The organism is Enterobacter cloacae complex sp. P18RS (genome assembly GCF_014982105.1).
In the GTDB taxonomy this organism is placed as follows: domain Bacteria; phylum Pseudomonadota; class Gammaproteobacteria; order Enterobacterales; family Enterobacteriaceae; genus Enterobacter; species Enterobacter hormaechei_C.
Window position 1 is genome coordinate 1 of the sequence record NZ_JADCKV010000026.1, and the last position, 57,671, is coordinate 57,671.

49 protein-coding genes and 1 pseudogene are annotated in these 57,671 nt (G+C 56.9%); 26 read left to right on the plus strand and 24 right to left on the minus strand.

Annotated features, from left to right (window positions below):
* Positions 1-44: 44 nt before the first annotated feature.
* Both purN and purM read right to left on the minus strand, forming a co-directional pair.
* Entirely contained in the window at positions 45-686 is a 642-nt protein-coding gene (gene purN, locus INF61_RS19030; protein WP_193548002.1) for a phosphoribosylglycinamide formyltransferase, read from the minus strand.
* Positions 683-1,720: a phosphoribosylformylglycinamidine cyclo-ligase gene (purM, locus tag INF61_RS19035; protein ID WP_017383509.1), complete on the minus strand. Its 1,038-nt coding sequence runs from the start codon at positions 1,718-1,720 to the stop codon at positions 683-685. Before purM ends, purN begins: the two co-directional genes overlap by 4 nt.
* Positions 1,721-1,986: 266 nt before the next feature.
* Between purM and INF61_RS19040 the strand changes: the two genes are divergently transcribed.
* The 4 genes from INF61_RS19040 to INF61_RS19055 all read left to right on the plus strand — a co-directional run bounded on the left by INF61_RS19040 (position 1,987) and on the right by INF61_RS19055 (position 6,440).
* Entirely contained in the window at positions 1,987-3,417 is a 1,431-nt protein-coding gene (locus tag INF61_RS19040) for a 6-phospho-beta-glucosidase (protein ID WP_023295128.1), read from the plus strand.
* A 226-nt stretch (positions 3,418-3,643) separates the two neighbouring features.
* Complete coding sequence (upp, locus tag INF61_RS19045; RefSeq protein ID WP_003860560.1) at positions 3,644-4,270, plus strand: uracil phosphoribosyltransferase; 627 nt, start codon at positions 3,644-3,646, stop codon at positions 4,268-4,270.
* Between the two features lie 82 nt (positions 4,271-4,352).
* Positions 4,353-5,642, plus strand: coding sequence for a uracil permease (gene uraA, locus INF61_RS19050; protein ID WP_003860558.1), 1,290 nt, complete (start codon positions 4,353-4,355; stop codon positions 5,640-5,642).
* Between the two features lie 96 nt (positions 5,643-5,738).
* The gene (locus tag INF61_RS19055) at positions 5,739-6,440 is read left to right on the plus strand and encodes a DnaA inactivator Hda (protein WP_211482948.1); all 702 of its coding nucleotides are present in this window, start codon (positions 5,739-5,741) and stop codon (positions 6,438-6,440) included.
* Positions 6,441-6,526: 86 nt separating this feature from the next.
* Here INF61_RS19055 and INF61_RS19060 read toward each other — a convergent pair whose 3' ends face one another.
* From INF61_RS19060 to celB, 3 genes are read right to left on the minus strand one after another with little or no spacing between them, the layout of a single operon-like run.
* Positions 6,527-7,945 (minus strand): leucyl aminopeptidase family protein, encoded by a 1,419-nt coding sequence (locus INF61_RS19060; RefSeq protein WP_193548035.1) that lies wholly within the window; start codon positions 7,943-7,945, stop codon positions 6,527-6,529.
* Positions 7,945-8,901 (minus strand): N(4)-(beta-N-acetylglucosaminyl)-L-asparaginase, encoded by a 957-nt coding sequence (locus tag INF61_RS19065; RefSeq protein ID WP_017383506.1) that lies wholly within the window; start codon positions 8,899-8,901, stop codon positions 7,945-7,947. The genes INF61_RS19060 and INF61_RS19065 overlap by 1 nt, the downstream gene beginning before the upstream one ends.
* A 3-nt stretch (positions 8,902-8,904) precedes the next feature.
* Entirely contained in the window at positions 8,905-10,224 is a 1,320-nt protein-coding gene (celB, locus tag INF61_RS19070) for a PTS cellobiose transporter subunit IIC (RefSeq protein WP_015572194.1), read from the minus strand.
* A gap of 147 nt (positions 10,225-10,371) precedes the next feature.
* On the opposite strand from celB, the gene INF61_RS19075 reads away from it, so the two are divergent.
* On the plus strand, positions 10,372-11,196 hold the full coding sequence (locus tag INF61_RS19075) for a helix-turn-helix transcriptional regulator (protein ID WP_193548003.1): 825 nt from the start codon (positions 10,372-10,374) through the stop codon (positions 11,194-11,196).
* Here the strand turns inward: INF61_RS19075 and arsC are convergent.
* Both arsC and bepA read right to left on the minus strand, forming a co-directional pair.
* Positions 11,193-11,549, minus strand: a complete 357-nt coding sequence (arsC, locus tag INF61_RS19080) for an arsenate reductase (glutaredoxin) (RefSeq protein ID WP_017383503.1) — start codon at positions 11,547-11,549, stop codon at positions 11,193-11,195. The genes INF61_RS19075 and arsC overlap by 4 nt on opposite strands.
* A gap of 13 nt (positions 11,550-11,562) precedes the next feature.
* The gene (bepA, locus tag INF61_RS19085) at positions 11,563-13,026 is read right to left on the minus strand and encodes a beta-barrel assembly-enhancing protease (RefSeq protein ID WP_193548004.1); all 1,464 of its coding nucleotides are present in this window, start codon (positions 13,024-13,026) and stop codon (positions 11,563-11,565) included.
* Positions 13,027-13,246: 220 nt separating this feature from the next.
* Between bepA and INF61_RS19090 the strand changes: the two genes are divergently transcribed.
* Positions 13,247-14,311: an AI-2E family transporter gene (locus INF61_RS19090; protein ID WP_003860546.1), complete on the plus strand. Its 1,065-nt coding sequence runs from the start codon at positions 13,247-13,249 to the stop codon at positions 14,309-14,311.
* Positions 14,312-14,450: 139 nt separating this feature from the next.
* Here the strand turns inward: INF61_RS19090 and bcp are convergent, their stop codons facing one another.
* On the minus strand, positions 14,451-14,921 hold the full coding sequence (gene bcp / locus INF61_RS19095) for a thioredoxin-dependent thiol peroxidase (protein ID WP_015572198.1): 471 nt from the start codon (positions 14,919-14,921) through the stop codon (positions 14,451-14,453).
* A complete protein-coding gene (locus INF61_RS19100) occupies positions 14,921-15,490 on the minus strand; it encodes a glycine cleavage system transcriptional repressor (protein WP_193548005.1) in 570 nt (189 codons plus the stop codon). The genes bcp and INF61_RS19100 overlap by 1 nt, the downstream gene beginning before the upstream one ends.
* 145 nt (positions 15,491-15,635) lie before the next feature.
* On the opposite strand from INF61_RS19100, the gene dapA reads away from it, so the two are divergent.
* The 6 genes from dapA to ypfH all read left to right on the plus strand — a co-directional run bounded on the left by dapA (position 15,636) and on the right by ypfH (position 22,093).
* On the plus strand, positions 15,636-16,514 hold the full coding sequence (gene dapA / locus INF61_RS19105; RefSeq protein ID WP_003860542.1) for a 4-hydroxy-tetrahydrodipicolinate synthase: 879 nt from the start codon (positions 15,636-15,638) through the stop codon (positions 16,512-16,514).
* Positions 16,515-16,530: 16 nt separating this feature from the next.
* On the plus strand, positions 16,531-17,565 hold the full coding sequence (bamC, locus tag INF61_RS19110) for an outer membrane protein assembly factor BamC (RefSeq protein WP_017383500.1): 1,035 nt from the start codon (positions 16,531-16,533) through the stop codon (positions 17,563-17,565).
* Positions 17,566-17,674: 109 nt separating this feature from the next.
* Positions 17,675-18,388, plus strand: a complete 714-nt coding sequence (gene purC / locus INF61_RS19115) for a phosphoribosylaminoimidazolesuccinocarboxamide synthase (protein ID WP_001171626.1) — start codon at positions 17,675-17,677, stop codon at positions 18,386-18,388.
* A gap of 120 nt (positions 18,389-18,508) precedes the next feature.
* Positions 18,509-19,378, plus strand: coding sequence for a neutral zinc metallopeptidase (locus INF61_RS19120; protein WP_001303362.1), 870 nt, complete (start codon positions 18,509-18,511; stop codon positions 19,376-19,378).
* Positions 19,378-21,324 (plus strand): tRNA(Met) cytidine acetyltransferase TmcA, encoded by a 1,947-nt coding sequence (locus INF61_RS19125; protein ID WP_160176818.1) that lies wholly within the window; start codon positions 19,378-19,380, stop codon positions 21,322-21,324. The genes INF61_RS19120 and INF61_RS19125 overlap by 1 nt, the downstream gene beginning before the upstream one ends.
* A 73-nt stretch (positions 21,325-21,397) precedes the next feature.
* Complete coding sequence (gene ypfH, locus INF61_RS19130; RefSeq protein WP_023295120.1) at positions 21,398-22,093, plus strand: esterase; 696 nt, start codon at positions 21,398-21,400, stop codon at positions 22,091-22,093.
* A 39-nt stretch (positions 22,094-22,132) separates the two neighbouring features.
* Here the strand turns inward: ypfH and INF61_RS19135 are convergent, their stop codons facing one another.
* The 3 genes from INF61_RS19135 to INF61_RS19145 are packed head-to-tail and all read right to left on the minus strand — an operon-like array spanning position 22,133 to position 23,842.
* Positions 22,133-22,330 carry a YpfN family protein gene (locus INF61_RS19135; protein WP_193548006.1) on the minus strand — a complete coding sequence of 66 codons (198 nt, stop codon included), beginning with the start codon at positions 22,328-22,330 and terminating at the stop codon, positions 22,133-22,135.
* Positions 22,331-22,354: 24 nt separating this feature from the next.
* Entirely contained in the window at positions 22,355-23,482 is a 1,128-nt protein-coding gene (gene dapE / locus INF61_RS19140; protein WP_017383496.1) for a succinyl-diaminopimelate desuccinylase, read from the minus strand.
* A gap of 3 nt (positions 23,483-23,485) precedes the next feature.
* Positions 23,486-23,842 carry an ArsC family reductase gene (locus INF61_RS19145; protein ID WP_015572203.1) on the minus strand — a complete coding sequence of 119 codons (357 nt, stop codon included), beginning with the start codon at positions 23,840-23,842 and terminating at the stop codon, positions 23,486-23,488.
* A 387-nt stretch (positions 23,843-24,229) separates the two neighbouring features.
* On the opposite strand from INF61_RS19145, the gene ypfM reads away from it, so the two are divergent.
* Positions 24,230-24,289 (plus strand): protein YpfM, encoded by a 60-nt coding sequence (ypfM, locus tag INF61_RS19150; RefSeq protein ID WP_015572204.1) that lies wholly within the window; start codon positions 24,230-24,232, stop codon positions 24,287-24,289.
* Between the two features lie 109 nt (positions 24,290-24,398).
* Here the strand turns inward: ypfM and acrD are convergent, their stop codons facing one another.
* Both acrD and narQ read right to left on the minus strand, forming a co-directional pair.
* Positions 24,399-27,512 (minus strand): multidrug efflux RND transporter permease AcrD, encoded by a 3,114-nt coding sequence (gene acrD / locus INF61_RS19155; protein ID WP_017383494.1) that lies wholly within the window; start codon positions 27,510-27,512, stop codon positions 24,399-24,401.
* A 141-nt stretch (positions 27,513-27,653) separates the two neighbouring features.
* Positions 27,654-29,348, minus strand: coding sequence for a nitrate/nitrite two-component system sensor histidine kinase NarQ (gene narQ, locus INF61_RS19160; RefSeq protein WP_045347582.1), 1,695 nt, complete (start codon positions 29,346-29,348; stop codon positions 27,654-27,656).
* Between the two features lie 152 nt (positions 29,349-29,500).
* Here narQ and aegA point away from each other — a divergent pair, with 152 nt between their 5' ends.
* The 3 genes and pseudogenes from aegA to INF61_RS19175 all read left to right on the plus strand — a co-directional run bounded on the left by aegA (position 29,501) and on the right by INF61_RS19175 (position 33,287).
* Positions 29,501-31,477, plus strand: coding sequence for a formate-dependent uric acid utilization protein AegA (gene aegA / locus INF61_RS19165; protein ID WP_193548007.1), 1,977 nt, complete (start codon positions 29,501-29,503; stop codon positions 31,475-31,477).
* 67 nt (positions 31,478-31,544) lie between these two features.
* Positions 31,545-32,138, plus strand: a complete 594-nt coding sequence (nudK, locus tag INF61_RS19170) for a GDP-mannose pyrophosphatase NudK (RefSeq protein WP_017692952.1) — start codon at positions 31,545-31,547, stop codon at positions 32,136-32,138.
* A gap of 106 nt (positions 32,139-32,244) precedes the next feature.
* Positions 32,245-33,287, plus strand: a pseudogene (locus INF61_RS19175) (DUF1176 domain-containing protein).
* Between the two features lie 89 nt (positions 33,288-33,376).
* On the opposite strand, the gene ygjK reads toward INF61_RS19175, so the two are convergent.
* The 6 genes from ygjK to ebgR all read right to left on the minus strand — a co-directional run bounded on the left by ygjK (position 33,377) and on the right by ebgR (position 42,990).
* Positions 33,377-35,728 (minus strand): alpha-glucosidase, encoded by a 2,352-nt coding sequence (gene ygjK / locus INF61_RS19180; protein WP_017692954.1) that lies wholly within the window; start codon positions 35,726-35,728, stop codon positions 33,377-33,379.
* Positions 35,729-35,743: 15 nt separating this feature from the next.
* Positions 35,744-36,802: a protein YgjJ gene (gene ygjJ / locus INF61_RS19185; RefSeq protein ID WP_017692955.1), complete on the minus strand. Its 1,059-nt coding sequence runs from the start codon at positions 36,800-36,802 to the stop codon at positions 35,744-35,746.
* A gap of 38 nt (positions 36,803-36,840) precedes the next feature.
* On the minus strand, positions 36,841-38,277 hold the full coding sequence (locus INF61_RS19190) for an amino acid permease (protein ID WP_015572212.1): 1,437 nt from the start codon (positions 38,275-38,277) through the stop codon (positions 36,841-36,843).
* Positions 38,278-38,330: 53 nt separating this feature from the next.
* Entirely contained in the window at positions 38,331-38,780 is a 450-nt protein-coding gene (locus INF61_RS19195; protein ID WP_193548008.1) for a beta-galactosidase subunit beta, read from the minus strand.
* The gene (gene ebgA / locus INF61_RS19200; RefSeq protein ID WP_023304183.1) at positions 38,777-41,860 is read right to left on the minus strand and encodes a beta-galactosidase subunit alpha; all 3,084 of its coding nucleotides are present in this window, start codon (positions 41,858-41,860) and stop codon (positions 38,777-38,779) included. Before ebgA ends, INF61_RS19195 begins: the two co-directional genes overlap by 4 nt.
* A gap of 146 nt (positions 41,861-42,006) precedes the next feature.
* Positions 42,007-42,990 carry a transcriptional regulator EbgR gene (gene ebgR / locus INF61_RS19205; RefSeq protein ID WP_015572215.1) on the minus strand — a complete coding sequence of 328 codons (984 nt, stop codon included), beginning with the start codon at positions 42,988-42,990 and terminating at the stop codon, positions 42,007-42,009.
* A gap of 138 nt (positions 42,991-43,128) precedes the next feature.
* On the opposite strand from ebgR, the gene INF61_RS19210 reads away from it, so the two are divergent.
* On the plus strand, positions 43,129-43,461 hold the full coding sequence (locus tag INF61_RS19210) for a tRNA-binding protein (protein ID WP_017383485.1): 333 nt from the start codon (positions 43,129-43,131) through the stop codon (positions 43,459-43,461).
* Between the two features lie 87 nt (positions 43,462-43,548).
* Here the strand turns inward: INF61_RS19210 and tkt are convergent, their stop codons facing one another.
* Positions 43,549-45,537 carry a transketolase gene (tkt, locus tag INF61_RS19215; RefSeq protein WP_023295116.1) on the minus strand — a complete coding sequence of 663 codons (1,989 nt, stop codon included), beginning with the start codon at positions 45,535-45,537 and terminating at the stop codon, positions 43,549-43,551.
* A 19-nt stretch (positions 45,538-45,556) separates the two neighbouring features.
* A complete protein-coding gene (gene tal / locus INF61_RS19220; protein ID WP_015572217.1) occupies positions 45,557-46,507 on the minus strand; it encodes a transaldolase in 951 nt (316 codons plus the stop codon).
* 286 nt (positions 46,508-46,793) lie between these two features.
* On the opposite strand from tal, the gene maeB reads away from it, so the two are divergent.
* Positions 46,794-49,073 carry an NADP-dependent oxaloacetate-decarboxylating malate dehydrogenase gene (maeB, locus tag INF61_RS19225; RefSeq protein WP_023295115.1) on the plus strand — a complete coding sequence of 760 codons (2,280 nt, stop codon included), beginning with the start codon at positions 46,794-46,796 and terminating at the stop codon, positions 49,071-49,073.
* Between the two features lie 53 nt (positions 49,074-49,126).
* Here maeB and hemF read toward each other — a convergent pair whose 3' ends face one another.
* Positions 49,127-50,026 (minus strand): oxygen-dependent coproporphyrinogen oxidase, encoded by a 900-nt coding sequence (gene hemF / locus INF61_RS19230; protein ID WP_048973695.1) that lies wholly within the window; start codon positions 50,024-50,026, stop codon positions 49,127-49,129.
* The gene (gene amiA / locus INF61_RS19235; protein WP_045328430.1) at positions 50,026-50,901 is read right to left on the minus strand and encodes an N-acetylmuramoyl-L-alanine amidase AmiA; all 876 of its coding nucleotides are present in this window, start codon (positions 50,899-50,901) and stop codon (positions 50,026-50,028) included. The genes hemF and amiA overlap by 1 nt, the downstream gene beginning before the upstream one ends.
* Positions 50,902-51,113: 212 nt before the next feature.
* Between amiA and INF61_RS19240 the strand changes: the two genes are divergently transcribed.
* The 8 genes from INF61_RS19240 (at position 51,114) to cysA (ending at position 57,588) form a co-directional block, all read left to right on the plus strand.
* Positions 51,114-51,539, plus strand: coding sequence for a GNAT family acetyltransferase (locus INF61_RS19240; RefSeq protein WP_003861292.1), 426 nt, complete (start codon positions 51,114-51,116; stop codon positions 51,537-51,539).
* Positions 51,526-51,975 (plus strand): DUF2919 domain-containing protein, encoded by a 450-nt coding sequence (locus INF61_RS19245; protein WP_003861294.1) that lies wholly within the window; start codon positions 51,526-51,528, stop codon positions 51,973-51,975. Before INF61_RS19240 ends, INF61_RS19245 begins: the two co-directional genes overlap by 14 nt.
* 63 nt (positions 51,976-52,038) lie before the next feature.
* Complete coding sequence (locus INF61_RS19250; protein ID WP_015572220.1) at positions 52,039-52,614, plus strand: RpoE-regulated lipoprotein; 576 nt, start codon at positions 52,039-52,041, stop codon at positions 52,612-52,614.
* A 92-nt stretch (positions 52,615-52,706) separates the two neighbouring features.
* On the plus strand, positions 52,707-53,606 hold the full coding sequence (locus INF61_RS19255; RefSeq protein WP_193548009.1) for a Dyp-type peroxidase: 900 nt from the start codon (positions 52,707-52,709) through the stop codon (positions 53,604-53,606).
* Positions 53,607-53,782: 176 nt separating this feature from the next.
* Positions 53,783-54,796, plus strand: coding sequence for a sulfate ABC transporter substrate-binding protein (locus INF61_RS19260; RefSeq protein WP_032649009.1), 1,014 nt, complete (start codon positions 53,783-53,785; stop codon positions 54,794-54,796).
* Positions 54,796-55,629, plus strand: a complete 834-nt coding sequence (gene cysT / locus INF61_RS19265; RefSeq protein WP_017383478.1) for a sulfate/thiosulfate ABC transporter permease CysT — start codon at positions 54,796-54,798, stop codon at positions 55,627-55,629. The genes INF61_RS19260 and cysT overlap by 1 nt, the downstream gene beginning before the upstream one ends.
* Complete coding sequence (gene cysW, locus INF61_RS19270) at positions 55,629-56,504, plus strand: sulfate/thiosulfate ABC transporter permease CysW (protein WP_003861305.1); 876 nt, start codon at positions 55,629-55,631, stop codon at positions 56,502-56,504. Before cysT ends, cysW begins: the two co-directional genes overlap by 1 nt.
* Positions 56,494-57,588 carry a sulfate/thiosulfate ABC transporter ATP-binding protein CysA gene (gene cysA / locus INF61_RS19275; RefSeq protein ID WP_017383477.1) on the plus strand — a complete coding sequence of 365 codons (1,095 nt, stop codon included), beginning with the start codon at positions 56,494-56,496 and terminating at the stop codon, positions 57,586-57,588. The genes cysW and cysA overlap by 11 nt, the downstream gene beginning before the upstream one ends.
* The last annotated feature ends 83 nt before the right edge of the window (positions 57,589-57,671 follow it).

Sequence of the window (57,671 nt, forward strand, 5' to 3'; positions counted from 1 at the left end):
CGTAGGCCCGTGCAAGCGAAGCGCCGCCGGGCAATTCAAACAGACTACTCTTCAGCCGCATAACCCTGCGGGGGCAACTTCACGCCGTCCAGCCAGGCTGCGCCGTTGCGCATCTCCAGACGTCCATCGACAAACCAGCTTACCACCAGCGGATAAATGGCGTGTTCCTGCGTCTGCACACGTTCGGTCACGTCGTCTTCGTTGTCGCCGTCAAAGACCGGTACTTTTGCCTGCAAAATGACCGGACCGCCGTCCAGCTCGTCGGTGACGAAATGCACGGAGGTACCATGCTCCTCATCGCCGTTCTCCAGCACCTGACGATGGGTGTGCAGACCGGGGTATTTTGGCAGTAGTGAAGGGTGGATATTGAGCAGTCGTCCGGCGTAGTGTGCAACAAAAGCCGGGCTCAGGATGCGCATGTAGCCTGCCAGCACCACCACGTCAGGCGCGTAGGCGTCAATCTCCTGCACCAGCTCACGGTCAAAGGCTTCACGCCCGGCGAACTGGCTGGCTTCCAGCGCGTGCGCAGGAATGTTCGCTTCCCGCGCGCGCTCAAGGCCGAATGCATCGGCCTTGTTGCTGAATACTGCCCGAATGGTGCCATTGATTTTCTTCTGTTTGCAGGCGTCTATGATTGCCTGCAAATTGCTTCCGTTGCCGGAAATGAGCACCACGATGTTTCTCATTCAATGACCACACGCTGTTCGGAATCGGAAGCTTTAATCGTACCGATTTTCCACGCGTTTTCACCTTTTTCTGTCAGCAGTTTAACCGCTTTATCCGCTTCGCTGGCGGGCAGGGCGATAACCATGCCCACGCCGCAGTTAAAGGTGCGGTACATTTCGTGAGAGCTCACGTTGCCTGCGGTTTGCAGCCAGTTGAAGACGGACGGCCACTGCCATGAGGATGCGTCGATCACCGCCTGGGTATTGTCCGGCAGCACGCGCGGAATGTTTTCCCAGAAGCCGCCGCCGGTGAGGTGAGCGATGGCGTGCACGTCAACGTTCTCAATCAGCTCCAGCACGTTTTTCACGTAGATGCGGGTCGGGGCCAGCAGGTGATCGGCCAGCGGTTTGCCGTCCAGCTCGGTGGTCAGCGGGTCGCAACCGCTCACTTCGAGGATTTTACGCACCAGAGAGTAGCCGTTGGAGTGCGGACCGCTGGAGGCCAGCGCAACCAGCACATCGCCGTCAGCCACTTTGCTGCCGTCGATAATTTCTGATTTTTCTACCACGCCGACGCAGAAGCCTGCGACGTCATAATCTTCACCGTGATACATGCCAGGCATTTCCGCGGTTTCACCGCCGACCAGCGCACAGCCGGATTGCAGGCAGCCTTCGGCGATACCGTTAATGACGCTGGCTGCGGTATCTACGTCCAGCTTGCCGGTCGCGTAGTAATCGAGGAAAAACAGCGGCTCGGCGCCCTGTACCACCAGGTCGTTGACGCACATCGCCACCAGATCGATACCAATCGTATCGTGACGCTTAAGATCCATCGCCAGGCGCAGTTTTGTACCGACACCATCCGTACCCGAGACCAGCACAGGTTCACGATATTTTTGCGGCAGCGCGCACAGTGCGCCGAATCCACCCAGGCCACCCATCACTTCCGGGCGGCGGGTTTTTTTCACCACACCTTTGATTCGGTCAACCAGCGCATTACCTGCGTCAATATCAACACCGGCATCTTTGTAGCTGAGAGAAGTTTTGTTGGTCACGGCTTAAATCCCCACGCGATTGCATAGCTAGTAAGAAAAATCGGCGCAATTCTAACAGTCCAGGCAAACGTTTGCGAGCCTATTCTCGGCGCGGGGATCTTTTTTTCTGTGCGGGCTGTCCAGGGCAACAAACTTGACTCTGTTCACGAAAATGAAACCGGTTTCGGCGATCTGCTTGCAACGGCTATCCCCTTTGCACATCATCAAACTGAAACCGGTTTCTGTAACTGTTTTTGCAGAAAATAACGCAGAATGAGGGATAGCGAATGTCAGGATTTAAAGCAGGTTTTCTGTGGGGTGGGGCCGTTGCGGCGCACCAGCTTGAAGGCGGCTGGAAAGAGGGCGGCAAGGGCGTGAGCGTTGCCGATGTCATGACGGCAGGCGCCCACGGGGTACCGCGTGAAATCACCAACGGCGTGCTGGAGGGGAAAAATTACCCAAACCACGAAGCCATCGACTTCTATCACCGCTATAAAGAAGACATCAAACTCTTTGCCGAGATGGGGTTCAAATGCTTCCGCACCTCCATCGCCTGGACGCGTATCTTCCCGAAAGGCGACGAGCTGGAGCCGAACGAAGCGGGACTCAAATTCTATGACGATCTTTTTGACGAGTGCCTGAAGCACGGCATCGAGCCGGTGATCACGCTTTCCCACTTCGAGATGCCTTTCCACCTGGTGACGGAATACGGCGGCTGGCGCAACCGTAAGCTGATCGACTTCTTTGTTCGCTTCGCGAAGGTCGTTTTTGAGCGCTACCAGCATAAAGTGAAGTACTGGATGACCTTTAACGAGATCAACAACCAGGCCAACTTCCACGAAGACTTTGCGCCGTTTACCAACTCCGGGCTGAAATATGCGCCGGGAGAAGATCGCGAGCCGGTGATGTTCCAGGCGGCGCACTATGAGCTGGTGGCCAGTGCCCTGGCGGTGAAGGCGGGGCGCGAGATCAACCCGTCGCTGCAAATCGGCTGCATGATTGCCATGTGCCCCATCTATCCGCTGACCTGTGCCCCGGACGATATGATGATGGCGATGAACGCCATGCATCGTCGCTACTGGTTCACCGACGTTCACGTGCGCGGCAAGTATCCGCAGCATCTGCTCAACTACTTTGAACGTCGCGGCTTCGCGCTGGATATCACCGAAGAAGATAAAGTGGCGCTGACGCAGGGCTGCGTGGATTACATCGGGTTCAGCTACTACATGTCTTTCGCCACCAAAGCGACGGCGGACAACCCGCAGCTGGACTACGACGAGAGCAAGAGCCTGGTCTCTAACCCGTACGTGCAGAAATCGGACTGGGGCTGGCAGATTGACCCGGTGGGGCTTCGCTACTCCCTCAACTGGTTCTGGGATCACTACCAGCTGCCGCTGTTTATCGTTGAGAACGGCTTTGGCGCGATCGACGTGCAGGAGAGCGACGGCACGGTGAACGACCAGTACCGCATCGACTACCTTTCCGCACACATCCGCGAGATGAAAAAAGCGGTGGTGGAAGACGGCGTGGATCTGATGGGCTATACCCCGTGGGGCTGTATCGACCTGGTCTCGGCCGGCACCGGCGAGATGAAAAAACGCTACGGCTTTATCTTTGTCGATAAAGATAACGAAGGTAACGGCACGCTGAACCGCAGCAAGAAGAAATCGTTCGACTGGTATAAGCAGGTGATTGCCAGCAACGGAGAGCAGCTATAATTGCCCGGTGGCGCTGCGCTTACCGGGCCTACGGGATGTGTAGGCCGGGTAAGCGTTAGCGCCACCCGGCAGAATCCCGCACCCAAGCCGGAGCTTCGCCTCCGGTTTTTTTGTCTCTAAATCACTTTGATTGATATACGTCAAGCAAGATGGGTATGGCGCAATCCGAAAAAAGCGGTATAATCCCGCGATTTTTTTGCGGATGCCGCCTCAGAGGAGAAAGAGAATGAAGATTGTGGAAGTGAAACACCCACTCGTTAAACACAAGTTGGGCCTGATGCGTGAGCATGACATCAGCACGAAGCGTTTTCGCGAACTGGCTTCTGAAGTGGGTAGCCTGCTGACCTACGAAGCGACCTCTGATCTGGAAACGGAAAAAGTGACCATCGAAGGCTGGAACGGTCCGGTACAGGTTGAGCAGATCAAAGGTAAAAAAATTACCGTGGTGCCAATCCTGCGTGCGGGTCTGGGCATGATGGAAGGCGTACTGGAGCACGTCCCAAGCGCGCGTATCAGCGTGGTGGGTATCTACCGTAACGAAGAGACGCTTGAGCCGGTCCCGTACTTCCAGAAGCTGGTCTCTAACATCGACGAGCGTATGGCGCTGGTGGTTGACCCGATGCTGGCGACCGGCGGTTCGATGATCGCCACCATCGACCTGCTGAAAAAAGCGGGATGCAGCAGCATCAAAGTGCTGGTGCTGGTTGCGGCGCCGGAAGGTATCGCGGCGCTGGAAAAAGCGCACCCGGACGTTGAACTCTATACCGCGTCTGTCGACCAGGGACTGAACGAGCACGGGTACATCATCCCGGGGCTCGGCGATGCCGGCGATAAGATTTTTGGTACTAAATAATCGAATAACGATAAAGAAGCCGACTTTGATAGTCGGCTTTTTTTTGAATAAAAACCAACAATGACACTCAGAGGAAAACATTATGACGCGCCGTGCTATCGGGGTGAGTGAAAGACCGCCGCTTTTACAGACAATCCCGCTTAGTTTGCAGCACCTGTTCGCCATGTTTGGCGCAACCGTGCTGGTGCCAATCCTGTTTCACATTAACCCGGCTACCGTGCTGCTGTTTAACGGCATCGGTACGCTACTTTACCTCTTCATCTGTAAAGGCAAAATCCCGGCCTATCTCGGGTCGAGCTTCGCGTTTATCTCCCCGGTTCTGCTGTTGCTGCCGCTGGGTTATGAGGTCGCGCTGGGCGGCTTTATCATGTGCGGCGTGCTGTTCTGCCTGGTCTCCTTCATCGTGAAGAAAGCCGGTACCGGCTGGCTGGACGTGATGTTCCCGCCTGCGGCAATGGGGGCCATCGTTGCCGTCATCGGCCTGGAGCTGGCGGGCGTGGCGGCGAACATGGCCGGGCTGCTGCCTGCGGACGGTCAGTCACCGGATTCCAAAACCATCATTATTTCGCTGGTGACGCTGGGCGTGACGGTTTTCGGTTCCGTCCTCTTCCGCGGCTTTATGGCGATTATCCCGATCCTGATCGGCGTGCTGGCGGGTTACGCGCTCTCCTTCGTGATGGGCGTTGTGGATACCACCCCGATTGCCGAGGCGCACTGGTTCGCGCTGCCAACCTTCTACACCCCGCGCTTTGAATGGTTCGCCATTTTCACTATTCTGCCTGCCGCGCTGGTGGTGATTGCTGAGCACGTCGGCCACCTGGTGGTGACGGCGAACATCGTGAAGCGCGACCTGATCCGCGACCCGGGCCTGCATCGCTCCATGTTTGCCAACGGTTTCTCCACCATCATCTCTGGTTTCTTCGGCTCCACGCCAAACACGACTTACGGTGAGAATATCGGCGTAATGGCGATCACCCGCGTCTACAGCACCTGGGTTATCGGCGGCGCGGCGATCATCGCCATTCTGCTCTCCTGCGTTGGCAAACTGGCGGCGGCGATCCAGATTATCCCGGTTCCGGTGATGGGCGGCGTTTCCCTGCTGCTGTACGGGGTGATCGGTGCCTCCGGTATTCGCGTGCTGATTGAATCCAAAGTGGATTACAGCAAGGCGCAGAACCTGATCCTCACTTCCGTTATCCTGATTATCGGCGTGAGCGGCGCGAAGGTGCACATCGGCGCGGCAGAGCTGAAGGGGATGGCGCTGGCGACCATCGTCGGCGTCGGCCTGAGCCTGATTTTCAAGCTGATCTCGGTGATCCGCCCGGAAGAGGTAGTGCTGGACGCGGACGACAGCGAAAAAGCGCCACATTGATCGTCATGCCGGGCGAAGGATCGCCCGGTTCTCTCCTTGCAGGTTCCGTGTTAAACTCCATTCCGATTTTATGTAAGATCTCTGGTTGAGGTATTTCTGAACGGACCGGCACAGCTCTCTCTGCCACTTTATCTCCCTGACGACGAAACTTTCGCGAGTTTCTGGCCGGGTGATAACCCCTCTTTACTGGCTGCACTGCAAAACGTGCTGCGCCAGGAACACAGCGGATACATCTATATCTGGTCACGCGAAGGCGCGGGACGCAGCCACCTGCTGCATGCCGCCTGTGCGGAGCTTTCGGCGCGCGGTGACGCGGTAGGCTATGTGCCGCTGGATAAACGCACCTGGTTTGTGCCTGAAGTGCTGGAGGGCATGGAACATCTCTCCCTGGTCTGCATCGATAATATCGAATGCGTGGCGGGGGACGAACCGTGGGAAATGGCGATCTTTAACCTCTACAACCGCATTCTGGAGTCGGGCAAAACCCGGCTGCTGATCACTGGCGATCGTCCGCCGCGTCAGCTCAATCTGGGGCTGCCGGATCTGGCGTCTCGTCTGGACTGGGGGCAAATCTACAAGTTGCAACCGCTGTCGGATGAAGACAAACTCCAGGCGCTTCAGCTGCGCGCCAGACTGCGCGGATTTGAACTGCCGGAAGACGTAGGGCGCTTCCTGCTCAAGCGTCTGGATCGGGAGATGCGTACGCTCTTTGATACGCTCGATCAGCTCGATCGCGCCTCCATCACCGCCCAGCGCAAGCTGACCATTCCGTTTGTGAAAGATATTCTTAAGCTTTGAGTTTTTTGCCCGGTGGCGCTGCGCTTACCGGGCCTACGAAAACCCGTCATACCTTGTAGGCCGGGTAAGGCGCAGCCGCCACCCGGCTAAAGATCCCCCAACAAGTGCTCCACCAGCAGCGGAATCGGTCTTCCCGATGCCACGCTTCTGCCGTTCTCACGCCACAGCGCCGTCCCGCTGATATCCAGATGCGCCCACGGAATGGTCGGCGGGCAGAAGTGATGCAGCAGCCACGCCGCCGAGGCGCTGATCGCCGCATTGTTGGTCGGCGTGTTGCACAGATCGGCAATGGCGCTGTCGGTCTGCTTTCTCAGCCGCGCATCCAGCGGCAGGGACCACACCTCGTCGCCGCTTCGTTTGCCCGCGAGCGTCAGTGCCTGACGCAACGGCTCATCCTGGGTCATCAGCCCGCTCAGCTCATACCCCAGCGCTTTCACCACCGCTCCGGTTAAGGTCGCCATATCAATGATATAGTGAGCCTGCGGATGGCGCTGACTCGCCCAGGCGATAGCGTCTGCCAGCACCAGCCGGCCTTCGGCATCGGTATTGTTGATTTCAACGGTGGTGCCGTTGCAGGCCATCGCCACCGTGCCGGGCTGCATGGCGTCGGGGCCGATGGCGTTTTCCGCCAGCGCCAGCACGCCCATGATGCGCACGGGTAATTTCAGCTCCGCAACGGTCAGCATCAGCCCGAGCACGTTAGCCGCGCCGCACATGTCATATTTCATGGTGTACATGCCCGCGCCTTCCTTCAGCCACAGGCCGCCGGTGTCAAAGGTAATGCCTTTTCCCACGTAGCAGCGCACCGGGCCATCAGACACGCCGTTATAGTGAATAGCCAGCAGGCGCGGTGGGCAGGTCGCCCCTTTGCCGACGGCGTGCAGCAACCCAAGCCCTTGCTCAACGATTTGCGTTTCATCCAGTACGTCACACCGCAGGGCAGGGCTGGCGGCACACAGTTTTTGCGCCTCATCCACCACAAACTGCGGCGTGCAGCGGTCGGACGGCATATCCGCCAGACGTCGCACCGCAACCATGCCGAGCGCAATGGCCTGCTGCTGGCGGAAGGTCGTCTCCAGCTTCGCCTGCTGTTCCGGCAGGCAGAGGGCAGTGATGCAGGTAAGACGCAGCGCTACGTCCGTCTTCTTCAGCTTCAGGTCACTGAGCCTGTGCGCCTGATTAAAGAGAAAACGCAGTACCTGCGCCAGCACCACATCGTCAATATCCGTCACGTCCAGCACGAGTTCGGCGCTGGCGGGGGCGGCAAGCAGCGGTCGCAGGGCGGTGAGCAACCCTTCGGTCAGGGCGTCATGCCAGAGCGCATCCGGAAACAGGGTGATGCGGGCAAACGGCGCGCAGCCAAAGCGCGCGTCCGCGACGGTGCTCTGCTGGCGCATTTCAGCGATAAGAGCGCTATCCGGTAACAGGGAACTGTCAGCGCGCGCAATCAAATGGCTTTGCGGCTTCGCGTCTGAAAGCGCGTTGATAAACTGGTATGTGATCATCATGACTCCTCAATCGGTGCGCGGATCCGCGCGGCATAGGCCTGCATCCACTCCTCATCTACCGCGTGATAGTGCGTTTTCTCCCGCAGGCGTTCAGTACGGAAAACGGTGAGGGGCTGGCGAGCCGTCGCCACCACAAACGAGAAGGTTTTGATGTTGGTCGCGGCGCCAAATTCTCCTTTGCTGTTCATGCACACCACGGAGAGATCGCCCGCGCGGCCAAAGCGCGACATCAGCTTGTCTTCCAGTTCGAACACCACCGAATCCGCCGCCTGCTGCGGCGTCATCCCTTGCGCCATCCGGCGAACGATTTCGTAGCTGGTACAGCCCTTCATCAGATCTTCACCGACGCCCGTGGCGGTGGCCGCGCCGGTTTCGCTGTCGCAGTAAAAGCCGGAGCCGATGATGGGTGAGTCACCGAGGCGACCGCGTTTTTTCATAAACAGGCCGCTGGTGGAAGTGGCGACGCTCATCGATCCCTGTTTATCGAGGCCGATGATACCGACGGTGTCATGTCCGTCGTAGGGGCTTAACCCCTTATCCAGCGTTTCGCGGCAGCGCTTACGGTAGTGTTGCATGGCGCGATCCGTGAGCATGGTTTTGTCGGCAAAGCCCTGGCTCAGCGCCCATTCGCGCGCGCCCTGGCCGACCAGCAGGCTGTTATAGCGCTGGCGGCTGAGCGCGTGCGCCACGCGTACCGGGTTGGCGATATCCACCAGATTGCCCACGGCGCCGAACGCCAGCGTGTCGCCGTCCATATAGGCCGCGTCCAGCTCTACCTCGCCGTTCTCGGTCGGCAGCCCGCCGTAGCCGACGGATTTATAAAACGGAAAGTCCTCGACGGCGGCGACGGCATCCACCACCGCCGGAGCGACAGGTTTGCCCGCAGCCAGCGCAGACGCAGATTCCGTGACGCCTTCAAGCGCCATTCGCCAGGTTGCGATAATTCCCCACATGCTTTACTCCTGTTTTGCAAGGGTGGTGTCGGTTTGCGTAGCGGTAGTCAGCTCCGCGGCGCGGTACTGTTTATCCACGATACGCATGAAAGGCAGGTACAGCATGGCGCCAATCAGCAGGTTGATCAGCTGCATCACGCTGCCGCTCAGGTGCCCGGTGACGATAAAGCCGCTGATAACCGGCGGCAGCGTCCAGGGGATAAACACCCCGGTGGTGACGGCGACCGCACCAATTTTCATCGCCGCATACTGCACGGTGACCAGCACCAGCGGCACCAGATTGAACGGGATGAGCATGATCGGGTTCATGATCACCGGCAGGCCAAAGAGAATCGGTTCGTTGATGTTAAACACCGACGCGCCCGCACCGAGGCGTGCTACTTCGCGCATGTTTTTGCTGCGGGCGAAAATCAGCATCGCAATCACCAGCGACAGCGTGGCACCCGCGCCGCCCATCCAGATCATGTCAAAAAACTGTTCGGTGATGATGTGCGGCGGCGTCGTTCCCGCCTGGATCGCGGCGATGTTGTCGGTCTGGTTCTCCATCCACAGCGGGCGAATAATCCCGTTGATCATCGAACCGGAGTTAATGCCCACTGACCACAGAATGGTGATGCTGAATACGGTCATCAGCGCCCCGAAATAAGAGGTGCCGTAGTGGCGTACCGGGGTGGCAACCACTTCATAAATAAACTGGTGGATGGTGTGGTAGTGGGTGTTTTCAAAGATGATGCGGATAAGCAGCACCAGAATCATCACCAGCAGGGCCGGGATCAGGGCCGCGAATGACTCCTGCACCGCCGGAGGCACGCCGTCCGGCATTTTGATGACCAGCTTTTTGCGCTTCAGCCAGCAGAACAGTTCCGTCCACAGCAGGGAACCGATCATCGCCACGAACAGCCCTTTGCTGCCAATCCACTCCACCGGCATCACGGTAATGCCGCCGTTTTCCGCCACTTTGATAAAGGGCGTCAGGATCAGAAACGCGACCAGCGCCAGGATGCCGCAGGAGATGCGGTCCTCTCCATAATGCTCAGCCAGGCGGTAGGCCACCAGGAAGCTGATAAACAGCGACATGGTTGAGAACACCGCGTTAAACGGGATCTCTATAATTGCACTCCAGCTCTCACCAAAGGCCTGAGACATAAACTGCTGATAGGCCTGATTCGGGAAGGAGGAGATCACCAGCAGAATAGAGCCGACGATGATAAACGGCATGAATGACACGTAGGCGCCGCGAATGGCCCCAAGATGACGCTGCTGGGCCGTTTTCGCCGCCAGCGGCATCAGTTTTGCTTCAAGAAATCCCAGAACATTGTTCATTGTGAACTCCGTACAAGATTGAGAGGTGTTGTTTATGTTATGTCTGTGGATTATCAGTGAAGCGCGGCGAGCGAAAGGTGAAATCGGTCACAAAGCATTCGCTGCTCTGATATAAATCTCATAAGATTAGTTCCGGAGAGAGACGCGATGGAAATCAAACTGCATGCCAACGCCACCACCACACCGCGTATCCGTCGTTATCTTCAGCAGTCAGATAAAAGCGACAGGGAACTTGCCGTTGAGCTGGGGATCTCGGTCACCACCGTCAGGCGCTGGCGCAACCGCGACCAGGTTTCGGATAACCACACAACGCCAAAAGTGATACACAAAGCGCTGAGACATGAGCAGGCGGCACTGATAAATGCCCTGCGGGATATCACCGGGGCACCGCTGGATGAACTGCTGCTGCTGGTGAATGACGGACTCGGGATCGCCGTTTCCCGCGCGACCCTGAACCGCTACCTCAAACCAGCTTCGGTAAAACAAAAGGGGGCGTCGTTGCAGGGCAAAAAGGCGCTGAAGGCCGGTATCATGCCGCAGAAGCTGTTTCTGCATCATCAGCCGCTGTCGCTGCATATGGACGACGGTGGCGAGCAACACCTGCTCTGGGCGCGTGAACCCGTCAGCGGCTGGTGTTACGCCCGGCTTTATGCTGGCGTATCGCCGCAGTTGCTGACCCGCTGGACGAACGAGGTGCTGGCTGCCTGTCCGGCTGATATTCAATCTGTTGAGACTTTTGGGCTGGAAGTGAACTTGCCAGAGCATAACGTCACCGTAAAAGTGCATTCACAGTATTATCTCGCCCTTCAGGTCACCGTGCCGTTACGCGAAATCATTCCGCGGGTGAACAGTGAACCGATGGGAGAGCTGTTGATCCAACTGTGTGAGTTTTACAACCGGGGAAAAGCGCAGAAAAAGCTGGGAGAGCGTACGCCGCAGGCGTTTCTGGAAGCGCTGCGGCGTAACGATTAGACGATCTCGAGCACGTCTTCCGGCGGACGGCCGATACGCGCCTTGCCATTTGCCACCACAATCGGGCGCTCAATCAGCTTTGGATTGTCGACCATCGCCTGAATCAGCCGATCTTCAGTGAGACTGGTATCGTTCAGATTGAGCGACTTATACAGATCTTCTTTCTGACGCATCAGGTCGCGTGCGCTGCCCATGTTCAGCATCTTCAGCAGCTGGCGGATAGTCTGCGCGTCCGGCGGCGTCTCCAGGTACAGCACCACTTCCGGTTCGATGCCGTTAGACTTCAGCAGGCTGAGGGTGTCTCGGCTCTTGGAGCAGCGAGGGTTATGGTAAATTTTTACCGCGTCTGTCATGACTTCTCCTTTATTACATCTTCTCGTACGGCTTAAAGCGTTGTTGCAGGCCGCGCAGCTGGTCGATTCGCGCATCGTAGCGGGCCTGTTGCAGGCTGCCAAGCTTCACCTGCGAGCTGGCGCTGCTCAGCAGGGAAATGGCCTGATCGAGACGACCCGCCAGCGCCAGACCTTCCGCACGCGCGGCCAGCTCCTGATCGCGGTTACCCAGTTGCCCCTGGGCCTGGGCGAGCAGCTCCCAGCCGTTCTGGTCATCTTTATTGCTAAAGGTGTAGCGGTTCAGAATGGTCACCGCCTCGCCGGGCTGGCCGCCCTGTAGGTAGGCGTTCGCCAGGTTAAGCTGCAATACTGGATTATTACGAAGATCTTTCGCCCCTTTCAGGCGATTAATCGCATCGGTCGCTTTTTTCTGCCCCAGATCGATATCGGTGGCGAGGTCGAGATACCACGGATTGTCAGGCGCCGCCGCCAGCAGCGGCTGTAGCGCTTTTCGCGCTTCATCGTATTTGCTGGCCTCCATCGCCTGGAGCGCCTGACCATACTGCGCCGCGTTTTTCTCGCGCACGTTGCCTTTCGCCAGCGCGTCCAGCAGATCGCTGGTGAGCTGATTACGTCCGGAGTTGTACATGCCAAGCGTTCTCACTTTGGCCATGTAGAAATCCTGCGAAGACTGCACCACGACCGGACGCATCTGGTTGGCTCGGTTACGCGCATCCGAGAGGCGGCTTTCCGGCAGCGGGTGGGTCAACAGAATTTCAGGCGGGCGCGACGAGTAGCGTGCCTGGTCGAGCAGCTTTTCCAGGAAGCTCGGCATGGCCTGCGGGTCAAAGCCGGAACGCTGTAAAACCTGAATGCCGATGCGGTCTGCTTCCTGCTCGTTCTGCTGGGTAAAGCTGATCATCCCCTGACGCGTCCCCGCCAGCGTCCCGGTAAGCGCCGCCATCCCGGCCTGCGGGCTGGCCATCGCCAGCAGAATAGAGCCCAGCGCGCCCACCCAGGTTAGCGGGGCGTTACGCTTCTGATCTTCCATCGCACGCGCCAGATGGCGCTGGGTGACGTGCGAAATTTCGTGCGCCATGACGGACGCCAGCTGGCTTTCGTTATCGGAATAACGGAACAACGCCGAATGCAGTACCACGTTCCCGCCAAAGAAGGCGAAGGCGTTGATTTCGTCGTTATTGATTAAATAGAAGTGGAAGGGCGTTTTTACCGAGTCGGCGTGCGCCACCAGACGCATCCCCAGGCCGTTAATGTATTGCACCAGCAAAGGGTCGTTAATCAGCGGAGCACTGCCGCGCAACTGGCGTACGTAATAATCACCCATCTGCATCTCCTGCCCGATGGAGAGCGTGCTTCCTGCCGTGGTGCCCATGTCCGGCAATGAATCGGACGAGTCAGCGAAAGCGGGCAACACCTGACCCACCGTCACGGCGGCAATCAGTGCCGCAACCAGTGTTTTTCTCAACTGCCTGAACATAACCACTGTCCTGTATGTTGGATGTGCTAATTTGACCGATGAACCCGCATAACGTTCATCTCCGCTGCTCTGCGAGTGTAGCCGTGTTAAGAGATGAAGAAAATCCCATTCATCAGGGTTTTGCGAAACCTGACAGTGAAACAAAAAGGAAAGTCTTTTTTGTGACAGTTAGATACAATTCACCGTCTCACTCCCGCCATTCGATTCAGGGAAGGGTTGTATGCTCGAAATGTTAATGCAGTGGTATCGGCGTCGGTTTAGCGACCCGGAAGCCATTGCTTTGCTGGTCATTCTGGTTGCCGGATTCGGTATCCTGTTCTTCTTTAGTGGCCTGCTGGCGCCGCTACTGGTGGCGATTGTGCTGGCGTATCTGCTGGAGTGGCCCACCGCGCGTCTGGAACATATCGGCTGTTCCCGCCGCTGGGCGACCAGCATTGTTCTGGTGCTGTTTGTCGGCATTCTGCTGCTGATGTCCTTCGTGGTGATGCCCATCGCCTGGCAACAGGGGATCTACCTGATCCGCGATATGCCCGGCATGCTGAATAAACTGTCTGATTTTGCCGCCACGCTGCCGCGCCGCTATCCTGCGCTGATGGACGCCGGGATCATCGATGCGATGGCCGAAAACATGCGCGCCCGCATCATGACCATGGGTGACTCGGTGGTGAAATACTCTCTGGCCTCGCTGGTAGGCCTGCTGACGCTGGCGGTTTACCTTGTTCTCGTGCCGCTAATGGTATTCTTCCTGGTCAAAGATAAAGAGCAGATGCTGAACGCGGTACGCCGCGTGCTGCCGCGCAATCGCGGTCTCGCCGGTCAGGTCTGGCAGGAGATGAACCAGCAGATCACCAACTACATTCGCGGCAAAGTGCTGGAGATGATTGTGGTGGGCGTGGCGACCTGGATTGGCTTCGTGATCTTCGGACTGAACTACTCGCTGCTGCTGGCGGTGCTGGTCGGATTCTCGGTTCTGATCCCGTATATCGGCGCGTTTGTGGTGACCATTCCGGTAGTCGGTGTGGCGCTGTTCCAGTTTGGTCTGGGTACGGAGTTCTGGAGCTGTTTCGCTGTATACCTGATTATTCAGGGACTGGACGGGAACCTGCTGGTACCGGTGCTGTTCTCAGAAGCAGTTAACCTGCATCCGCTGGTGATTATCCTGTCAGTGGTGATTTTCGGCGGGCTGTGGGGATTCTGGGGGGTATTCTTCGCCATTCCGCTGGCGACGCTGATTAAAGCCGTGGTCCACGCGTGGCCGGATGTGCCAGCGGTGGAAGAGAAGTAGATTTAGTGCGGGCTGATGCCCTCACCCCAACCCTCTCCCGCGGGGAGAGGGGGCAAACACTAAAAACGGTAGCGCATGCTACCGTTTTGCATTTACCTTGTAGGCCGGGTAAGCGCAGCGCCACCCGGCACTAAAATGATCACGCGTTCTCTTTCAGCCACTTCAACACCACGTCGTGGTGGTTGCTGGTTTTGAAATCATCAAACACGTGCTCAACTTTACCGTCAGCGTCAATCAGGAAACTGATGCGGTGAATACCGTCGTACGTTTTGCCCATAAAGGACTTCTCACCCCAGACGCCAAACTGCTCGCAAACCTGGTGGTCTTCATCGGAAAGTAGCGTGAAGTTCAGCAGCTCTTTTTCCGCAAAGCGTGACAGCTTCTCTGGCTTATCGGTGCTGATGCCCAGCACTTCCACACCGACCTTTTTCAACTCATCCATGTTGTCGCGTAGACCGCAGGCCTGTACGGTACAGCCCGGGGTCATGGCTTTCGGGTAGAAATAGACCAGAACACGCTGTCCCTGGAAGTCGGTCAAATTTACTTGCTCGCCGTCTTGATCCGGTAAGCTAAATTTCGGTGCGATATCACCGGCTTTCAGTGGGTTCATTACTCAACTCCATCCTGTTCGTGCTGCGAATAATCGACGACGCTTATACTGCCTTGCGCGTGTAATTCTGTACAGAGGGCTTTGAACGCTTGCTCGATATTTGACGCATCCTGCGAGGCAGGGCTGTGTGCGGTAATTTGAATAAACAGCGTCGGGATTGCGTTTTCATCGCCCGGCTGCGTGCGGGAAACCAGTTCGGCAATGTTCATCTGATGGCTGTCAAACAGCGCCGTAAAACGTTCAATCAGATGAGGTGAATCAGGCACTTCAACCTGTACCCAGACCGTGGCAGGCAGAGCCGGACTCGGGCGCGCGGTGGTGCGCTTCATCACAATCAGTAAATCCAGCTCTGCGCCTTTCAGCGGCAAGGTAGATTCGATGAGGGTAATGGCATTCCATGTTCCGGAAAGCAGCATGATGAACGTGAACTCTTCGCCAAGCATAGCCAGCCGGCTATCTTCGATGTTGCAGCCGCAGCTGCTCACGTGGCGAGTGATGGTATTCACGATACCCGGCCTGTCAGCACCCAGCGCAGTGATAACCAGGTAATGTTGTGATGAGGTTGTCAAACCTGTTCTTCCTTTGCGTGGTTAAGTCTTCCTAAGGAAAGCATAAAAAAAACATGCATACAACCGCCTGAGAGCCTCAGGTCGCTTGCTTTTATTACAGTTCCAAACGTAACATTGAGGCTCTTGTTCGCACAGAGGATGGCTCATGTTCACGGGAAGTATTGTCGCGCTTGTTACACCGATGGATGAAAAAGGTAATGTCTGCCGGTCAAGCATGAAGAAGCTCATTGATTACCATGTCGCCAATGGAACCTCGGCGATCGTTTCGGTAGGGACTACCGGTGAATCCGCTACGCTGAGCCACGAAGAGCACGGCGACGTTGTGATGCTGACCCTGGAACTGGCGGACGGGCGTATTCCGGTCATCGCGGGGACGGGCGCAAACGCAACGGCAGAAGCGATTAGCCTGACTCAGCGTTTTAACGACAGCGGCATTGTCGGCTGCCTGACGGTGACCCCTTATTACAACCGTCCTACTCAGGAAGGTTTGTTCCAGCATTTCAAAGCCATCGCTGAACATACTGACTTGCCACAAATTCTGTATAATGTGCCGTCCCGTACCGGTTGCGATATGCTGCCGGAAACCGTTGGCCGTCTCTCGAAAGTAAAAAATATTATCGGGATTAAAGAGGCGACAGGGAACTTAAGCCGCGTTCATCAGATCAAAGAGCTGGTTTCAGACGACTTTATCCTGTTGAGCGGTGATGATGCGACCGCGCTGGACTTTATGCAGCTCGGTGGTAATGGCGTGATTTCCGTTACGGCGAACGTGGCGGCGCGTGATATGGCTGACATGTGCAAACTGGCCGCAGCCGGTCACTTTGATGAAGCTCGCGTGATTAATCAGCGTCTGATGCCGTTGCACAATAAATTATTTGTCGAACCCAATCCGATCCCAGTGAAATGGGCATGTAAGGAGTTGGGGCTTGTAGCAACCGACACGCTGCGTCTGCCAATGACACCGATTACCGACCACGGTCGTGAAATTGTCGCTGGCGCGCTGAAGCATGCCGGTTTGCTGTAAAGTTTAGGGAGATTTGATGGCTTATTCAGTACAGAAGTCGCGCTTGGCGAAGGTTGCGGGTGTTTCGCTTGTTATGCTCCTCGCTGCCTGTAGTTCAGACTCGCGCTACAAGCGCCAGGTGAGCGGTGATGAATCCTATCTGGATGCGCCGCCGCTTGCTGAACTTCACGCGCCTGCCGGCATGATCCTGCCGATCCAGAACGGTGATTATAATATTCCGGTTACCAACGGCAGTGGCCTGGTGGGTAAAGCGCTTGATATTCGTCCGCCGGCTCAGCCTCTGGCGCTGGTGAGTGGCGCGCGCACGCAGTTTACCGGTGATACGGCCTCTCTGCTGGTGGAAAGCGCACGCGGTGCCACGCTGTGGCCGCAGGTTGTGAGCGTTATTCAGTCGAAAAACTATACGATTGATAAACGCGACGACGCCAGCCAGACCTTAACCACCGACTGGATTGAGTGGAACCGTCTCGATGAAGACCAGCAGTATCGTGGTCGTTATCAAGTCTCCGTTAAGCCGCAGGGTTATCAGCAGGCGGTTACCGTTAAGCTGTTGAATCTTGAGCAGGCAGGTAAACCGGTTGCCGATCCGGCCGCCATGCAGCGCTACAGCACTGAAATGCTGAACGTGATTGCCGCTGGTCTGGATAAGAACGCTACCGATGCCGCAAACGCCGCGCAGAACCGTAACGGTTCAACGTTTGATGTGCAGAGCGGTGCAGACGATACCGGCCTGCCAATGCTGGTGGTGCGTGCGCCGTTTAACCAGACCTGGCAGCGCCTGCCAGCAACGCTTGAAAAAGTGGGCATGAAGGTGACCGACAGCACCCGTTCAACGGGCAGCATCACAGCGACCTATAAGCCGCTGTCTGATAGCGCCTGGCAGGAGCTGGGGGCAAGCGATCCACAGCTGCCTTCCGGTGACTACAAAATCCAGGTTGGCGACCTCGATAACCGCAGCAGCCTGCAATTTATCGATCCGAAAGGACACACGCTGACCCAGGCGCAGAACGATGCGCTGGTCGCTGCCTTCCAGGCCGCATTCAGCAAATAATAGTGAGGGCTGGTTAATCCAGCCCTTTTTATTTTCGTGCTACGCAAACGTGTGCGTGGCATAATATGGCCAGTTTTGAATACAAATCATCACACCAGGAGTAATGAAGATGCAGAAGCAAGCTGAGTTGTATCGTGGCAAAGCGAAAACCGTATACAGCACGGAAAACCCGGATCTGTTGGTGCTCGAATTCCGCAATGATACGTCAGCAGGAGACGGCGCACGCATTGAGCAGTTCGATCGTAAGGGCATGGTGAACAACAAGTTCAACCACTTCATTATGACCAAACTGGCCGAAGCCGGTATCCCGACTCAGATGGAAGCGTTGCTGTCCGATACGGAATGTCTGGTAAAAAAACTGGATATGGTGCCGGTTGAGTGCGTGATCCGTAACCGTGCCGCAGGCTCCCTGGTGAAGCGTCTGGGCATTGAAGAGGGTATCGAACTGAATCCACCGCTGTTCGATCTGTTCCTGAAAAACGACGCCATGCACGACCCGATGGTCAACGAATCCTACTGCGAAACCTTCGGCTGGGTAAGCAAAGAGAACCTGGCGCGCATGCAGGAACTGACCTACAAAGCCAATGACGTGCTGAAAAAGCTGTTTGATGACGCGGGCCTGATCCTGGTCGACTTCAAACTGGAGTTCGGTCTGTACAAGGGCGAAGTGGTGCTGGGCGACGAATTCTCGCCGGATGGCAGCCGCCTGTGGGACAAAGAGACGCTGGATAAAATGGACAAAGACCGTTTCCGCCAGAGTCTGGGTGGCGTGGTCGAAGCGTACGAAGCGGTTGCTCACCGTTTAGGCGTTAAGCTCGACTAAACTGCGCATTTGCCAAAGGATGTTGGCATCCTTTGGCGTCTTATCCTTGTTTACTATGGTAATCCTTTCATTAACCGCCTACGATCATAGCTATTATAAATGGAATAGTTCGAGGTGTTTATGCGCTGGCAAGGGCGTCGTGAAAGTGACAACGTAGAAGACAGACGCAGCAGTGGTGGCGGTGGTCCGTCTATGGGCGGGCCAGGTTTCCGGTTACCCAGCGGCAAGGGCGGCATTATTCTGCTGGTCGTCGTGCTGGTGGCGGGCTACTACGGCGTCGACCTGACCGGTTTGATGACCGGTGAAACCGGGCAACAGCAGCAGTATTCTCAGCGCTCCATCAGCCCGAATGAAGATGAAGCGGCAAAATTTACTTCCGTTATTCTCGCGACGACCGAAGATACCTGGGGTCAGCAGTTCGAGAAAATGGGGCGGACTTATCAGCCGCCAAAACTGGTGATGTACCGGGGCGCAACCCGCACCGGCTGCGGTACCGGGCAGTCCGTTATGGGGCCGTTCTACTGCCCGGCGGACAGCACCGTCTATATCGATCTCTCCTTCTATGACGACATGAAAAGCAAGCTGGGCGCCGACGGCGATTTTGCCCAGGGCTACGTGATCGCGCATGAAGTTGGCCACCACGTGCAGAAGCTCCTCGGCATTGAGCCTAAAGTGCGTCAGATGCAGCAGAATGCTTCTCAGGCGGAGGTGAATCGTCTGTCCGTACGCATGGAGCTTCAGGCCGACTGCTTCGCTGGCGTCTGGGGACACAGCATGCAGCAGCAGGGCGTGCTGGAAACAGGCGATCTGGAAGAGGCCCTGAATGCCGCACAGGCGATTGGTGACGATCGCTTGCAGCAGCAGAGCCAGGGGCGCGTTGTGCCGGACAGCTTTACCCATGGCACCTCAGAGCAGCGCTACAGCTGGTTTAAGCGTGGCTTCGACAGCGGCAACCCGTCGCAGTGTAATACCTTCGGCAAAGCTATGTGATGTTGGGGTTTGAACAGCTGGTCAACCAGCTTCAGCGTACCGGGCACCGCCGGCTGGTGGTGCTCAGCGGCGATGAAGCGTGGACGTTGAGCCAGGCGACCATTCTGCGCGATACGTTACCAGGAGACTGGCTGTGGCTGGAGGAAAACCCCTCTAAGGCCATCAGCGGCCTGCTGGGACGTGAATACCTTCATGCCGTTTTTGACGCGCGTCGCGGGTTTGACGTCTCGGCCTTCGCCGCCCTCAGCGGGACCCTGCGCGCCGGAAGCCTTCTGATGCTGCTGGTGCCGCCGTTCTCCGTCTGGGCTAACAGGCCCGACGCGGATTCTCTACGCTGGAGCGACAGCGCCGAGCCGATCGCCACCCCGCACTTTGTTCACCACTTTTGCCGGACGCTTGCCGCCGATTCAGATGCCATCGTCTGGCATCAACATCGTCCTCTGTGCCTTCCCGTTACGCCAGATTTACCCGCCTGGCAGCCTGCCAGCGGTGAACCGCAGCGCGAGCAAGCTGAGATCCTCGACGCTCTTCTGACCATGCCTGCGGGCGTGGCCGCCGTGACGGCACCGCGCGGACGCGGAAAGTCCGCCCTGGCGGGCATGTTGCTGAACGGCATTCAGGGGAGTGCAGTAGTGACGGCACCGGCAAAAGGGGCGACGGATGTCATCGTGCGTTTCGCCGGGGAACATTTTCACTTTATGGCCCCGGATGCGCTGCTGGCCTCCACAACAGAAGCTGACTGGCTGATTGTCGATGAGGCGGCCGCCATCCCCGGCCCGCTGCTGGAGAAGCTGGCGTCGCGCTTTCCCCGCGTGTTGCTGACCACCACGGTGCAGGGTTATGAAGGCACGGGCAGGGGATTCCTGCTGAAGTTCTGCGCCCGGTTCAGCGGGCTGCGGCGTTATACCTTATCCACGCCTGTTCGCTGGGCTGCCGGATGTCCCCTTGAGCGGATAGTGGCGAACGCGCTGCTGTTCGACGATGCGCTTATCGATCGCAAACCGGAAGGCGAGGTACGTTTAACGTCGCTGGAGCCCGGGATGTGGGAGAGCGATCCGACGCGCGGGGCAGGCGTGTATGAACTGCTTTGCGCCGCGCACTACCGGACGTCACCCCTCGATTTACGCCGGATGATGGACGCCCCCGGCCAGCACTTTGCTGTTGCTCAGGCGGGCGCGGAGATCGCGGGCGCGCTCTGGCTGGTGGAGGAGGGGGGATTACCCCCTGAACTTAGCCGCGCAGTCTGGGCGGGCTTTCGTCGGCCGCGTGGAAATCTGGTGGCGCAGTCGCTGGCAGCGCACGGCGGCTCGCCGCTCGCGGCGACGCTGAAAGGCCGACGCGTCAGCCGCATTGCGGTTCATCCCCATCGCCAGCGGGAAGGCATCGGCCAGCGGCTGATCCGCAGTGCCAGCGGAGAAGATTATCTCTCGGTCAGCTTTGGCTATACCGACGAGCTGTGGCGTTTCTGGCGGCAGTGCGGGTTTGTGCTGGTGCGAATGGGCAGCCACCGGGAAGCCAGCAGCGGGTGCTATACGGCGATGGCGTTGCTGCCGCTGAGCGAGGCGGGGCATCAGCTCTGCGAACAGGCGCATCAGCGGTTATGTCGTGATATGCGCGTCCTGTCGGCCTGGAATGGCGAAAAGATCCCGGTGACGGATGCATGGGAAGCTACCCTTAATAGTGACGACTGGCTGGAGCTGGCGGGGTTTGCCTTTGCTCACCGGGCGTTTTCAACTTCGGTTGCGGCGCTGACGCGGTTGTTGTTAGCCGTGGACATGCCGCTCCCGGCACTGCGGGGGAAAATGGAAGGGAATACGCACGATTTCGGGCGCAAAGCGTTGCTGGCGAAGCTACGCGAGGAAACCGCTCACGCGCTTGAAAGGCTTGATTACTCCCGTAGCCAGCAGCTGAAAGCCGACATTTTGCAATGGCAATTTTTTCAATGAGTTCTTCAGTAAAGTGGCATGGTCATTACCCCGCAGAGGCGTAAAATCCTGCTTATCAATTAAGGAGATCGCCATGAAACATGACCATTTTGTTGTGCAAAGCCCGGATACACCTGCTAAACAGCTCCTGCTTCTGTTTCATGGCGTGGGCGACAATGCCGTCAATATGGGACAGATTGGCAGCTGGTTTGCACCCGTTTTCCCACACGCGCTGATCGTCAGCATCGGCGGCGTGGAGCCGTGCGGTCCGGACGGGCGGCAGTGGTTTTCCGTCGAGGGCGTGACGGAGGAGAATCGTCAGGCGCGTATTGATGCCGCTATGCCAGCCTTTATCGATACCGTACGTTACTGGCAGCAGCAGAGCGGCGTAGGCGCCGACGCAACGGCGCTGATTGGCTTCTCTCAGGGCTCAATCATGTCGCTGGAAAGCGTAAAAGCGCAGCCCGGACTGGTGTCCCGCGTGATTGCCTTTAACGGGCGTTTTGCGACGTTACCGCAAAGCGCGACCACGCAGACCACGATCCATCTCATTCATGGGGGGGAAGACCGGGTAATTGAGCTTTCGCATGCGGTGGCTGCCCAGGAGACGCTGATGCGCGAGGGCGGAGATGTGACGCTGGATATCGTAGACGATCTGGGGCATGCCATTGACGATCGCAGCATGCAGTTCGCGCTCGATCATCTGCGTTATACCGTACCGAAGCACTACTTTGATGAAGCGCTCAGCGGCGGTAAGCCGAATGACGATGATATCGTCGAGTTTATGTGAGGTGTCCCCCTCTCTTTAGGGAGAGGGGAAACAGAGCGATTACTTCTTCTGGTCCTTCTTCGGCCAGTCGTCTTCATCGTCCCACTTGTCGTTAAAATCACGGTGCGGCGGAAGATCCGGTTTGTTGGCAAGGAACTTTGTGTGGTCAACGCGCTTGAGATCTTTAATCACGTTAAGCAGCACGCCTACCAGAAATACCAACACCAGAATCCACCAGTACTTTGAAAGCCAGTCCATTCGCTAATCCTCTTTAAGCACCCGTCAGGCGACGAGCTGCTCCATAATACGTTGATACATGCGGGCCAGCAGTTGTAAATCGGCAGCGTTCACGCATTCATTGATTTTGTGAATCGTCGCGTTAACCGGACCCAGTTCGACAACCTGTGCGCCCATGCGGGCGATAAAGCGTCCGTCAGACGTGCCGCCCGTTGTCAGCAGCTGTGGCTTAATTTCATTATAGTGCGCAATGGCGTTCACCACCGCATCCACCAGTTTACCGCGCTGCGTCAGGAACGGCTGGCCAGACAGCCACCAGTCGAGGGTATAGCGCAGCTGATATTTCTCGAGCAGCGCAATCACGCGCGCTTTGATCATCTCGTCGGTCAGTTCGGTGCTGAAGCGGAAGTTAAACTGGACGAAGAGATCGCCGGGAATGACGTTGTTGCTGCCGGTGCCGGCCTTGATGTTGGCTATCTGCATGCTGGTTGGCGGGAAAAATTCGTTGCCTTTATCCCATTCAATGCCTACCAGTTCGTTCAGCATCGGCGCGGCGCGGTGTACCGGGTTATCCGCCAGGTGTGGATAGGCAACGTGGCCCTGCACGCCATGAATAGTCAAATTACAGGTCAGGGATCCACGGCGGCCATTTTTCACCACATCGCCAACCACTTCGGTACTGGACGGTTCGCCCACCAGACAGTAGTCCAGACGTTCATTGCGCGCCATCAGGGCCTCAACGACCTTCACGGTGCCGTTGTGGGCGCTGGCTTCTTCATCGGAGGTAATCAAAAACGCAAGACGGTTTTTATGGTTCGGATGCTGGGCGACGAAACGCTCTGCCGCCACGACCATCGCAGCCAGAGAACCTTTCATGTCCGCAGCGCCGCGTCCGAAAAGCATGCCGTCGCGGATGGTCGGCTCAAAAGGCGGGTTGATCCAGCGGTCTGCGTCGCCTGCGGGAACTACGTCAGTATGTCCGGCAAACGCCAGCGTCTCTCCCTGACCACGCCATGCCCAGAAGTTCTGCGTATCGCCAAAATCCATGTGCTCCACGGTAAAACCGATGGCACGCAGGCGCTCAATCATTAATGCCTGACAACCTGCGTCGTCCGGGCTAAGGGAAGGACGGCGAATAAGCTGCTGAGTCAGCTCAATGACCGGGCATGACATAGACTACACCTCAACGAATAAATCTGAATAAAGGGTTTCACTGAAACCCAGCAGCATAGGCTGACCTGGCTTGCAGAGCAATGGGCGTTTGATGATTGCCGGCATTTCAAGCATCAGTTTGGCTGCGCTGTCGGCGTCGTTGATCGTGGCCCGGAGAGATTCATCCAGTTTTCGCCAGGTGGTCCCGCGTGTATTCAGTAGCGCTTCCCATCCCAGTTCGTTGATGGCGGAATGGAGGAACGCGGGGTCAAGCCCGTCGGCACGGTAATCGTGGAAGCGATAGTCGATGTTGTGTGCTTCCAGCCAGCGGCGGGCTTTTTTAATCGTGTCGCAATTCTTAATGCCGTACATCACAACCATAGTGAATCCTTTTGTTCTTTTGTGGATTAAATGTTCAATATTTTCGAAGATATATCCTTAAGTGGAATATAACACATTCAGAATTTTTCGGGATTTACAATTCTCCATAATTCAACGAACAGCTGTAAGCTGAATAGTCTTTCATCTTTTAAGCATAGTTGTCCACCCTGTTTAAATTGCCAATAAACTCAGGGGGAAATTAAAAATGCTGTCATTTTTCCGACTATTTCAAAATATTGCTGTAGGTCACATAAAATTTACCCGACAACGCTCATAGTGATCCTAAACCTACCAGCACAGCGGGGCTCAATCACAGCAATCGGTTAAAGTGGCTTCACAATGATGATACGTTTTCGTAGAATGCACATAATAATAAGAGAGGTTGTTATGATTGAACGTGAACTGGGGAACTGGAAAGATTTTATCGAAGGCATGCTTCGTAAATGAATTTCCGGTAAGAAATGCAAGAGCACTTAATTAACTAAAATAACCATAGTGTGAAAGAATCACACAATAAAAAGGCGGCCTGTAAAGCCGCCTTTTTTATTTCAACGTGTTATTCCGGCTTATCCTTCAGCGGGAAACGACGGCGTACCAGCACAAAGAACAGCGGTACGAAATAGATAGCCAGAATCGTCGCCGAAATCATTCCCCCCATAACGCCCGTTCCCACCGCGTGCTGGCTGCTGGAGCCTGCGCCGGAGCTGGTGGCCATCGGCAGGACGCCAAACACAAACGCCAGAGAGGTCATCAGGATCGGACGCAGGCGCTGACGACAGGCGTGCAGCGTGGCGGCCATCAGTTCGTGACCTTTGGCATTCATCTCATTGGCAAATTCGACGATCAGAATGGCGTTTTTCGCCGACAATCCGATTACGGTGAGGAGTCCGACCTGGAAATAGACATCATTTTCCAGGCCGCGCATCCAGGTTGCCAGCAGCGCTCCGATGACCCCGAGAGGCACCACCAGCATCACCGAGAACGGCACTGACCAGCTTTCATACAGCGCCGCCAGACAGAGGAACACCACCAGCAGCGAAAGGGCATACAAGGCAGGCGCCTGAGCGCCGGAAAGCCGTTCCTGGTAGGACATCGCCGTCCACTCCAGGCCAAAGCCGGTCGGTAACTGCTGAACCAGTTTTTCCATTATATCCATTGCGGTACCGGTACTGACGCCCGGCGCGGCTTCACCGACAATCTCCAGCGCCGAATAGCCGTTGTAACGCTCCAGACGCGGTGAACCGGTCTCCCAGCGTGACGTCGCAAACGCCGAGAACGGCACCATGCCGCCGGTGTTATTGCGCACATACCAGCGGTTGATATCGTCCGGCAGCATGCGGTATTTGGCGGCAGACTGAACGTAGACCTTCTTCACGCGGCCGCGATCCATAAAGTCATTCACGTAGCTTGAGCCCCATGCCGTTTGCAGGGTGTCGTTAATGTCGTCGATGGAGACGCCCAGCGCCTGCGCTTTACGCTGGTCAATATCCACCTGTAGCTGAGGGCTGTCATCCAGACCGTTATGACGAACGCGGGTAAGCTGCGGATCTTTCCCGGCCAGCTCCAGCAGCTTGTCGCGAGCAGCCATCAACGCGTCATGCCCGGCACCCGCGTGATCCTGAAGCTCCATATCAAACCCGGCTGAGCTGCCCAGGCCGCTGATGGCGGGCGGGCTGCTGGCGAAAACGCGCGCTTCCTTGATTTTGTTGAACGCTTTGGTTGCACGTTCAATGATGGCAAAGGAGGAGCCGGTATCGCTGTCGCGCTGGTCCCAGTCTTTCAGGCGCACAAACATACGCGCCACGTTCTGCCCGTTACCGCCAGGGCCAGAGCCGACGGTGGAGAAGACGGAGACCACGTTATCTTTCTCCTGAGTATGGAAGTAGTTCTCAACCTTCTGCACCACTTTCAGGGTCTGCTGCTGGGTCGAGCCGCTGGGTAACTGTACGGAGGTGATAAACATGCCGCGATCTTCCAGCGGCAGGAACGAGGTTGGCAGCCGCAGGAACAGGAAGACCATGCCGCCGAGCAGCAGGACATAAACCACCATCCAGCGCACGCTGCGGTGCAGTACTTTACCCACGCCCGCTTCATAGCGCGCCGCATTGCGGTTAAACATGCGGTTAAACCAGCCGAAGAAGCCTTTTTGACCGTGGTGTTCGCCCTTATGCAGCGGTTTCAGCAGCGTCGCGCACAGGGCAGGGGTAAGGATCATCGCCACCAGTACGGAGAGCACCATTGCAGAGACGATGGTGATCGAGAACTGGCGATAAATCGCGCCCGTGGTGCCGCCAAAAAACGCCATCGGGATAAATACCGCCGACAGCACCATGGCGATACCGACCAGCGCGCCCTGAATCTGTCCCATCGATTTGCGCGTGGCCTCGCGGGGCGAAAGCCCTTCCTCGCTCATGATGCGCTCAACGTTTTCCACCACCACGATGGCATCATCCACCAGCAGACCGATGGCCAGCACCATGGCGAACATGGTCAGGGTGTTGATGCTGTAACCGAAGGCATACAGCACCGCAAAGGTACCCAGCAGCACCACCGGCACCGCAATAGTGGGGATCAGCGTAGCGCGGAAGTTTTGCAGGAACAGGTACATCACGAGGAACACCAGCGCGATAGCTTCGAGCAGGGTTTTCACCACATCTTCGATGGAGGCCTTTACGAACGAGGTGGTTTCGTAGGCGACTTTGTACTCCAGTCCGTGCGGGAAGAAATGCGACAGCTCATCCAGACGCTCTAGCACCCGCTGCGCGGTCGCCATTTCGTTGGCGCCGGAGGCCAGTTTCACCCCCAGCCCGGACGCGGCATTGCCGTTGAAGCGGCTCAGGTAGTCATATTTTTCCGCCCCCATTTCCACGGTGGCGACATCCCCCAGACGCACTTCCGAACCGTCCTGATTCACGCGTAGCGTGATATTGCGGAACTGTTCAGGTGTCTGGAGCAGCGACTGGGAGTTGATGGTGGCGTTAAGCGCCTGGTTGTCCACGGACGGCGTACCGCCGAGCTGCCCCACGGCAATCTGGGCGTTCTGCGATTCGATAGCGTCGGTGACATCTTTGGCGGTCATCTGCACGCTGTTCAGCTTGTTGGGATCCAGCCAGATACGCATGGAGTACTGCGAGCCGTAGGCGTCGATATCACCCACGCCGTTGATACGGCTGAGCGGGTCCTGAATATTACTGGCGACGTAGTCCGCGATGTCCTGCTTATCCATTGAGCCATCGGTTGAAACAAACGCGATGGTCAAAATATTGGTGTCACCGGTTTTACGCACGGTCACCCCCTGGTTCTGCACCGCCTGAGGCAGTTTACGCAGGGCCGATTGCAGCTGGTTTTGCACCTGCTGCACCGCTTCATCCGGATCCGTGCCCGCCGTAAAGCTCAGGGTTACCGTCGCCTGGCCCGTGGCGCTGCTCTGTGAGGACATGTACATCAGGTTATCGAGACCCGTCATGTTCTGCTCGATAACCTGGGTGACGGTATTTTCCAGCGTCTGTGCCGAGGCGCCAGGGTAGTTCGCCGTGATACGCACGTTGGGGGGCGCGAGGTCAGGGTATTGCTCAACAGGAAGGGACGTAATCGCCAGGACACCCGTCAGACACAACAGGATTGCAAGCACCCAGGCAAAAATGGGGCGATCGATGAAAAAATTCGCCATTAAAGTGTGACCTCGTTTTGCTGCACGTCATTATTGTTTATTGCCCGCCTAACTTTAGCGGTAAGGCCCAGGTCAAACGTGGAGAAATAAAGGAGATAATGTAAATTATCATGCGCTTTTTTCAGCGCGCCTTCTTTCCCGCTATTTTTCAGCCTGGGCCGCAGGCGTCTGGAACGTAACGCTGACCTGTGTCCCGCCCTGTGGCGGCTGAGAAAAGTGTAATGTTCCGCCGAGCCGTCCCGCGCGTTCGCGCATGATATTCAGCCCGTAATGCCCCGGCGGTTCGCTGGCGTCGCCGATACCAATGCCGTTGTCGCGGATCGTGACCGTGTGAGTGCCGTCCGCGGTGGTGACGCAGCTGACCACAATCTCGCTGGCGTCGGCATGTTTAATCGCATTCAGCACTGCCTCACGCACAATCTGTAAGAGGTGCACCTGTTTTTGTGCGTCCAGCGCCAGCGATGAGAGACGGCAGTCGAGCACCAGCTTCGCGCGGGTCTGGCTTTGCAACCCGTCGAGAGACTCCTGTAGCGCGGCAGGAAGATTGGCGTGATTGAGCGTCAGGCGGAAGGTGGTAAGCAGCTCGCGTAGCTGATGCCAGGCATTATTCAGCTCACGGGAGAAGTCCGTAATGATGGTCTGCGCCGGAGCATTGTCGCCCGGCACGGCATGCTTCAGCAGCGTAAGCTGAATACGCAAATAGGAGAGCACCTGCGCCAGCGAATCATGCAGTTCGCGCGCGATGGTGGCGCGCTCCTCCATCAGCAGCAGCTGCTGATAATGTTTCTGCGCCTGATTGAAATAGAGCCCCCGGCCCAGCATCGTCGCCACGCTTTCCATGAGCGGCAGCGGAACATCCCCGGTCGCGCTTTGCCAGCGCAGTTCGCCGTACAGGGTGTCCTGCATTAACACCGGTAAATTGTGCATTTTCTCGCCCGGGGACTCCTGTCCTTCGTAAAGCTGCCAGTCGTCGCTGGTGCGCAATTGCAGGTAATTCATCTGCGTATAGTCATGCACAATCTGCAAAATATGCCGGAAGCAGTGGCTGTCTATCTGCCCGGTATTCAACGCCTGTGAGCATTTGAACAGCATTTCGAGCTGCTGATGCGCTTCATTCAGGTGGCGGGTTTTTTCAGCAACGGAGCGCTCAAGTGAACGGTACAGGGTGTGTAATTCCGCCGACATATGGTTGAAGGCGCGGGAAAGCTGGCCCAGCTCGTTGGGAAGCGTAGTATCCGGCGCGGGAGTGTCGAATTGCCCCTGTTCGATACGCTCGCTCGCCGCCACCAGATTATTCAGCGGCAGCACAACCTGACGGCGGATGCGCCGCAGGGTCACCACCGCCAGCAGCAGGATGCCCAGGCCACCCGTCAGCGACATGAAAATCACCAGCTGAATTTTATGTTCGGTGTAGTGCTGTAGCGCCAGCACAAAGGCATCTATCCGGCCCACGAAATCCTCTATGTGGTTCTGATACCATCCGGTATCGCCGCTGGCGATGCGCGTGTCCATCTCCTGCCAGCCAAGGTGCAACTGCTGGTAACGCTGTTTGACGTCCTCTGGCACATACCAGCGGTTTAGCTTCTGCAACGCAGGCGCGCTCAGCGTTTTTTGCCAGACCGCGCGGTGCTCTGCCAGCGATGGGCCGGCGCGCTGCATTTCGTAGCCCAGGCGGTAGCTCTGCATACGCAGCGAGCCGGCGATGTTAATCGCCTCGGCGTCGCGCTGGCTGCTGGCGAGTGTGACCAGCGCAATGGCGCTGATCAGAACGGACAAGACAATCATCGAAAAGAAAGCCCGAGCCAGGCTTCCCGATACGGGGCGTTTAACGGTCACTCATCAGCTTCCTGAATTAAATTGATCTGCCACAGGTTCACTGGAAATAGTTCGGCTTCCTGGGCATTTGAACATTGCGTCGCCATGCCGCTGTGGGTAAATACGATAACAATAGAAAGAATAAGGTTATTGAACCAAAAACAGGTGTTGTTATGAATCGTTTTATTATGGCCAACGCTCAACAGTGTATCGGTTGTCGCGCCTGCGAAGTTGCCTGTGTGATGGCGCACAACGGGGAGCAGCACGCGCTGAGCGAGCGCCATTTTCATCCCCGCATTACGGTCCTTACCTCAGGCTTGCGAAAAAGCCCCGTGACCTGCCACCACTGTGAAAACGCGCCCTGCGCGCAAAGCTGCCCGAACGGAGCCATCACGCAACACAGCGACAGCGTACAGGTCAATCAACAAAAATGCATTGGCTGTAAAGCCTGCGTGGTGGCCTGTCCGTTTGGCACGATGGACATGCTGATCGCCCCGCTGGAAAACGACAGCGTAAAGGCCTCGGCGCACAAATGCGACCTCTGCCTGGAAAGGCCGCAAGGCCCGGCCTGCGTGGAAAACTGCCCGGCGGCGGTGCTTACGCTCGCCACCCCAGCCGTACTGGATAAGCTGGTTAAGCAGCGCCGACAGCGCAGCGCAAGGCTGAACGCGCTGCCGTGGCACAGCGAGGCGGTTCAGTCAGCCCCTCCGCAAACCAAACGGCAACAGATGCAAAACACCCCGGCGCGCGGTGAGCCGGATAAGCTCAGCCCCGAAGCACGCGCATACCATTTTAACGAGATCTACCTGCCGTTTCGCCCGGAACAGGCGCAGCGCGAGGCATCCCGGTGCCTGAAATGTGGCGAGCACAGCATTTGCGAGTGGACCTGCCCGCTGCATAACCACATTCCCCAGTGGATTGAGCGGATCGGGGCGGGGGATATCGTCGGTGCGGCTGAGCTTTCTCACCAGACTAACTGTTTACCGGAAATTACCGGCCGCGTCTGCCCACAGGATCGATTATGTGAAGGCGCCTGCACCCTGCGGGATGCGTCAGGGGCAGTAACCATCGGTAATATCGAACGGTATATCTCGGATCGGGCGCTGGCGATGGGCTGGACGCCGGACGTCAGCCACGTTAAGCCGGTCGGTAAGCGCGTCGCCATCATCGGCGCCGGTCCGGCAGGGCTGGCCTGCGCCGACGTGCTGGTGCGCAGCGGCGTCGGCGTGACGGTCTACGACCGCCATCCGGAAATCGGCGGATTGCTGACCTTTGGTATTCCGGCCTTCAAGCTGGATAAATCCCTGTTAGCGCGGCGCAGAGAGATATTCAGCGCGATGGGCATCCGCTTCGAGCTGAACTGCGAGGTGGGAAAAGACGTGTCGATGGCCCAACTGCAAAACGACTACGATGCCCTGTTCATCGGCGTAGGGACCTATCGTTCCATGAAAGCGGGTATCCCTCACGAAGACGCGCCGGGCGTGTACGACGCGCTGCCGTTTTTAGTGGCAAACACGCGGAACGTGATGGGCCTTGATCCTGCCGCAGACGAACCGTTTATCGACACACAGGGTTTAAACGTGGTGGTGCTCGGCGGGGGCGATACGGCGATGGACTGCGTGCGCACCGCGCTGCGGCATGGCGCGGCGAAAGTCACCTGCGCCTATCGGCGGGACGAGGCCAACATGCCGGGCTCAAAGAAAGAGGTTAAAAACGCGAAAGAAGAGGGCGCGGCGTTTGAATTTAATGTCCAGCCGGTTGAGCTCACGCTGGATACCGACGGGAAGGTTAACGGTATCCGGATGCTGCGCACCAGGCTGGGCGAGCCGGATGCGCAGGGGCGGCGGCGTCCTGTCCCGGTGGCGGGCAGTGAGTTTGTCATGCCAGCGGATGCGGTGATCATGGCGTTTGGTTTTAATCCGCACGCCATGCCGTGGCTTCAGGCGCAGGGCGTCGACACCGACGACTGGGGGCGCATCAGGGCCTCCGTGGAGAGCCGTTATCGCTACCAGACCTCGAATCCGCAGATTTTTGCTGGCGGTGATGCGGTACGCGGTGCGGATCTGGTGGTCACCGCGATGGCGGAAGGGCGCCATGCCGCGCAGGGGATCATGGACTGGCTTGGCGTGCCGCCGCGCAACTTGCATTAATGCAGACGGGCGACAAAGCGGGCTTCACGGCGTAGTATAAACAGACTCATATTGCCGTGGAGCCCGTATGTCCCTGAACATTACCGTTATTAAAGACAAAATCCTTTCTGAAAATTACTTTGTCCTGCGTAACATCACTTACGATCTCACCCGTAAGAACGGGGACGTCATTCGCCATAAACGCGAAGTCTACGACCGGGGCAATGGTGCAACCATCCTGCTGTATAACCGTGAAAAGCAAAGCGTGGTGCTGATCCGCCAGTTTCGCATCGCGACATGGGTCAATGGCAACGCGGACGGACGTCTGATTGAAACCTGTGCAGGTCTGCTTGATGACGATGAGCCGGAAGTGTGTATCCGCAAAGAAGCCATTGAGGAGACGGGTTTTGAAGTGGGTGCGGTGCAGAAAGTCTTTGAGCTGTTTATGTCCCCTGGCGGGGTTACCGAGCTGGTTCACTTCTTCATTGCGGAATATACCGATGCTCAGCGCACGCACCGGGGCGGCGGCGTGGACGATGAAGACATTGAAGTGCTGGAAATGCCTTTCGCTCAGGCTGTCGACATGGTGAAACGCGGCGAGATCCGCGACGGTAAAGCGGTGATCCTGTTGCAGTATCTGCAAACCAGCGGGCTGATGAATGCGGCGGCGGAAGCGCGATAAGTTGTATTTCAGATAAATCTATCCGATAAATCCGATTGAGGCAGTCCGCCCAGGGCACGAAGATACGCCCCAGATTGACCTATTCGTTTCCGGGGCTGTGCCGTTCATGCGCTACTGCGTTTATCTTCTCTTCTTCATTTGCGTGTTCCCGCGCCTTTGGTGTGGGCTGCGCCTGCGCAGCAGTCTTTTTCAGACTGGCAGGTGACCTGCAATAACCAGAACTTCTGCGTAGCGCGCAATACCGGCGAGCATCGCGGTCTGGTCATGACGCTGAGCCGCAGTGCGGGGGCAAAAACGGACGCCAGCCTGCGCATCGATCTCGGCGGGCTTTCGGCGCCTCCGGTGAAAGAGCCTGACATCGCCCCGCGCCTGCTGCTCGACAATGTGCCGCTTAAACTCACGTCGCAACACTGGCAGTTAGCCCCCTGGCATCTTAAAACAGACGATACGGCCACCATCACCACGTTTCTGAAAACCATTCAGGAAGGGCAGGCGCTGACCCTGCGCGGGGGGAAGCAGACAATTTCTCTGGCCGGTCTGAAAGCGGCGCTGCTGTTTATCGATGCCCAGCAAAAACGCGTCGGAAGTGAAACGGCGTGGATTAAAAAAGGGGATAGTCCACCGCTAAGCGTGCCGCCTGCGCCGGCATTAAAAAAGGTGGCGGTGGTGAACCCCACGCCAACGCCGCTGACGCATAACGAACTCAACGATCTGCTGGATTACGGTACCTGGCGCATGAACCACAGCCAGTGCTCTCTCGATCCGAACCGGCGTGAAGTGCGCGTGACCGCGCTGACCGATGACAAAGCGCTGATGATCATCAGCTGTGAGGCAGGGGCGTACAACACCGTCGACCTGGCGTGGCTGGTGTCGCGTAAAAAACCATTTTCGGCCAGGAGCGTGAGATTGCGCCTGCCGTTTACCCCTTCCAGCCAGAGTAGCGACATGGAGCTGATGAATGCCAGCTTCGACGAAAAAACGCGCGAGCTGACCACGCTGGCGCTGGGACGCGGGATTGGCGACTGTGGGATCCAGACCCGCTGGCGTTTTAACGGCCAGCGCTTCCGCCTGGTACGCTACGCGGAAGAGCCAAGCTGTGATAACTGGAATGGGGCAGATGCCTGGCCCACGCTGTGGATCACAAGGTAGGGTTTTGCCGGGTGGCGCTGTCGCTTACCCGGCCTACTTTTTAGAACCGTAGGCCCGGTAAGGCGTAGCCGCCACCGGGCACGAGGGCATCACCGATCGCTCTTACGGAAAAAGTCGTTATACAGCATATACAAATGCGCCGCGCTCCAGGAGAAGTTAGGTGCGCCCTGCTGTGCTCCGGTCAGGGGGTTATAGTTCTCCTGAATCGGGCCGTCCGAGGTTAACCCTTTCGCATGCTTAAAGAAGGTTTCGGCGAGGGTTTGCGCCTGCTCACGATAGCCGTAACGTTCCATGCCTTTTAGTCCAAACCAGAACTGATCGACCCAGACCCGGCCGCGCCAGTATATGTCTGCGCCGAACGCCGGGTTTGTCAGCGCGGCGGTGCCGAGCGGTACCCAGGTATTGAACTCCTTCGGATCCAGCATCACCTTGACCACGGCATCCGCATGTTCCTGCGTCGCGGCACCGTTAAACAGCGGAGACCAGCCTTCCGGCCCTTTACCACGCTCGACGATAGGTTTGCCCGCACAGCCGTTCGCCAGCGGCTTATCCTCGATACGAATGTCATAGTAAAACCCGCTTTTCGCATCGAACATGCAGGTGTTGATATAGGTTGCGAGCTTATCTGCCAGCTGGCGATAGTGGCTGGCCTCCTGCTCTTTACCCAGCAGGCTCGCCATCTGCGCCAGATAGTGATTGTCGCTGTACATATAGCTTGCCTGGTCAACGGACTCCTGTAATAAGGAATACCCTAACAGATCGCCTTTTTTACTCCTGTTTTCGGCAAATTTAACCGTCCAGTCGCTGCGTTTCCCGCCGTTTTCAACGTACTTATCCAGCTGCGCTTTATCGATAAATCCGAATACGGCGGCATCATCGCGCCCGGACTCCCACGAGGCGGCCACCTGCGCGGGGATCTCCAGGCTGTCGTACTGGCCGTTATCGATTATCCGTGCGTAGTTATTCAGGCCGGAAAGCGACTCTTCTTTATCACCTTTTTTCACCGTGAACAGCATCTCGCCGGTAGCGGTGTTATGGGCCTTATCACGCGTCGCACCGTACTCCGGCACGCCGTTGCCGTTATGATCGCGGTTACGCAGCCACCAGTCGTGATAGGCAACCAGTTTTGGATACATCTCGGCAAGCCAGGCTTTATCCTGCGTGGTGTTATACACCTCCATCACCGACCATGCCGCCAGGCTCGGCTTGGTGTTACGCTCGTTCCAGTTACCGCCGTCGCCGCCTCGTTCCGGGCTCAGGTTCCAGGCGATTAAATCCGGCACAAATCCGGCATCCTGCGGGCGCACCGGATCGTCGGGTTTGATCTGCCAGGAGAAGACCGCGCGGATGTTCTCTTTGGCGATCTCCGGGTTGAAATGCGCCATGGCAAATGCCTGTTTCCAGGTGTCCCACGGCCAGGTCTGGTTGCCGGAGAACCAGCGTCCGGTTACGGAGGGCGTCACCGTGTTAAAACGCACCGCGCCGCCTGGCGAACGCCAGTTACCGTTCAACGTCTCGATGGCTTTCACCGCCACGCGCGTTTGTTCTGGAGTCGCGTGCGGGTTGGTTAACCCTTGTTGTAAATACCTCTCCCAGCGCGCTTGCGAGGCGGCCATAAAGTAGGCCGGACGCGCCAGAATGTCGCGGATCTGCGGCTGTTCACGCGCGACGTCATCGGCGTTCAGCAGATGGGAGTAGGTAGTGTACAGCGTGGTGCTGTCGGAAATCTGTGCCCGGCTGGTAAAGCGATGTCCGTCAACGGTGGTCTCGGCAGGAAGAGAGCGGTGTAACTGATATTCGGAACTGCCGGAGGTGAGCAGATCCCAGGTGGAGCGTACCTTGCCGAAGGTCACCTTCAGGCCGTCGCGCGTGGCTACAATTTTACGCTGATAATCAGGATATGCGCTGTCGATGGTTTTATCCGAACGCGGCTTGCCCTCTTTGGCCTCCAGTTTTTCCAGCAGCTCGCCGTCCCACACCAGCTCCAGCGGCGTTTTGCTGGTAATACGGGTTTCAAGCAGCGAAGTACGCGCAGAAGCAAAGCGCAGCGTCATCACGATCTGAACATCCCTGGCGCTCAGTTTCTGCACCAACGCGCCAGGGAGGCTGTAGGCTTCAAGGGTGAAATCCACTTTTTTGCCGTTCTGGTACACGGACAGGCGATCAAAATTCGTCGCCATAAAGTTGATGTACTCTTCGGTGAGCAGCGCTACGCCGGGAAATCCGCCCTGGGTCTGCGGCCCGTCCGGCAGCAAATGCCCATGCCAGGCACCCATATCAAAAAAGGGATTAAACCGCTGGTGGTCGTCGTAGTCGAAATCCTGCATGAAGAGCGGCGCGCCGGTACGGTTGATGACGTTTTTGAAGTCAGTTGCGGTGGCGGCGTGAGCCGAAAAACTGAGCGCCAGCGCGCAGGCCAGCGGCGTGAGGACGTATTTCATGGTGGTAGATCCTTTTTACCAGTAGAAGTATTGCATCAGGAAGACCTGATCGCTCGGGTCGCCGGAGGCATTTTTCATATAGAAGCGGCTGTCGGCAGCGGTGGCAAAACGCCCGCCGCCGTACTCGTACCAGATCCCGAACTGCATAAACGAGGTAGTTTTTTCAGCCGCATCGTCCGGACGATGTTTCGCGTAGCTGTAAGCAGTGGAGAGATAAACGCCTTTCAGGGCTTCCACCATGGCGCTGACCATAAATCCGCTCTCCGTGCCGGAGACGTTCTGTCCATCTGCCCGTCCGGTATGATGCCACGCGCGTGCCGCCAGGTTGGGTGTCAAAACGCCTGTTAAAAAGAGCTGGCCTGTACCGTCGGTAATTTCAAGACCGTTCATCCAGGTGACATCTTTCATGATGTCGTACTGAATATAGCCATTCGCCATTGCCGGATAGGTATATTTGTCGTCATAACGATCGTATTTGCCGAAGTGCAGCCAGGCCTTGCTTTCGTCATGGTGACCCGCTGGCGTGGCGGTGACGCTATAGCGCAGGTTGCCGGAGAGGTTTTGCACCTTTAGTGCGTACAAGATGTCGCGGGTGTTGGGGATCACATAACCCAGATCCGGCGTAAAATCGCCCCACCATTGCAGGTCATCGAGAGACGAGTCCTGGCGCAGGCTGAGCATGATCTCGGTGCTGTTATCGGTTTTGTAACCGCCGTAGAAGCGGTTAATCCCACCTTCAAACCCGCCCCAGCTGTGATCGGGCACCCAGGCGTTGCCCTGATGATCCGCCTGTACGGTCCAGCCTTCGCCGTAAATCAGGCCGAACCAGTTCCCCTGTTTTATCTCCAGACCGCCCTCAATATAAGTGCCGTCGCTGTATTTATGTTTATCCTGACCTTCTAAATCCATATACCCACCGACGCCCATCTCGCCATAAAAACGAAATGACGGGGAGGTTATTGCCGGTGTTTTGGTATCGTCATGTTCAGCGGGCCGGGCATCTTCTGCGGCAATAGCAGGGCAGCAGAAAGAGAGGGCAGCGAGTGCCCAAAATGTTTTTTGTTTAATTTTCATAAACTCATCCCAATGAGATAAAATCCATGCCTTTTATTTCAGTTAATATTCGAGGCAGGTGATGCTTCAATTTTTTGTTGTTCTTTTGATAATCCGTTTACGTATTTGCTGTATTTCCACCAGGCAAATCCGAGGAATAAAACAATGCCACCGACGTTATAGAAAATAATCGTCAGAATATTGGCACCGGTAGGGAAAGTGGATGCCACAAAACCAATGGCGAAAATAACAATCAGCATCGACACTATGGTTATACCCGTGGTTCGTGAACCCATCCTGAAATCGCGCGGCAGGTGATCGAGCTTACGACGCAGGTTGAGGTAGGCCAGCATAATAAACAGCGGCGGTAACATGGAGGCCGCAGCGGTCATATTGATGACGGTGTTCATCAGCTCCTGCGCGGTACTGGAGCCCATGGTCGGGATAATCATCAGTGGGATCACAATCAAATACTGGATCCAGGCCGCGCGCGCCGGTACGCCGTTTTCGTTCAGCGCCACGGTTTTCGGACCAAAAATGCCGGTCGGGATCTCCGAGAAAAAGATTTTGACCGGCGTCGCCGTCCACATCAGCAGGGAACCGAACATGGCGGTAAAGGAAACCAGACCGACGAAACGGTTCATCAACACTTCCGGCAGGCCAAACCACACCGCCAGACCGTGGAACACCTGCACCGAACCCCCGGTAAACTTCAACGCTTTGCTGCTGATAAAGACGTTGATCAGTACCGAGGAGATGGAGTACAGCACGCCGATAAAGATCCCCGCCAGGATGATCACTTTAACGAAAGATTTCGAACCGCCTTTCACATCGTTTACGTACACCGCGACGGATTCCGCGCCCCCGGCAGCCATAAATATCCAGGTGGTAATGCCGAGGAATGCCCAGTTAAAATGCGGGATCATCGCGTCGACGGTAATCGGATCAGCGGGCTGCACCCCACCCATTAGCGCCGCGCCCGCCAGCAGAATGTAAGAGAGCGTCAGCAGCAGCATCAGCGTGGAGGTTACAGACGTAATTGGCCCCAGCATCTTCGCCCCGTTGGTGGAGACCCACGTTGAGAAGGCGAACAGCACCATACTTAGCACCGTTGTGGCAAATGGTGTGAGAATGTACTCATAGCCAAGAAAGGCATAAGAGGCATAGGCAATGACGCGCGGTAATAACGAGGTGAAGAAGAATAAATTCACGAACCAGTATGTATAAGCGGTAATAAATGCCCAGCGCCCGCCGAGTGAACTTTTTACCCAGGCATAAACTCCAGCTTCTGAGTTTTTATTCAACGAGACAAACTCAGCGATAATTAAGCAGAACGGGATAAAATAGAACAGGGTTGCTAAAAAGAACATCGGCGCGGAGGCAAGTCCGAGTTCGATATTATTATTGATCACGTTGTTAAAACTAAACACGGCGGCAAAGGTCAGCGACAGCAGGCCGAATTTGCCGATGGTATTGCGTTTGGTGGTTTCAGACATAACGTTTCTCCGGGTAAGAGGCTAGCGGTGCTTCATTGGCACCGCTCGTTTTTTTATTTGTTATGGAAATAACCGTCTTCGATGGTCACATTGAGAATGACTTTTTTGACCGGCTCCTCGCTGATAAAGCGATACGCCTCATGGTTCTCACAAATTACGATCTGCCCCTCGCGCACCTGTTCGGTGGTACCCATGCCTTTCAGGTATTCTCGATCGGTCTCATCGCGGTAACACTCCACTGTCTGAAGCGCATCTTTGGCGGCATATTCAATTTTCTGCGCGCCCTGAAGGTAGTAATGCACCTCGAAATAGAGGCGATGCCCGACAAACAGCGCGTCGGTGCTGGCATCATTGGTCACACGGTAGGCCAGCGAATCGCCAATCGAATGGGCTACGCCGGGCGAGATATTATCGATATTGTTAATGGCTTCTGAGCAGCGCTGCCATTTGCGACCCGTGCGGTAATGCTGTTGAAACTGTTCCAGGCTCTCAAGAACGATCATTTGTCTGCCTCGCTGTGCAAATCCATGGAGAAGAAACCGGTGCCGAATTGCTGGCGTGCCAGCGCCATCGAGGCGATGCGGCCGCCATTGAGCGGGAGCAATGTGAAGCCGTAGCGGAACGGACTGAACCAGACGCGCCAGCTCTCCAGTACCTCACTTCCCCAGGAATTGGAGCCTAAGCCCAGCACCTGGTGGTCAAGATTAAGCGTAATGTCATCGCAGCGGCGCAGTTCGTTGCAGTGCTGTGCGGCGTGAATGTTCTCAGCCGTGTAGTGCCAGGCGCTGAAGTGGAGAGGCTGTTGCGGTACGACCAGCACGCCGCTGCCATGACGATCCGCGAGGGAGGCCCAGCGCACCTGCTGACGGTTGCCGTTGTTTTGCGGGAACGGATAATTTTCAAACATCTCATCAACCGTGGTGTGCCACAGGTCGATGGTGCTGGCCTGCTGGCTGTCCGGATAGTTTTCACCCGGCCCTCGCCCGTAGTAGCTCACCTGATCGAAACCGCCGTTGATGCCAAGCGTAAAGCCGATGCACGGAATGATGTGTGGGTACTCGCCGTAGCGCTCACCGCATAGCTCAACGTTGATCTGCCCGTCGGCGGCGATGCGCCAGCGATAGGTACAGCGCATGCCAAAATCAAACACTGGCGGGGCAATCAGGGTACGGGTGGTGACGATGATCGCATCGTTATGCTGCTCAACCTCGAAACCGCGCAGATGCTCCTGCATGATCTGGAAATGATACGGCTGCCACAGCCCTTCATACTCCTGCTTATGGTTATCAATCATGGGCTTGAAGAAGTTAATCTTCGGCTCACGGGTAAGGTATTCCTCACCGTTCACCTGCCAGGCGCTGAGTTTTCCCGATACTTTAGAGAAGGTCGCGCGGAAGTTATGCCCGGTCACGGTGCAGCTCAGGCGATCTTCCTCCAGACGCAGCGGAGTGGCACTGGTGTTGATAAACGGTGTCGGGCGTGCCGTGCGGCCTTTTAACGGGAACTGATACACCGCGATCTCGTGCCCGACCTCGCTGTAGCGCGTGGGACTGTTTTTGATAATACGTACAGTCAGGAATGCTTCGCGCTCGTCCAGTTCCGGCACGTGCAGGCTGACGCTGCGGGAGCTGTTGGGGGCCAACCCGGTGATGTTCAGTGGCTCGCTGTGCAGCGTTTCACCTTCCGCACGCACCTCCGTGAGCAGGGTGTAATCATCCAGGCTGGTGAACCATAAGCGGTTATCAACGTGCAGCTCACCGTTTTGCCAGCGCAGTTTGACCGGGGCGATCACCTGCTTGTACTCACGCAAACCTTGCCCGGGCGTTTGATCGGAGTAGATCAGCCCGTCGAGGCAGAAGTTGTAATTATTGGGGTAATCACCGAAGTCGCCGCCATAGGCGTACCAGATATTGCCGCTGGCGTCTGTTTTCTGAATACCGTGGTCGCACCACTCCCAGACATAATGCCCCTGAATGCAGTCGTGCCGATCGAACACGTTCTGATACTCGGTCAACCCGCCGGGACCGTTGCCCATCGCATGGGCGTATTCGCAGATAATGCGCGGTTTGGCGTGCGGGTATTCGCCAAACAGATTCATCAGCGGTACGCGGGTATACATGGTGGAGATAATGTCCACCACCTCGGCGTCGCGATCTTCTTCGTAGTGAAGCAGGCGAGTATCATCCAGCGCTTTTGCCGCACGGGCCATCGCGCGGATGTTACAGCCGTAGCCGGACTCGTTTCCGAGCGACCAGATGATGATCGACGGATGATTTTTCTGCGCGTGAATATGGCGTTCGATGCGCTCAACGTAGACCGGCTCCCACACCGGATCGTCCGTAATGCGGCTCAGGTCGCCGACGTTGGCGAAGCCGTGAGACTCCACATCCGTTTCAGCCATTACAAACAGGCCGTACAGGTCGCAAAGCTCGTAAAAGCGCGGGTCGTTCGGGTAGTGGGCGGTACGTACCGAGTTGATATTGTGCTGCTTCATCAGGATCAGGTCGCGCTCCACGCGATCCATCCCCACCGCGCGGCCCCTCAGATGATCGTTGTCATGACGATTGACGCCGTGCAGCTTCAGATAACGGTTGTTAACGTAGAACAGGCCGTCTTTCACCTTGATATCCCGAAACCCGATGCGCTGCGGGATGATTTCCAGCGTCTGGCCATGGTTATCTTTTAAAGTCATGACCAGATGATAAAGATCCGGCGATTCAGCGGACCACTGGCGGGGTTGCCTCACCTCAATGCTGAAGGCGGTTTCCGCACGCTCGCTGACGGTCAGGTTGTCGGTTGTTCCCTTGTGCAGCACTGTCTCGCCGTCGTACAGGGTATAATCCAGTTGAACACAGCCAGGGCGTGCAGCAAGGTTTTCCAGCTCAAGCTGACAGAAGAGGGTGGCATCCCGGTATGCCTCGTCGAAGGTGGTTTTAACCGTGAAATCGCGGACATGCGTGAGTGATTTTCCCAGCAGGTAGACGTCGCGGAATATCCCCGCCGTCCACCACATGTCCTGATCCTCAATGTAGGTGGAATCTGCCCACTGCATAACCCGCACGCACAACAGGTTTTGCCCGCTGTGTACCGCATCGCTGATATCAAACTCGGCAGACAGTCGGCTGCCTTTGCTAAAGCCTATATAGCGGCCATTCACGTAGACTTCGAAATAGGTTTCGACGCCGTCAAACTTGATAAGGGTCTGTTTCTCTTGCCAGCTTTCAGAAAGCGTAAACCAGCGCTGGTATGCCCCGGTCGGGTTGTCTGACGGCACCCATGGTACGTCCACCGGGAAAGGAAAGCCTTCGTCGGTGTACTGCAACTGACCGTGACCTTCCATCTGCCACATGCCCGGCACGGTAATATCGCCCCAGTCGGCCATGTATTCTGAGGTAAAGTTTTCCGGGACAAGCAGCGGGTTCGTGAAGAAGCGAAAGTTCCACTTTCCGCTTAGCGACAGAAAGTGGCTGCTGGCTTCACGCGCAAACGTGCGCGCCCGGGAAACGGTGTCATAAGAGAAGAAGTACGCACGCGGCGGGAGCCGGTTTTCATGCGTGAGTTGAATATTTTCCCAGCGATTCATGTGATCTCCCTGTAGGGGTAAAACATCATTGCTGGAGATTTTAGTAAATATTTTACTAAATAAAATCAGTAAAACCGATTTGCTTTAACTCGATCACGAAATTAAAAAAGCCGGGCATGCCCGGCGGGAGAGTTAACAGGTGGAAATCAGCGGGTGGTGCCGCGCAGCTTCAGTACGCTCGGGACAAAGACCTGAAGCGGTAGTGCGCGGCCATCGCGGGCCTTTTCCAGCAGCAGATTAACGCCCTGGCTGCCCATCATTTCAGAGTGAATGCGCACGGTGGAAAGAGGCGGGAAGGTAAAGCGGGCGGTTGGAATGTCGTTCACGCTGATCAGTGAAATATCTTCCGGGATCGCCAGCCCTTTTTCGTGGATGGCGCGTAACACCCCGATGGCGATGGAATCGGAGGCCACGAACAAGGCGGAAGGCCAGCACTGTTGTGCCAGCATGATTTTTGCCAGTTCATAACCGGACGAACTGGAAAAACCGCCGCGCCAGATGTCCTGTTCCGATACCACCCCTTTCAGGAGCCCGTACTCCACGAAGGCGGCTTCCCGAATATCAGCCTTGCCTGGCTCATCTTCGCCGCCGATAAAGCCAATCCGCTTAACTCCCTGAGCAATAAAGAAATCCACGATCTGCTTGCTGATGCGCGAAAGGTCAATATCGACAGAATCGTACTCGCTGCCTGGCTCGTGAAAGTCGATAAAACAGACGTTGTCGGTCAACGACATTGCCGCACGTCGAAGCGCAGGGGAGGGTTTGCCTACAATCAACACCCCGGTGAGCTTTTTCAGCTCCGGCAGGGTGGCATTAGCGTAGCAGTTACTCAGTTCGACCCCCAGTTTTTCGCACTGCGTCTCAATGCCGTGGCGAATGGCAAGATAGTAAGGGTCGTTGATCTCCAGTTCCTGCTGGTAGCTGTAGAGCGCCAGAATATGTTGCTGACCGGCAGCGACAGACTGCATTTTACGGGAGGTCGTGCTTTTGTATTCCAGCTTCTCGGCAATCTCGAGAATGCGGTGTTTCGTCTCTTCTTTCACATTCAGCGTCGGGTCATCGTTTAAAACCCGGGATACCGTTGCCAGCGAGACGCCAGCTTCCGTCGCGATGTCTTTCAGCGTTGCCATGTTTGTCCTCATTCCCCACGAGATAGCTTATTGTAAAGGATGCGTTCGGACATGCATTAATTTTTAGTAAATAACATCCCTGTTGCCCTCGCCAGTTACCATGTTAGTATTTAGTAAAATTTTACCAAGGAGGCAAAAGTGGAAACGGTAGCATACGATGATTTTGCAAAGCTCGAGATCCGCGTGGGGAAGATTGTTGACGTTAAACGTCACGCCAATGCGGACAAGCTCTATATTGCGCAGATAGAGGTGGGAGACAGAACGTTGCAAACCGTCACCAGCCTGGTGCCGTATTACCGGGAAGAGGAGCTGATGGGCAAAACGGTGGTGGTGTTGTGTAACCTGGCAAAGGCTAAAATGCGCGGTGAAACATCTGAATGCATGTTGCTCTGCGCGGAAACCGATGACGCCCGAGAAAGTGTGTTATTAACGCCGGAGCGGGTGATGGCGGCAGGGGTAAGAGTGGTGTGAAAAAGCCGGGTGGCGGCTACGCCTTACCCGGCCTACAAAGCCTCGAACCGCAGGCCGGGTAAACGACAGCGTCACCCGGCAAAAGCACTACAGCACGCTTAGCGCCTTCTCCACCACGTTCTCAACGGTAAAGCCGAAATATGGGAACAGCTTGTCGGCCGGGGCGGATTCACCGTAACCATGCATCCCGACAATTGCCCCTTTCAGGCCCACGTATTTGTACCAGTAGTCGGCAATGCCAGCTTCAACCGCCACGCGCGCCGCGACGTTTGAAGGCAGCACCGATTCGCGGTACGCCTCATCCTGAGCATCAAAGATATCCGTTGAAGGGAGTGAAACCACGCGCACCGCGTGACCCTCGGCGGTCAGTTTCTCCGCCGCTTTTACCGTGATTTCCACCTCGGAACCGGTGGCGATCAGGATCACGTCTGGCTTGCCGCCGCTGTCTTTCAGGATGTACCCGCCGCGGGCGATATTTTTCACCTGCTCCGGCGTGCGCTCGATCTGCGCCAGGTTCTGGCGCGACAGGATCAGCGCCGTGGGTCCGTTATGACGCTCTACGGCCAGCTTCCAGCCCACTGCCGCTTCCACCTGATCGCAAGGACGCCAGGTGCTGAAGTTTGGCGTTAAGCGCAGGCTCGCCAGCTGCTCTACCGCCTGGTGCGTCGGCCCATCTTCACCCAGCCCGATAGAGTCGTGGGTATACACCATGATCTGCCGCGCCTTCATCAGGGCCGCCATACGCGCCGCGTTACGGGCATATTCGACAAACATCAGGAAGGTGGCGGTGTACGGCACGAAGCCGCCATGGTGGGCGATGCCGTTGGCAATGGCGGTCATCCCAAACTCGCGCACGCCGTAGTGGATGTAGTTCCCGGCAATGTCCTCCTTCAGGGATTTAGAGCCGGACCAGATGGTAAGGTTACTTGGCGCCAGATCCGCCGAGCCGCCCAGCAGTTCGGGCAGGATTGGGCCAATCGCGTTCAGGGTGTTTTGTGATGCCTTACGGGTGGCAATTTTCGCCGGGTTGGATTGCAGGTTCTCAATCAGCGCATGAGTTTTCTCTTCCCAGTCTTCCGGCAGGCCGCCGCTCATGCGGCGGGTAAACTCAGCCGCCAGCTCCGGATACGCTTTTTTGTAGGCGGCAAACTTCTCGTTCCAGGCCTGCTGCGCTTTTTCACCTGTTTCGCGAGCATCCCAGGCCTTGTAGATCTCTTTTGGGATCTCAAAGGCCGGGTGTTTCCAGCCCAGTTTCTGGCGGGTCAGCGCCACTTCCTCTTCACCCAGCGCCGCGCCGTGCGCCTCCTCTTTGCCCGCTTTGTTCGGCGAGCCGAAGCCGATGGTGGTGCGGCAGATGATCAGGGACGGTTTGTCCTTCACGCTCTGCGCTTCCTGAATCGCTTTTTTCACCGCCTCTGGATCGTGACCGTCGATCTCGTGCACCACGTGCCAGTGATAGGCTTCAAAGCGTTTCGCCGTATCGTCGGTAAACCAGCCCTCGGTTTCCCCGTCAATGGAGATACCGTTGTGATCGTAGAAGCCAATCAGCTTGCCCAGCCCCAGGGTGCCCGCCAGAGAACAGACCTCGTGAGAGATCCCCTCCATCAGACAGCCGTCGCCCATAAAGACATAGGTATAGTGATCGACAATCTCGTGGTCGGGCTGGTTGAACTGCGCGGCCAGCGTACGTTCGGCAATCGCCAGGCCAACCGCATTCGCCAGCCCCTGGCCCAGCGGGCCGGTAGTGGTTTCAACGCCCGGCGTATAGCCGATCTCCGGGTGGCCCGGCGTTTTGGAGTGCAGCTGGCGGAAGTTTTTTAATTCCTCAAGCGGCAGATCGTAGCCGGAAAGGTGCAGCAGGCTGTAGAGCAGCATCGAGGCGTGCCCGTTGGAAAGAATAAAACGGTCGCGGTCGTACCAGGTCGGATCGGTAGGGTTGTGCTTCAGGAAGTCGTTCCACAGCACTTCGGCGATATCAGCCATCCCCATGGGGGCGCCAGGGTGGCCGGAATTGGCTTTTTGTACGGCATCCATGCTGAGGGCGCGAATGGCGTTGGCGAGCTCTTTACGGGACATAGTTCACTCCGTGGCAAGGTTAAAGTTTGGCGGCGAGAAGATCTTCGAGTTTGCGCTGGTCGACGGCGAACTGACGGATGCCGTCCGCCAGTTTTTCCACGGCCATTGGATCCTGATTGTGCTCCCAGCGGAATTCCGCTTCGGTCATGGGTTTTGGTTTTGGCAGAACGGTGGAGGTTGGCACCAGCTTGCGGATCACCGTCTCTTCACTCTCCTGAAGCTTTTTCAGCAGGTCAGGGGAGATGGTCAGCCGGTCGCAGCCCGCGAGCGCGAGGATCTGCTCGGTGCGGCGGAAGCTGGCCCCCATCACGATGGTCTCGTAGCGGTGCTGCTTGTAATAATCGTAGATATTACGCACCGATTTCACGCCGGGATCTTCGTCCACCACATACGGATCCATCGGCTGTTTTGCCTGATACCAGTCGTAGATACGCCCGACAAACGGTGAAATCAGGAACACGCCCGCTTCGGCGCAGGCACGCGCCTGGGCGAAGGAGAACAGCAGCGTCAGGTTACAGTTGATCCCCTCTTTCTCCAGCACTTCCGCCGCGCGGATGCCTTCCCAGGTGGAGGCAAGCTTGATCAGGATGCGTGATTTATCGATCCCCTGCTCCTGGTAGAGTTCCACCAGGCGGCGAGCCTTGCTAATGCTCTTTTCCTGGTCGAATGAGAGGCGGGCATCCACTTCGGTGGAGACGCGTCCCGGTATGCTTTTAAGAATTTCCGCACCGATATTGACCGCCAGCTTGTCACTGGCTTCGGCGACCTGCTGCTCCTGCGTTTTCCCGCGCTGTTTGCCGTAGGCTAGGGCGTCATCAATCAGATGACTAAAGTGCGCAAGACCGGCCGCCTTGAGCAGCAGCGAGGGGTTGGTGGTCGCGTCTTCCGGCTGGTAGTGACGAATCGATTCGATGTCGCCGCTGTCTGCAACCACGGTGGTAAATTGTTTGATGCCGTCTAGCTGGTTCATAATTACTCCTTGGAAATAAAAGAGTTAGTCGAGTGCGTCAGGTCACACTTCTGAGAAAATCATGATGGACTTAACAAAAAAGCATAGCAGACGGGGGAGGCATTGCTGTCTGAGACGGGTAACATGGCTGTTATAAATTGATAACAATTTTTATTCTGCAATGGTGAGAGTTTGGCAGCCTTCAAAGTTTAGGAGCCTGCCTGCGGCGATACTATGCGGCACACCAGGGTGTGCATAGGAACGTCAATATCACCCTTTTTGACCGAAACGTGAAAGGAATAACAAGATGGATGATCAGTTAAAACAAAGCGCTCTCGATTTTCACGAGTTTCCTGTTCCGGGTAAAATCCAGGTATCCCCGACCAAACCGCTGGCGACCCAGCGCGATCTGGCGCTGGCCTACTCGCCAGGCGTAGCTGCCCCGTGCCTTGAAATCGAAAAAGATCCGCTGGCAGCGTACAAATACACCGCCCGTGGCAACCTGGTGGCCGTTATCTCTAACGGTACGGCGGTACTGGGGTTAGGGAACATTGGCGCGCTGGCCGGTAAGCCGGTGATGGAAGGGAAGGGCGTTCTGTTTAAGAAATTTGCCGGTATCGACGTCTTCGATATCGAAGTGGACGAACTGGACCCGGATAAATTCATCAACGTGGTGGCGGCGCTGGAGCCGACCTTCGGCGGCATCAACCTGGAAGACATCAAAGCGCCGGAATGTTTCTATATCGAGCAGAAGCTGCGCGAGCGTATGAACATTCCCGTGTTCCATGACGACCAGCACGGCACGGCGATTATCAGTACCGCCGCCATTCTGAACGGTCTGCGTGTGGTGGAGAAAAACCTCTCCGACGTGCGCATGGTGGTCTCCGGCGCTGGCGCCGCGGCCATCGCCTGTATGAACCTGCTGGTGGCGCTGGGCATGCAGAAACACAACATCGTGGTCTGCGACTCCAAAGGCGTGATTTACAAAGACCGCGAGCCAAACATGGCTGAAACCAAGGCGGCCTATGCGGTGGAAGACGACGGCAAGCGCACGCTAGAAGACGTCATTGAAGGTGCCGACATTTTCCTCGGCTGTTCAGGCCCGAAAGTACTGACCCAGGAGATGGTGCAGAAGATGGCGCGCGCGCCAATGATCCTGGCCCTTGCGAACCCGGAGCCGGAAATTCTGCCGCCGCTGGCGAAGGCAGTGCGTGAAGACGCGATCATCTGTACCGGACGTTCGGACTACCCGAACCAGGTGAACAACGTGCTCTGCTTCCCGTTCATCTTCCGCGGTGCGCTGGACGTCGGCGCTACGGCAATCAACGAAGAGATGAAGCTCGCCGCCGTTCATGCTATCGCAGAGCTGGCGCACGCCGAGCAGAGCGAAGTGGTGGCCTCCGCCTACGGCGATCAGGATCTGAGCTTCGGCCCGGACTACATTATCCCTAAACCATTTGACCCGCGTCTGATCGTGAAGATCGCGCCAGCGGTGGCCAAAGCGGCGATGGACTCAGGCGTGGCGACGCGGCCGATTGAAGATTTCGATGCCTACGTCGATAAACTCACCGAGTTCGTCTACAAAACCAACCTGTTTATGAAGCCGATCTTCTCCCAGGCGCGCGCTGACGCGAAGCGCGTGGTGCTGGCGGAAGGGGAAGAGGCGCGCGTGCTGCATGCCACTCAGGAGCTGATCACCTTAGGGCTGGCGAAACCGATCCTGATTGGTCGTCCGAGCGTGATCGAGATGCGTATCCAGAAGCTGGGCCTGCAAATTAAGCCGGGCGTCGACTTTGAGATCGTCAATAACGAATCCGATCCGCGCTTCAAAGAGTACTGGAACGAATACTATTCGATCATGAAGCGTCGTGGGATCACCCAGGAGCAGGCGCAGCGGGCGGTTATCAGCAACACCACGGTGATCGGCGCGATCATGGTTCACCGCGGTGAGGCGGATGCGCTGATCTGCGGCACCATCGGCGAGTACCATGAGCATTTCAGCGTGGTGCAGGAGATCTTCGGCTATCGCGAGGGTGTCCATACTGCCGGCGCAATGAACGCGCTGCTGCTGCCAAGCGGTAACACCTTTATCGCCGATACCTACGTCAACGACGATCCTTCCCCGGACGAACTGGCGGAAATCACCGTGATGGCGGCGGAAACCGTGCGCCGCTTTGGTATCGAGCCGAAAGTGGCGCTGCTGTCGCATTCTAACTTCGGGTCATCCAAATCCGCGGCGGCGTGCAAAATGCGCCAGACGCTGGACCTGGTGCGCGAGCGTGCGCCGGAACTGATGATCGACGGCGAGATGCACGGCGACGCCGCGCTGGTGGAGAGCATTCGTAATGAACGTATGCCGGACAGCCCGCTGAAAGGCTCCGCGAACGTGCTGATTATGCCGAACGTAGAAGCGGCGCGTATCAGCTATAACCTGCTGCGTGTGTCGAGTTCTGAAGGGGTGACCGTAGGGCCAGTGCTGATGGGGGTGTCAAAACCGGTACATGTATTAACGCCGATTGCCTCCGTGCGTCGTATCGTCAACATGGTGGCGCTAGCGGTGGTTGAGGCACAGACGCAGCCGCTGTAATTTTTACCCTCACCCTAACCCTCTCCCTTTGGGAGAGGGCAGGGGTGAGGGGGTTACACCCAGTTCCGGACCCGAATAAACTCACGCAAGGCAGCCTCCGGGCTGCCTTCTTTGGGTTCAAAGCTGTATTCCCAGCGCACCAGCGGCGGCATCGACATCAGAATGGACTCCGTGCGCCCACCGGTTTGCAGGCCAAACAGCGTCCCGCGATCCCATACCAGGTTAAACTCCACGTAACGCCCGCGGCGGTACAGCTGGAACTCACGCTCGCGAACGCCGTAGTCGGTGTTTTTGCGGCGTTCGACAATCGGCAGATAGGCATCGGTAAAGCCTTCACCCACTGCGCGCATAAAGCTGAACGCGGTATCAAAATCCGGCGTGTTGAGATCGTCAAAGAACAGCCCGCCGATGCCGCGTTGCTCGTCGCGATGCTTCAGATAGAAATAATCATCGCACCACTTTTTGTATTTCGGGTAAACGTCTTCGCCAAACGGCAGGCAGAGGTCGCGCGCGGTGGTGTGCCAGTGCACGGCGTCCTCTTCGAAGCCATAGTAAGGCGTTAAGTCGAAACCGCCGCCAAACCACCAGACCGGATCGGCCCCCGGTTTTTCCGCGATGAAAAAGCGCACGTTGGCGTGGCTGGTTGGCACAAACGGGTTATGCGGATGCACCACCAGCGAGACGCCCATCGCCTCGAAGCTGCGGCCCGCCAGTTCAGGCCGATGCGCCGTGGCGGACGCCGGCATTGCATCACCGTGGACGTGGGAGAAGTTGACCCCGGCCTGTTCAAAAATGCCACCGTTACGCAGCACGCGGCTGCGCCCGCCGCCGCCCGCTTCGCGCTGCCAGGCATCTTCCTGGAATTCACCGCCGTCTGCGGCGGCCAGTTTCTGGCAAATCGCGTCCTGTAACTGCATCAGGAAAGTTTTGACCAGCTGTGCATTCGGTTTCATCAACGTTTCCTGGAGTGCGCTTTTTGATTATCGAACCAGTTGAAATAACTGATGACCCCGGAGGCGATAGCGTTCGCGATCTTCTGACGAAACGCCGTGGTGCCGAGTAAACGCTCCTCTTCCGGGTTGGTAATGAACGAGGTTTCCACCAGCACGGACGGAATGGACGGGGACTTCAGCACCACAAACGCGGCCTGCTCGGTGCTTTTACTGTGCAGACGGTGCACGGGCTTAATCCGTTTAAGGATATGCGAGCCGAGCGTCAGGCTGTTTTTGATGGTATCGGTCTGCACGAGATCAAACAGAACCTGCTGCAACAGATGGTCTTTGTCGGTGGCTTTTTTCCCGGCCACTTCATCCGCCCGGTTTTCGCGATCGGAGAGGTATTTCGCCATGGCGCTACTGGCGCCACGGTTGGAGAGGGCGAACACCGATGCGCCTGCGGCGGAAGGGTTTGTGAAGCCATCCGCGTGAATGGACATAAACAGGTCGGCGCCGTGCTTATGGGCAATTTCCACGCGATCGTACAGCGGGATAAACGTGTCGCCCGTGCGCGTCAGGCGGGCGTCAATGCCGTTGCTGCGTAAAATTGCGCGCACATTTTTTGCAATTGCCAGCACGACGTGTTTTTCTTTCGACCCGTTTCGGCCAATGGCGCCGGTGTCGATCCCGCCGTGGCCCGGATCGAGCATGACCAGACGCTTTGCGCCGGCTTTTTTGGTTTTCGGCTTGCTGTGTCCGTTACTTGTTTTAAGCGAACTCTCTTCTTTTGCCTGAACCTGCTTTGCGATGCCTGTTAACGTTAAGGCCGCCAGCCCCGCTTTGAGAACCTGACGACGCGATGTGAGTGCTTTTAATGGTTTGAATGTGCTCATGCGGCCTGAATTGTAAAAATTGGGGTCCTGGTGTTATATCGTATCGCGTTTTGCGTGACGACATTCCTTATTGAGAATTGTTTTACTTTTCATTTCAATACGTGACAAAGTGACATTATGCCAAATTTTGGCGAGTTTTTCCCCGGTTATTGGCTAAATGCCCTGTTCACGCCATAATCACTGTTTTTAAACCCGAAAAGGCGGTTAATACCATGGAGATACGCGTTTTTCGCCAGGAAGATTTCGAAGAGGTGATCACCCTTTGGGAGCGCTGCGATCTGCTGCGTCCGTGGAACGATCCGGAAATGGACATCGAACGGAAGGTGAATCACGACGTCAGTCTGTTTCTGGTCGCTGAGGTCAACGGCGAGGTGGTCGGGACGGTAATGGGCGGGTACGACGGCCACCGCGGGTCGGCCTACTATCTGGGCGTGCACCCGGAATATCGCGCGCGCGGCATCGCCAACGCGCTGCTTAACCGTCTGGAAAAGAAACTGATCGCCCGTGGCTGCCCGAAAATCCAGATTATGGTGCGGGAAGATAACGACGTGGTGCTGGGCATGTATGAACGTCTGGGCTACGAGCACGCGGATGTACTGACGCTGGGTAAGCGCCTGATCGAAGATGAAGAGTACTGAGTTCCACCCTGGCGACTATGATGTTCACGGTCGTCTGCGTCTGCCTTTTTTATTCTGGTGCGTTCTGCTGTTGCAGGCCCGCACCTGGGTGCTGTTCGTGATGGCTGGCGCGTCACGCGGGCAGGGCGATACGCTACTGAATCTCTTTTATCCCGATCACGATGCGTTCTGGCTGGGGTTACTGCCCGGTGTACCGGCGGTGCTGGCGTTCCTGTGCAGCGGTCGGCGGCAGTTCCTCCCGCGCTTCTGGCGCGCACTTCGCTGGCTGTTGATTCTGGCGCAGGTTGTGCTCCTGGTCTGGCAGCCCGTGCTCTGGCTGTACGGCGAGCCGCTTTCCGGTATCGGGATTGCGCTGGTGGTGGCGGATATTGTCGCGCTGCTGTGGCTGGTCACGAATCCCCGTTTACGCGCCTGTTTTACGCAAGAGTCAGATTAAAACGGCACTTTTTGCCGATACTGCACTCCAACAAGCGTTGATTTACTACGTAAGGACGTCTCAATGAAATCGCTGCGTTTACTTTTATGCGCTCTCCCGCTGGCGTTAACCGGCTGTTCCACGCTCTCATCCATCAACTGGTCTGCGGCCTATCCGTGGAACTGGTTTGGCTCCTCAACGGAAGTGACCGAGCAGGGCGTGGGCAAAATCACCGCCTCGACGGCGCTGGATCAGGATGCCATTCAGGAGGCCATCGGCAGTGATTATCGCCTGCGCAGCGGCATGAAAACCGAGAACGGCAACATCGTGCGCTATTTCGAAGCGTTGAAAGACGACAAGGTGGCGATGGTCATCAACGGCGATAAAGGTACGGTCAACCGCATTGCGGTGATGGATGAAGAGATCCCGACCTCAGGTGGCGTGAAGGTAGGTACGCCGTTTGGCGAGCTCTACCAGAAAGCGTTTGGCCACTGCGCCAGCGTGCCGTCGGATGATAGCGTGGCGGTCGAGTGTAAGGCCGACGGCAGCCAGCACATTAGCTATGTATTCAGCGGCACCTGGAACGGTCCGGAAGGGTTAATGCCCTCTGACGACACCCTGAAAAAGTGGAAAGTGAGCAAAATTATCTGGAAGCAGTAATTTGCGCCTGAGCAAGCCGCCTCGCTGTAATCCAGGTATAATAGCCGCCATCAATGCCACGCTGTCGTGGCATCTTTTTTTCAGGAGGAGCGATGTCTCAGGTTCAGAGTGGCATTTTGCCAGAACATTGCCGCGCGGCGATTTGGATTGAAGCCAACGTCAAAGGGGACGTGGATGCCCTGCGCGCGGCCAGCAAAATTTTCGTTGATAAACTGGCCACCTTTCAGGCCAAATTCCCCGAAGCCCATCTGGGCGCGGTGGTTGCCTTTGGCAACACCGTCTGGCGTCAGCTGAGCGGCGGCGAAGGCGCAGAAGAGCTGAAAGACTTTATTCCTTATGGCAAAGGTCTTGCGCCCGCCACCCAGTATGACGTCCTGATTCATATCCTCTCCCTGCGCCATGACGTGAATTTCTCCGTCGCTCAGGCAGCGATTGAGGCCTTTGGTGACAGCATCGACGTGCTGGAAGAGATCCACGGTTTCCGCTGGGTGGAAGAGCGCGATTTGAGCGGCTTCGTCGACGGCACCGAAAACCCGGCCGGGGAAGAGACGCGTCGCGAGGTGGCTGTAATCAAGGAGGGCGTGGACGCGGGCGGCAGCTACGTGTTCGTCCAGCGCTGGGAGCATAACCTCAGGCAGCTCAACCGCATGAGCGTGCATGACCAGGAGATGATGATTGGCCGCACCAAAGACGCCAATGAAGAGATTGACGGCGATGCGCGTCCGGTCACGTCCCACCTGACCCGCGTTGACCTTAAAGAAGACGGTAAGGGGCTGAAGATTGTTCGCCAGAGCTTGCCGTACGGCACCGCGAGCGGTACGCACGGCCTGTACTTCTGCGCTTACTGTGCGCGCCTCTACAACATCGAACAGCAGCTGCTGAGCATGTTTGGCGATACCGACGGCAAGCGTGACGCCATGCTGCGCTTCACCCGTCCCGTGACCGGCGGCTACTACTTTGCGCCGTCCGTTGAGCGCCTGCTGGCGCTGTAAATCGCTCTCCATTCGTAGGCCGGGTAAGCGTTAGCGCCACCCGGCAATTTCTCCCGCACCCCTTATTCCCTTTTCTGCTTCTAAATCACCAAACGGTATATAAAACCGTTACTCCTTTAGACTCCGTTATAAATATTATGACTATAAGATAGTCATCACATTTATAAGGGTGCGCAATGGCCGTTACTGTACTGAAAAAAGGATCGCTGGCACTGGCAGGTTTACTGCTGGTGGCGCAGGCGCAGGCAACCGAGTTGCTGAACAGTTCTTATGATGTTTCGCGCGAGCTGTTTGCCGCCCTTAATCCCGCATTTGAACAGCAGTGGGCGAAAGAGAACAACGGCGACAAGCTGACCATCAAACAGTCGCACGCTGGCTCATCCAAGCAGGCGCTGGCCATTTTGCAGGGGCTGAAAGCGGATGTGGTGACCTACAACCAGGTCACGGACGTGCAGATCCTGCACGACAAAGGCAAGCTGATCCCGGCGGACTGGCAAAGCCGCCTGCCGAACAACAGTTCGCCGTTCTACTCCACCATGGGCTTCCTGGTGCGCAAGGGCAACCCGAAAAACATTCACGACTGGAACGACCTGGTGCGTTCTGACGTCAAGCTGATTTTCCCGAATCCGAAAACCTCCGGCAACGCGCGTTATACCTATCTGGCGGCGTGGGGCGCGGCGGACAAAGCTGACGGTAACGATAAAGCGAAAACCGAACAGTTTATGACCCAGTTCCTGAAAAATGTCGAAGTGTTTGACACCGGCGGCCGGGGCGCAACCACCACTTTCGCCGAGCGCGGGCTGGGCGATGTGCTGATCAGCTTTGAATCCGAAGTGAACAATATTCGTAAACAGTACGAAGCGCAGGGCTTCGAAGTGGTTATCCCGAAAACCAACGTTCTGGCCGAGTTCCCGGTGGCGTGGGTGGATAAAAACGTCAAAGCCAACGGCACAGAGAAAGCGGCAAAAGCCTATCTCAACTATCTGTACAGCCCGCAGGCGCAGACGGTGATTACTGACTATTACTACCGCGTTAATAATCCGGACGTGATGAACAAGCTGAAAGACAAATTCCCGCAGACCGAGCTGTTCCGCGTGGAAGATCATTTCGGCGCCTGGCCTGAGGTGATGAAAACGCATTTTGCCAGCGGCGGTGAGTTAGACAAATTGCTGGCGGCGGGGCGTAAGTAATGTTTGCAGGATCAACAAGACGTGTGCTGCCGGGTTTTACCTTAAGCCTCGGGACCAGCCTGCTGTTCGTCTGTCTGATTTTATTGTTACCGCTCAGCGCTCTGGTGATGCAGCTCGCTGAGATGAGCTGGTCCCAGTACTGGGAAGTGGTCACCAATCCGCAGGTGGTGGCGGCCTACAAGGTCACGCTGCTGTCTGCGTTCGTGGCCTCGATTTTTAACGGCGTGTTTGGCCTGCTGATGGCATGGATCTTAACCCGCTATCGCTTCCCGGGCCGCACGCTGCTCGACGCCCTGATGGATCTGCCGTTTGCCCTGCCGACGGCGGTGGCCGGTCTGACGCTGGCGTCGCTGTTCTCCGTGAACGGCTTTTACGGCGAATGGCTGGCGAAGTTTGATATTAAAGTGACCTATACCTGGATCGGTATCGCGGTGGCGATGGCCTTTACCAGCATCCCGTTTGTGGTACGTACCGTGCAGCCGGTGCTGGAAGAGTTAGGCCCCGAATACGAAGAGGCCGCGGAAACCCTGGGCGCCACGCGCTGGCAGAGTTTCCGTAAGGTTGTGCTGCCGGAACTTTCTCCGGCCTTGCTGGCGGGGGTGGCGCTTTCCTTTACCCGCAGCCTCGGTGAATTTGGCGCGGTCATTTTTATCGCCGGGAACATCGCGTGGAAAACCGAAGTGACCTCGCTGATGATTTTTGTCCGTTTGCAGGAGTTTGATTATCCGGCCGCGAGCGCGATTGCCTCGGTGATCCTTGCCGCGTCGCTGCTGCTACTGTTTTCGATTAACACTCTGCAAAGTCGCTTTGGTCGACGTGTGGTAGGTCACTGATGGCGGAAGTTACGCAATTGAAGCGCTATGACGCGCCCCGCATCAACTGGGGCAAATGGTTTCTGATTGGTACCGGCGTGCTGGTCTCCGCATTCATTCTCGTCGTGCCGATGGTGTACATCTTCGTGCAGGCCTTCAGCAAAGGGATTATGCCCGCGCTGCAAAACCTGGCCGATCCGGACATGCTCCACGCCATCTGGCTGACGGTGATGATTGCCCTGATCACCGTCCCGGTGAATCTGGTGTTTGGCGTATTGCTGGCCTGGCTGGTAACGCGCTTTAACTTCCCGGGGCGTCAGCTGCTGCTGACCCTGCTGGATATCCCGTTTGCGGTGTCTCCGGTGGTGGCGGGTCTGGTTTATCTGCTCTTCTACGGCTCCAATGGCCCGCTGGGCGGCTGGCTGGATGAGCACGACCTGCAAATCATGTTCGCCTGGCCGGGGATGGTGCTGGTGACCGTCTTTGTCACCTGTCCGTTCGTGGTGCGCGAGCTGGTGCCGGTGATGCTCAGCCAGGGCAGCCATGAAGATGAAGCCGCGGTGCTGCTCGGCGCTTCCGGCTGGCAGATGTTCCGCCGCGTCACGCTGCCGAATATCCGCTGGGCACTGCTTTACGGCGTGGTGCTGACCAACGCCCGTGCGATCGGTGAGTTTGGCGCGGTGTCGGTGGTATCCGGCTCGATTCGCGGCGAAACCCTGTCGCTGCCGTTACAGATTGAATTACTGGAACAGGACTACAACACCGTCGGTTCCTTTACTGCCGCAGCGTTGCTGACGCTGATGGCGATTTTGACCCTGTTTTTGAAGAGTGTGGTGCAGTGGCGTTTAGAGAATCAGGAAAAACGTCAGCATCAGGAGGGAAATCATGAGCATTGAGATTGCCAATATTAAGAAGTCTTTTGGTCGCACCCAGGTGCTGAATGATATCTCGCTGGATATCCCTTCCGGACAAATGGTGGCGCTGCTGGGGCCGTCTGGCTCCGGTAAAACCACGCTGCTGCGTATTATCGCCGGGCTTGAACACCAGACCAGCGGACATATTCGCTTCCACGGTACGGACGTTAGCCGCCTGCACGCCCGCGACCGTAAAGTGGGCTTTGTATTTCAGCATTATGCGCTGTTCCGCCACATGACGGTATTCGACAACATCGCGTTTGGCCTGACCGTGCTGCCGCGTCGTGAACGTCCAGATGCCGCCGCCATCAAAGCGAAAGTGACCAAACTGCTGGAGATGGTGCAGCTTGCGCATCTGGCGGACCGCTTCCCGGCTCAACTTTCCGGCGGGCAGAAGCAGCGCGTGGCGCTGGCGCGTGCGTTAGCCGTTGAACCGCAAATCCTGCTGCTGGACGAACCGTTTGGCGCGCTGGATGCACAGGTGCGAAAAGAGCTGCGCCGCTGGCTGCGTCAGCTGCATGAGGAACTCCAGTTCACCAGCGTTTTCGTGACCCACGATCAGGAAGAGGCGATGGAAGTGGCCGATCGCGTGGTGGTAATGAGTCAGGGCAACATTGAGCAGGTTGACGAGCCAGAGCAGCTCTGGCGTGAACCGGCGACCCGCTTTGTGCTGGAGTTTATGGGGGAAGTAAACCGCCTTCAGGGTACCATTCGCGGCGGTCAGTTCCACGTTGGCGCGCACCGCTGGCCGCTGGGGTATACCTCCGCGCATCAGGGGCCAGTGGATCTGTTCCTGCGTCCGTGGGAAGTGGACGTCAGCCGCCGTACCAGCCTGGATTCACCGCTTCCGGTGCAGGTGCTGGAAGCTAGCCCTAAAGGGCACTACACCCAATTGGTGGTACAGCCCCTGGGCTGGTACACCGAGCCGCTGACCGTGGTTATGCGTGACGACGTGCCGCCGCACCGGGGGGAGCGCCTGTTTGTCGGGCTGCAACACGCGCGCATTTATCACGGTAACGAGCGCATTGAAACGCGCGAGGATATTGCTCTGGCGGAGTCAGCCTGATAGGTTATTAGTATGTTTATCGCCCGGTGGCGCTGCGCTGACCGGGCCTACAGTTATCACTGCGTCTTGTAGGCCGGGTAAGC

Excerpts from the sequence above, each read along its gene's own strand:
- purN (WP_193548002.1), bottom strand. The coding sequence starts at position 686 with ATGAGAAACATCGTGGTGCTCATTTCCGGCAACGGAAGCAATTTGCAG.
- INF61_RS19040 (WP_023295128.1), top strand. The coding sequence starts at position 1,987 with ATGTCAGGATTTAAAGCAGGTTTTCTGTGGGGTGGGGCCGTTGCGGCG.
- upp (WP_003860560.1), top strand. The coding sequence starts at position 3,644 with ATGAAGATTGTGGAAGTGAAACACCCACTCGTTAAACACAAGTTGGGC.
- uraA (WP_003860558.1), top strand. The coding sequence starts at position 4,353 with ATGACGCGCCGTGCTATCGGGGTGAGTGAAAGACCGCCGCTTTTACAG.
- INF61_RS19060 (WP_193548035.1), bottom strand. The coding sequence starts at position 7,945 with ATGATCACATACCAGTTTATCAACGCGCTTTCAGACGCGAAGCCGCAA.
- INF61_RS19065 (WP_017383506.1), bottom strand. The coding sequence starts at position 8,901 with ATGTGGGGAATTATCGCAACCTGGCGAATGGCGCTTGAAGGCGTCACG.
- celB (WP_015572194.1), bottom strand. The coding sequence starts at position 10,224 with ATGAACAATGTTCTGGGATTTCTTGAAGCAAAACTGATGCCGCTGGCG.
- INF61_RS19075 (WP_193548003.1), top strand. The coding sequence starts at position 10,372 with ATGGAAATCAAACTGCATGCCAACGCCACCACCACACCGCGTATCCGT.
- arsC (WP_017383503.1), bottom strand. The coding sequence starts at position 11,549 with ATGACAGACGCGGTAAAAATTTACCATAACCCTCGCTGCTCCAAGAGC.
- bepA (WP_193548004.1), bottom strand. The coding sequence starts at position 13,026 with ATGTTCAGGCAGTTGAGAAAAACACTGGTTGCGGCACTGATTGCCGCC.
- INF61_RS19090 (WP_003860546.1), top strand. The coding sequence starts at position 13,247 with ATGCTCGAAATGTTAATGCAGTGGTATCGGCGTCGGTTTAGCGACCCG.
- bcp (WP_015572198.1), bottom strand. The coding sequence starts at position 14,921 with ATGAACCCACTGAAAGCCGGTGATATCGCACCGAAATTTAGCTTACCG.
- dapA (WP_003860542.1), top strand. The coding sequence starts at position 15,636 with ATGTTCACGGGAAGTATTGTCGCGCTTGTTACACCGATGGATGAAAAA.
- bamC (WP_017383500.1), top strand. The coding sequence starts at position 16,531 with ATGGCTTATTCAGTACAGAAGTCGCGCTTGGCGAAGGTTGCGGGTGTT.
- purC (WP_001171626.1), top strand. The coding sequence starts at position 17,675 with ATGCAGAAGCAAGCTGAGTTGTATCGTGGCAAAGCGAAAACCGTATAC.
- INF61_RS19120 (WP_001303362.1), top strand. The coding sequence starts at position 18,509 with ATGCGCTGGCAAGGGCGTCGTGAAAGTGACAACGTAGAAGACAGACGC.
- INF61_RS19125 (WP_160176818.1), top strand. The coding sequence starts at position 19,378 with ATGTTGGGGTTTGAACAGCTGGTCAACCAGCTTCAGCGTACCGGGCAC.
- ypfH (WP_023295120.1), top strand. The coding sequence starts at position 21,398 with ATGAAACATGACCATTTTGTTGTGCAAAGCCCGGATACACCTGCTAAA.
- INF61_RS19135 (WP_193548006.1), bottom strand. The coding sequence starts at position 22,330 with ATGGACTGGCTTTCAAAGTACTGGTGGATTCTGGTGTTGGTATTTCTG.
- dapE (WP_017383496.1), bottom strand. The coding sequence starts at position 23,482 with ATGTCATGCCCGGTCATTGAGCTGACTCAGCAGCTTATTCGCCGTCCT.
- INF61_RS19145 (WP_015572203.1), bottom strand. The coding sequence starts at position 23,842 with ATGGTTGTGATGTACGGCATTAAGAATTGCGACACGATTAAAAAAGCC.
- acrD (WP_017383494.1), bottom strand. The coding sequence starts at position 27,512 with ATGGCGAATTTTTTCATCGATCGCCCCATTTTTGCCTGGGTGCTTGCA.
- aegA (WP_193548007.1), top strand. The coding sequence starts at position 29,501 with ATGAATCGTTTTATTATGGCCAACGCTCAACAGTGTATCGGTTGTCGC.
- nudK (WP_017692952.1), top strand. The coding sequence starts at position 31,545 with ATGTCCCTGAACATTACCGTTATTAAAGACAAAATCCTTTCTGAAAAT.
- ygjK (WP_017692954.1), bottom strand. The coding sequence starts at position 35,728 with ATGAAATACGTCCTCACGCCGCTGGCCTGCGCGCTGGCGCTCAGTTTT.
- ygjJ (WP_017692955.1), bottom strand. The coding sequence starts at position 36,802 with ATGAAAATTAAACAAAAAACATTTTGGGCACTCGCTGCCCTCTCTTTC.
- INF61_RS19190 (WP_015572212.1), bottom strand. The coding sequence starts at position 38,277 with ATGTCTGAAACCACCAAACGCAATACCATCGGCAAATTCGGCCTGCTG.
- INF61_RS19195 (WP_193548008.1), bottom strand. The coding sequence starts at position 38,780 with ATGATCGTTCTTGAGAGCCTGGAACAGTTTCAACAGCATTACCGCACG.
- ebgA (WP_023304183.1), bottom strand. The coding sequence starts at position 41,860 with ATGAATCGCTGGGAAAATATTCAACTCACGCATGAAAACCGGCTCCCG.
- ebgR (WP_015572215.1), bottom strand. The coding sequence starts at position 42,990 with ATGGCAACGCTGAAAGACATCGCGACGGAAGCTGGCGTCTCGCTGGCA.
- tkt (WP_023295116.1), bottom strand. The coding sequence starts at position 45,537 with ATGTCCCGTAAAGAGCTCGCCAACGCCATTCGCGCCCTCAGCATGGAT.
- tal (WP_015572217.1), bottom strand. The coding sequence starts at position 46,507 with ATGAACCAGCTAGACGGCATCAAACAATTTACCACCGTGGTTGCAGAC.
- maeB (WP_023295115.1), top strand. The coding sequence starts at position 46,794 with ATGGATGATCAGTTAAAACAAAGCGCTCTCGATTTTCACGAGTTTCCT.
- hemF (WP_048973695.1), bottom strand. The coding sequence starts at position 50,026 with ATGAAACCGAATGCACAGCTGGTCAAAACTTTCCTGATGCAGTTACAG.
- amiA (WP_045328430.1), bottom strand. The coding sequence starts at position 50,901 with ATGAGCACATTCAAACCATTAAAAGCACTCACATCGCGTCGTCAGGTT.
- INF61_RS19240 (WP_003861292.1), top strand. The coding sequence starts at position 51,114 with ATGGAGATACGCGTTTTTCGCCAGGAAGATTTCGAAGAGGTGATCACC.
- INF61_RS19245 (WP_003861294.1), top strand. The coding sequence starts at position 51,526 with ATGAAGAGTACTGAGTTCCACCCTGGCGACTATGATGTTCACGGTCGT.
- INF61_RS19250 (WP_015572220.1), top strand. The coding sequence starts at position 52,039 with ATGAAATCGCTGCGTTTACTTTTATGCGCTCTCCCGCTGGCGTTAACC.
- INF61_RS19255 (WP_193548009.1), top strand. The coding sequence starts at position 52,707 with ATGTCTCAGGTTCAGAGTGGCATTTTGCCAGAACATTGCCGCGCGGCG.
- INF61_RS19260 (WP_032649009.1), top strand. The coding sequence starts at position 53,783 with ATGGCCGTTACTGTACTGAAAAAAGGATCGCTGGCACTGGCAGGTTTA.
- cysT (WP_017383478.1), top strand. The coding sequence starts at position 54,796 with ATGTTTGCAGGATCAACAAGACGTGTGCTGCCGGGTTTTACCTTAAGC.
- cysW (WP_003861305.1), top strand. The coding sequence starts at position 55,629 with ATGGCGGAAGTTACGCAATTGAAGCGCTATGACGCGCCCCGCATCAAC.
- cysA (WP_017383477.1), top strand. The coding sequence starts at position 56,494 with ATGAGCATTGAGATTGCCAATATTAAGAAGTCTTTTGGTCGCACCCAG.